Below are 57,671 nucleotides of genomic sequence, written 5' to 3' on the forward strand. Positions count from 1 at the left end.
GTGACACCCGGCGGATGAACTGGTTTGTTTCTATCGCCGCGGCGGTGGCGGGGTTGCTCTTTGGCCTGGATATCGGCGTGATATCCGGGGCGCTGCCCTTTATTACCGACCACTTTACCTTATCCAGCCAGCTTCAGGAGTGGGTGGTCAGCAGCATGATGCTGGGGGCGGCGATAGGCGCGCTGTTTAACGGCTGGCTGTCGTTCCGCCTTGGCCGCAAATACAGCCTGATGGCGGGAGCTGTGCTCTTTGTCGCCGGCTCTATCGGCTCCGCTTTTGCCGCCAGCGTCGAAGTGCTGCTGGTGGCCCGCGTGGTGTTGGGGGTGGCCGTCGGGATCGCCTCTTATACCGCGCCGCTGTACCTCTCCGAAATGGCCAGCGAGAACGTGCGCGGAAAAATGATCAGTATGTATCAGCTGATGGTGACCCTCGGCATTGTGCTGGCGTTTCTTTCCGATACCGCCTTTAGCTACAGCGGTAACTGGCGCGCCATGCTGGGCGTGCTGGCGCTGCCGGCGGTGATCCTGATCGTTCTGGTCGTCTTTCTGCCGAACAGCCCGCGCTGGCTGGCGGAGAAAGGGCGCCATATCGAAGCGGAAGAGGTGCTGCGGATGCTGCGCGATACTTCGGAGAAGGCGCGCGATGAGCTTAACGAGATCCGCGAAAGCCTGAAGCTGAAGCAGGGCGGCTGGGCGTTGTTCAAGGTCAATCGTAACGTGCGCCGGGCGGTGTTCCTTGGCATGCTGCTGCAGGCGATGCAGCAGTTCACCGGCATGAACATCATCATGTACTACGCCCCGCGTATTTTCAAAATGGCGGGCTTTACCACTACCGAACAACAGATGATCGCCACCCTGGTGGTGGGCCTGACCTTTATGTTTGCCACCTTTATCGCGGTGTTCACGGTGGATAAAGCGGGCCGCAAGCCGGCGCTGAAAATCGGCTTCAGCGTGATGGCGCTGGGCACCCTGGTGCTCGGCTACTGCCTGATGCAGTTCGACAATGGCACCGCCTCCAGCGGCCTTTCCTGGCTTTCCGTCGGCATGACCATGATGTGTATTGCCGGGTATGCGATGAGCGCGGCGCCGGTGGTGTGGATCCTCTGCTCTGAGATCCAGCCGCTGAAATGCCGCGACTTCGGCATCACCTGCTCCACCACCACCAACTGGGTGTCGAACATGATCATCGGCGCCACCTTCCTGACGCTGCTTGACGCGATCGGCGCCGCCGGGACCTTCTGGCTCTACACGGTGCTCAACGTGGCCTTTATCGGCGTCACCTTCTGGCTGATCCCGGAGACCAAAAATGTCAGCCTTGAACACATTGAGCGCAACCTGATGGCGGGCGAGAAGCTGCGCAATATCGGTAACCGTTAATGTGAGGCGCGCGGCAACCACGGGCTGGCGACCTTGCGCGTCTCCCGATGGTTGTCGCCGTGAATGATATGCAGGGCGCTCAGGCGCCCGATGTCGTAGTGCGGCAGCTGCACCGTGGAGAGCGGCGGCAAAAACAGATCGCCAATGCCTACCATATTGTCGTATCCCACCACCGCCACGTCCTGTGGAATGCGTAACCCCTGGCCCAGCAGCGTCTGATAGACCATAAAGGCGATGCGATCGTTACCGCAGATCACCGAGTCGAAGCCGGGTTTACCCTCGCGGATATGCGCCAGCACCACCGCGGGAATATCGTGGTAATGCTCATCGCCCTGGGCCATATATGAGTGGGTCAGGCTTTCCGGTTCGATGCCCGCCTCCCGGCAGGCGCGCTCCAGCCCCTGGCGGCGGCGGATTGTCGCCAGCTGGCTGGCGGGTAAGTGCAGGCACAGCGGACGACGATAGCCGGCGGCAAGCAGGGCTTTTACCGCGTCGTACTGGCCCTGTTCATCGTCCGGGATATAGCTGGCCACCGGTTGGCTGAGGCTTTCGCAGTTAGCCAGCACGCAGGGCAGGGTCAGCAGTTTGTCCGGCAGCGGCACCTGACGCAGGCCCATGGTGGTAAAAATGATGCCGTCCGGACGGTGGGAGAGGAGCAGGTCGACCACTGCTTCCGGCCGATCGTCAGAAAACATATTGACCACAAAGCTGTTCCAGCCGTGGGCGCGGGCCGTTTCTTCGATCGACAGGGTGATTTCCACCGAAAAGGGCGTGGTGACGGTATCCAGCGCCAGCACGCCGATGGTGCTGGGGGTGGCCCGCGCCCCGCGGATCTTTTTCGCCGAGAGGTCGGGGACGTAGTTGGTTTCGGCGATGGCGGCCTGCACGCGGGCCAGCGTCTCCGGCTTGAGCCGCTCCGGGGTGTTCAGCGCCCGTGAGACGGTCATCAGAGATACATTCGCCAGTTTTGCTACATCTTTCAGGGATGCCATTTTTTCCTCCGCCATTGCTGCAGAGTACAGGCTATACAACTAAGTCGCTGATGTAAAAGCGTGAAACGATTTTCTGCTAACGCCGTCGTGAGCGATGTTGCGGTTGATTTTTGATCGCGATCGCATCTTCATTATGTTAACGTTAACTTTTGTGATTAACATCATATATCGCAGCGAATCCCTCTGCGCTTTGTTTTTTGTTAACGTTACCATAATTGCATTCCTCTAACACGAGAATGTCATGATGAAAGCGCATCACTCACACAGCTACCCGTTGCTCAGTGCCTTACTGTTTTTCTTTTTCGTGACCTGGTCGTCATCCGGCTCCTTGCTTTCCATCTGGCTGCACCAGGAGGTGGGGCTGAAGGCCGGCGATACCGGTATCATCTACGCCGTGCTGTCGGTTTCCGCGCTGTTTGCGCAAGTTTGCTATGGCTTTATCCAGGATAAGCTGGGGCTGCGCAAACATCTGCTCTGGTATATCACCGCGCTGCTGATCCTCTCCGGTCCGGCGTATCTGCTGTTCGGCCATCTGCTGAAAATTAACGTCCTGCTGGGCAGCATCTTCGGCGGGATCTACATCGGCTTGACCTTTAACGGCGGCATTGGCGTGCTGGAATCCTATACCGAGCGCGTGGCGCGCCAGAGCCAGTTTGAATTCGGCAGGGCGCGGATGTGGGGCTCGCTGGGCTGGGCGGTGGCCACCTTCTTCGCCGGTCTGCTGTTTAACATCAACCCGCAGCTTAACTTCCTCGTCGCCAGCTGCTCCGGACTGGTGTTTTTTATTCTGCTGGCCCGGCTGCGCGTCTCCTCGGCACCGCATGCGATGCAGGAGGCGGTTTCAGGCGGCAAGGTGACCCTGGAAGATGCGCTGCGCCTGCTGACGCTGCCGCGCTTCTGGGCGCTGGTCTTCTTCGTCATCGGCACCTGCATCTACGGCGTCTATGACCAGCAGTTCCCGGTCTATTTCTCATCGCAGTTCGCGACCCTGCAGGAAGGCAATGAGATGTATGGCTACCTTAACTCCTTCCAGGTGTTCCTCGAGGCGGCCGGCATGTTCTGCGCGCCGTGGCTGGTGAACCGCATCGGGGCCAAAAACGGTCTGATTTTCGCCGGCATGGTGATGGCGATGCGCATGGTGGCCTCCGGCCTGGTGGAAGGGCCGCTGCTGATCTCCATCACCAAACTGCTGCACGCGGTGGAGCTGCCGATACTGCTGGTGGCTATCTTTAAGTACAACAGTATCAACTTCGATAAACGCCTCTCCTCCACCCTCTATCTGGTGGGCTTCGCCTGCACCAGCTCGATTATCGCCAGCGTATTGTCGCCGCTGGCGGGCTACAGCTATGAAAAATATGGCTTCGCCCAGTCCTATCTGATCATGGGCCTGCTGGTGTTCTGCACCACCTTTATTTCCATCTTCTTGTTGCGCTCCGGCAAATCCTCCGCCGATCCGCTGATGTCGCAACCTACCGCTATCTGAATCAAAAAGAGTGAAAACGATGACTTACACAATCTCCAGGGCTGAACAGGTACTCCAGACACAACGCCAGGCGCTCAATCTGCGCTGGTATCCGCACTATCACCTGGCGGCCCGCGCCGGGTGGATCAACGACCCAAACGGTCTGGTGTGGTTCGACGGCTGGTACCATGCTTTTTATCAACATCACCCGTACTCCACCCAGTGGGGGCCGATGCACTGGGGGCATGCGCGGAGCAAGGATCTGGTGCACTGGGAGCATCTGCCGGTGGCCCTGGCGCCGGAGGGGCCGGAGGATAAAGACGGCTGCTTCTCCGGCTCGGCGGTGGTCGATGGCGATACCCTGGCGCTGATTTACACCGGGCATAAATTCCACGGCGACCCTGGCGACGAAGCCAATCTGTATCAGGTACAGTGCCTGGCCACCAGCCGGGACGGGATCCACTTCGAGCGCCAGGGGATGGTGGTCGACACTCCGCCGGGCATGCACCATTTCCGCGACCCGAAGGTCTGGCGGGAGGGAGACAGCTGGTACATGATCGTCGGCGCGCGCGAAGGCGACACCGGTCAGGTACGGCTGTACCGTTCAGCCGATCTGCGCCAGTGGCAGGACGCGGGGGTGCTGGATGAAGCGGAAAGCACCATGGGTTATATGTGGGAGTGCCCGGACTTCTTCACCCTCAACGGCAAACGCGTCCTGATGTTTTCCCCGCAGGGGATGCAGGCCGAGGGGTTCCGCAACCGCAACCTGTTCCAGAGCGGCTATCTGATCGGCGAGTGGCAGCCGGGGCAGCGATTCGTCCGCCACGGCGAGTTCACGGAGATGGATCACGGCCACGATTTCTATGCGCCGCAAAGCTTCGCCACCCCCGATGGCCGGCGGATCGTGATTGGCTGGCTGGATATGTGGGAATCGCCGCTGCCGGAGCAGCAGGACGGCTGGGCGGGCATGCTCTCCCTGCCGCGCGAGCTGAGCCTGAGCGCGGATAACCGCCTGCAGATGCGCCCGGCGAAAGAAGTGGAGAGCCTGCGCGGCGCCTGGTTCCCGTGGCCGGTAAGCACCCTGAACAATCAGCAGACCACGATGGTCGACAACTGCGAGGCGATGGAGGTCAACCTGCGCTGGAACTGCGCCAGCAGCAGCGCCGAGCAGTATGGTCTGCGCTTTGGCGATGGCCTGCGCCTCTACGTGGATGCCCAACAGCAGCGTCTGGTGCTGGAGCGGCATTATCCGCAGTATGGCCTGTGCGGGACGCGCAGCGTACCGTTGACCGCCGGGGCGGATCTCAATCTGCGGATATTTTTCGATAGCTCTTCGGTGGAGGTTTTTGTCAATGACGGCGAGGCCTGCCTGAGCAGCCGTATCTATCCGCAGGCTCCCCGCCGTGAATTAGCGTTATTTGCCTGGAGCGGTTCGGCGGCATTAACCGAAGCCGGAGCCTGGCAGCTCGAATAATAAAAAGGCTGTTGTCGTTAATAACCCGTCTTTGACGATGGGCGGGTTATTATTGCCTGTATCGTCGTGCATTACCCATTAATAAAAAATTCAGTTCATTCCATAATAAAAGGGTTTACCGATGAATAAAATCTGGGTCGGGTGTTTTCTCACGTCTCTGTATCTGCCACAGGCGATGGCGCAGGCGCCGTTATCGCTGGAAGAGCGGCTGGCGCAAATGGAGCAGCGGCTGAAGGCGACGGAGGCGCGCGCCGCCAGCGCAGAGGCGGAGATTAAGACGCTGAAAGGCCAGCAGCAGGCCACGACGGTCGCCGGCGCGGCGCCGGCTACGCCGCGCCTGCAGCTGAACGACAATGGCGAATTAAAATTTTATGGCGACGTCGAATTTAATCTTGATGGCGCCAGCCGCACCGGTAGCCTGACGTCGGTCAAAACCAGCGCGAATAAAAGTTGGGCGCCCGGCGAGAAAGAACGCTGGGATATTAATGGCCGTATTCTGCTGGGTTTTGATGGCAGACGTAATGGCGACGACGGGAAATATGCCGGATTCAGCGTGCAGCCGCTGGCGGATATGGATGGCAAAATGAATCTCGACGATGCGGTATTTTTCTTTGGTCAGCAGGATGACTGGAAAATAAAAATAGGCCGCTTTGAAGCCTGGGATATGTTCCCCCTGAATCAGGATACCTTTATTGAATATTCAGGAAATACCGCCAACGACCTTTATTCCGACGGCTATGGCTATATTTACATGATGAAAGAGGGGCGCGGCCGCAGCAGCAGCGGCGGCAACCTCCTGTTCAGCAAAACCGTAGATAACTGGTATTTCGAGGTCAATACCCTGGTGGAGGACGGCAGTTCGCTGTTTGTCGATCAGAACTATCACGGTAATGCGCTGGAAAACCGCAAAAACGTGGTGTACGTGCGGCCGGTGGCGGTGTGGCAGTCCGGCGCCTGGTCGGCGGCGGCAGCGATTGAGAGCAACCTCGTCAACAACGCCTACGGCTATCAGAATCAGAGCGGGCGCTGGGTCGACCAGTCAAACCGCACCGGCTACGGGATGACCATGAGCTGGAACACCCTGAAAAGCGATCCGCACGATGGGGCGGTGGTCAATCTGAGTACTGCCCTGCTGGACGCGGCGGATGAAACCGACTTCAGCGCCGGAATCAATGCCCTGTGGCATCGCGTGGAGCTGGGCTATATCTACGCGCATAACAAAATCGATCAGTTCAACATGGCCGGGGTGAATGGCGAGTGCGATGGCGACTGCGCAATCCTCGCGCCGGGGCGCTATGACATCCATACCGTGCATACATCCTGGCAGTTGCCGAATATTATGGCGATGCCGAACTTCAATATTTACCTTGGCGCCTACGCCTCGTGGCTCGATTCCACGGCGGCGAAGAGCGGGAATCCCGACGAACGCTATGGTGCCCGGGTGCGCTTTAAATATTTCTTCTGACAAGATGCTCAGGCAGGCTCTCCCGCGGCGGACGCCGCGGGAGAGTTCAGGCAGGTTAACGCATCGCGCGGCGCAGAATGCGGTCGGTCTGGCGCTGGAAGTCCTCGGCCGCTTCTTCCACCGACTTTTTACCGTAGTCGATGTACTGCAGGGTGGTGCCGAACTGGGCGACGATCTGTGGGTCGTCGAAGTACGGCGAGACCGGCAGGGTGGTGGGCAGGGATTGCGCCAGCTTCAGGCCGGACACCGCCGGATCGTCGGCTTTGATGATCCCGTCCTCGGTCAGGTAGGTGACCGCCGCTTTGCTCAGCGGCACGCCACGCTCCAGACCCAGAATATCCACCCCTTCTTTACTGTTCAGCAGGAAGTTAATCAATTTCGCCGCCGCCTGCGGGTTTTTCGTCGATTTGCCAATGGACAGCATCTGCGCAGGCTTGAAGAACAGTCCGGCATCGGTGGCGCCGGGGAGCATCGGGTATTCCCCCAGCACCAGCTTCGCCGGCGGCTTCAGATTGTCGGAATATTTATTGATGGTGGAGTTCCACATGTAGGTCCCGCCCCATTCACCCTGGATCCACGGCTTCATCTCGTACATGTTGCTCTTGCCGAACGAGGCATAGTAGCGGGTGTCCGGCATCACATGGCTGTCGATAAGCTTCTTATACATGCCGAAGAAGTCCGCCCACTGCGCTTTGCTGTAGGAGAATTTGCGGCCCTTCTCATCGATGGCCGGCTGGTTGTATTTTTGCACCATGTAAGAGTTGAGCAGGGCCAGCACGTCCTGGTGCTCAAGCACCACCGGGTAGTACTGTTTCCCGAGTTTGCTTTCGAAAGTTTTCCCCGCCGCCAGCAGTTCATCCCAGGTTTTCGGGAAAGGGATGCCCGCCTTTTTCCACGCTTCGTCGTTAAAGTAGAAAACGCGGGCGGTGACCGACACCGGGATGCCGTTGAGCTTGCCGTTGACCGTGGTGGACTGCAGCTCTTTGGCGTCAAACTGGCTGAGATCGATCTCGTCTTTCAGAGTATTGAGATCGTAAAAGCCATCGCCATTTTTCGAAAAGATCGGCAGCCAGTTCCAGTTGGTCTGCATCACGTCAGGCTCGGTGCCGCCGGCTATCTGGGTGGTCAGGCGCGAAAGATGGCCGTCCCAACCGGTATATTCCGCTTTGACATTGATATCAGGATATTGCTGGTGAAAAGCCTCCAGCGCCTTGAGGGTCACCTGATGGCGGCCATTGCCCCCCCACCAGGACATGCGCAGGTCGACATCCTGCGCCAGCGAGGAGAAGGCGCTAAGGCCCAGGGTGGCGGAGAGGGTGGCGCTTATCAGCACGTTTTTCATTGTTATGCTCCAGGGTTCACAGAGAGAGGTTCTGTTCGGTTTTGGCGTCAAAGATGTGACACTTGTTAAGATCAAAGGTGAAATAGACTTTTCGATTCAGTCCCTTAGCAATCATCGGCTTCGCATCGTCCGACGGCACGCGAGCGGTCAGCTCGTAGCCCGCGACCTGCAGATAGACAAAGAACTCATGACCCATGTTTTCCACCCGCACCATCTCGCCCATGCAGCCGCCTTCGGCGAACGGTGCGTCGGAGAGCGACACGAATTCCGGGCGGACCCCGTAGAACACCTCCTGATGCTGATAGGCGCCGACTTTCTCCGCCAGACGGTCGTTCAACGGCAGGCGCTGGTCGCCAAGGGTCAGGCACAGGCGGCCGTCGTGCTCAACCAGCTGGCTGGGGCGAATATTCATCTCCGGCGCGCCGATAAAGCCGGCGACAAACATATTTTTCGGCTGGTGGTAAAGGTTGTCCGGGGTATCGACCTGCATAATGTGGCCGAGCTTCATCACGCAGATGCGGTCGCCCATGGTCATCGCTTCCGTCTGATCGTGGGTAACGTAGACGGTGGTCGCCGGTTTACCGGATTTCTTCAACTGCTTATGCAGATCGGAAATGCGAATGCGCATCGAGGCGCGCAGCTTGGCGTCCAGGTTGGAGAGCGGCTCGTCGAACAGGAAGACGTCCGGTTTTTTGACGATCGCCCGGCCCACCGCCACGCGCTGCGCCTGGCCGCCGGAGAGCTGGCGCGGCAGACGTTCCAGCAGCTCCTCCAGTTCGAGGATTTTCGCCGCTTCCTCCACCTGCCGATCAATCTGCGCCTTGGGCAGCTTGCTCAGCTTCAGGCCAAAGGCGAGGTTTTCGCGCACCGTCATATGCGGATAGAGGGCGTAGTTCTGGAACACCATCGCAATACCACGGGATTTAGGCGCCAGGTTGTTGACGATCTTGTCGCCGATCCGCACCTCGCCGCCGCTGATGGTCTCCAGACCCGCCAGCATGCGCAGGGTGGTCGATTTGGCGCAGCCGGAAGGGCCGACGATCACCATAAATTCGCCATCGGCAATCTTCAGGTCGATACCATGCACCGCTTTAAACCCGTTGGAGTAAACTTTTTCCAGTTTGTTGAAAATCACTTCAGCCATGATATTTCCCTCTTAACCTTTGATTCCGCTGCTGGTCACGCCCTGCACGAAGTAGCGTTGAGCCAGGAAGAAGACGATGATGGACGGCAGAATGGAGATGCTCGCCATTGCCAGAATTTCGTTCCACGGCGCGCCTTCCGTGACGTCGATAGACATTTTTAGCGCCAGCGCGATGGGATACTTATCGACGCTGTAGACGTAGATCAGCGGACCGATAAAGTCATTCATCGACCACATGAACTGGAACAGCGCCACCGAGATAATGGCCGGCTTGAGGATCGGCACCACCACATACCACAGCACCTGGATGGAGTTGCAGCCGTCGATCTGCGCCGCCTCTTCCATATCGCGCGGCACGCCGCGCAGAAACTGGATCAGCATAAAGACAAAGAATCCCTGGGTGGCGAAGGCCAGCGGCAGATACAGCGGCAGATAGCTGTTCAGCATCCCCATTTCACGGAACATCAGGTACTGCGGGATCAGCAGGACGGTGCTCGGCAGCAGCATGGTGGTGATGAGCGTCGCGAACCAGAACTTCTTCCACGGGATCTCAAAGCGCGCAAAGCCGTACGCCACGATGGTGGAGGAGATGATGGTTAACACCACCTTCGGGATCACATACTTAAAGGTGTTCAGCATATAGTGGCCGAAATGGTATTCGGTGCCGGTCTTCCAGCCGTTGATAAACCCGTCCCAGGTGGCGTGGGTCGGCCACAGCCCGAGGGTGGTGAAGATCTCATGGTTCGGCTTGAACGAGGCGGAGAACATCCACGCCAGCGGGTAGAGCATCAGCAGGCCGACGAATATCAGCACGACGTAGCGCACCACCCGGCTCACTTTTTCCCGGCGCAGCGTACGGGCGACCTCACGATCGGCGTCGCTCATCACCGGCGCCATCTGTTGAATATCAGCCATTTTTGCCTCCCTTATCGGCGGAGTAGAAGACCCAGTATTTAGATGACTTAAAGGCGATCGACGCAAAGACCGCCACGACGAGGAACAGCACCCACGCCAGCGCGGCGCCATAGCCCATGTCGAAGTACTTAAAGGCGGTATCGTAGATGTAGAGCGAGAACAGGTAGGTGTAATAGGTCGGGCCGCCGCCGGTTATCACGTACGGGCCGGTAAACTCCTGGAACGCCTGGGTAGTCTGCATAATAAAGTTGAAGAAAATCACCGGGGTGATCAGCGGCACGGTGACCTTCATAAACATCTGCCACTTCGAGGCGCCGTCGATCATTGCCGCCTCATACTGCGACTGCGGGACGTTCTGCAGGGCGGCGAGGAAGATGACCATCGCGGAGCCAAACTGCCAGACGCGCAGCAGGGTGACCGACATTAAAGCCAGCGAGGGTTCCCCCAGCCAGTTGACGGCATCGATGCCAAAGACGGCGAGAAAGCTGTTCAGCAGGCCGTCAATGGCGAACAGGGCGCGCCACAGCACGGCAATCGCCACCGAGCTGCCGAGGATCGACGGGATGTAGTAGGCGGTGCGGAAAAAGCCGATGCCGCGCAGTTTGAAATTGAGCACAAAGGCAATGCCGAGGGCGAAAGCCAGTTTTAAGGGGATGGTTAAAAAGACGTAGGCAAAGGTCACCCCCATCGATTTCCAGAACAGGCTATCCTCGGTCAACATATAGCGATAGTTTTCAATGCCGTTAAATACCGGCGGACTCATCAAGTCGTACTCAGTAAAACTGAGAAAGAAAGATGAAACAAAAGGAAAAGCAGTAAAGACAATCAGCCCGATGATATAGGGCGATATCCATGCCAATCCCAGCAGCTTGTTTTCATTCATACATACCTACCTGGCTTACGAGTTGTAATACGGATCGGGTGACGCGGCGCTGTCGGCCTTTTGCCGCGACCAACGCAAAAAGTCTGAACGTTTCCTCTGGTTAACATATCCTTGTTAATGAATGGCTTAAGTTTTATCTGGCCCAACATGGAGGGGCCGTCAGGCTCTTTTTTATGCTGATCTGTTTTTTATAAAACACCGTTTTAATTTCATTTTATTGCGATTTATTTCCGCGTCATGCAGATCTGGATGGAAATGTGATCAAAGTCGAAACGATGTTTCAAAAAGGTGAGGTGGTAAGCACTTTAAGAATCTGAGGGAGCTTGAAAACAAGGAACAATCAGTCTGAACTGAGCGGGAAATATTATTACCAGGATAATGATTGGGGCGGCATCTTTTTTAGCGCGTGCTGTGAAACCTGAATCGGGGGCGGCGATCGCCCCCGTTTTTCATCAGCGTGCGAGAAAATCTTCGCGGATCGGGGTAAAGGTGTCGAGCAGCGTGCCGGGCTGCAAACAGACGCAGCCGTGCATGATCCCCGGCTGCTTATACAGCGTATCGCCAGCGCTGACGACGCGCGTCTCCTCGCCGATAGTGAACTCGAACTCGCCCGAGAGCACATAGGTGAGCTGTTCGTGAGGATGGTTATGCATCGGGCCGACGGCGCCGGCGGCAAAATTCACCTCTACGGCCATCATTTTGCCGTCGTGCGCCAGAATGCGGCGGGTTACGCCATTGCCGAGGTCTTCAAGGGTGGTGTCTTTATGGAAAATAAACATCGGGCGATCCTGTTGTTAAAATGAAACGTTGTTTCACTTAACTTATCCCACTCTTCATGAAAAAGAAATACGCGGCCAGAGAAGTGGAAAGTTGATCACAAGTTTGTTTCACTGGCAGAAACGACATAAGGAGCAGAAGATGAAAACCATTGGCCTGTTAGGCGGCATGAGCTGGGAGTCAACGATCCCTTACTATCGCCTGATTAATGAAGGCGTGAAGGCGCGACTGGGCGGGCTGCACTCCGCCAGCCTGGTGCTGCACAGCGTCGATTTTCACGACATCGAAGCCTGTCAGTCCGCCGGCGACTGGGATCGCGCCGGGGCGATCCTTGCCGAAGCCGCGGTCGGGCTCCAGCAGGCGGGCGCCGAGGGCATTGTCCTGTGCACCAACACCATGCACAAGGTAGCGGATGCCATCGCCGCCCGCTGCCAGGTTCCCTTTCTGCATATCGCCGATGCCACCGGGCGGGCGATTGCCGCCAGAGGCCAGCGGCGGGTCGCGCTGCTGGGCACTCGCTATACCATGGAGCAGACCTTTTATCGCGGTCGTCTGCAGGAGCAGTTTGCCATCGAGACGCTGATCCCCGAGGCCGACGATCGGGCGCGGATCAATCAGATCATCTTCGACGAGCTCTGTCTCGGCACCTTCAGCGAGGCGTCGCGGGACTATTATCTGCAGACGATCGCCGCCCTGGCGGAGCAGGGAGCGGAAGGGGTTATTTTCGGCTGTACGGAGATAGGCCTGCTGGTGCCTGCCGAGCTCAGCCCGCTGCCGGTCTTTGACACCGCGGCGATCCATGCGGAAGACGCGGTCAACTTTATGCTCTCTGCAGGACCGACGCCAGCGGCGTGAGGATCTGCGGCAGACTCTGCTGCAGGTGCGTCACGAAGGCATCGACCAGCGCCGAGCGCGGGCGATGGAGCGGGCGGATCAGGCTGACGGTAAACGGCACCTCAACGCTGAAGCGGCGCACCACCACGCCGCTATCGGCATAGTCCAGGGCGGTCAGCGGGTTAACCACCGAGATCCCGGCGCCGGCGCGCACCATGGCGCAGATCGAGGCCGCGCTGTGGGTTTCGACCACCATCCGCCGCTTGACCTGATGCTCAAGGAACAGGGCGTCGAGCAGCTGGCGATAGCTGTCGGTGCGCGACAGGCTGATGTAGTTTTCGCCCTGAAAATCGGCGGGGGTCAGCGTCGTCTGCGCCGCCAGCGGATGGCCGGCGGGCAGCACGCAGACTTCATTCAGCGTCAGCAACGGAGTGCGTTCGGTGCCCGCCGGGGTATGCAAGGTCTCCGTCAGGCCAAGGTCATGGCGCTGGGCGGAGAGCCACTCCTCCAGCAGCGGCGACTCCTGAGGGACGATCTGCAGGCTGACCTCCGGGTAGCGGGCGAGAAACGGTGGCAACAGCAGCGGCAGAAAGGACTGGGAAAACACCGGCAGGCAGGCGATCGACAGCTCGCCCTGGCGAAACTCGCGCAGGCTCTCGGCGGCGCTGACGATGCGGTCCAGGCCGTACCAGGAACGCTGAACCTCCTCAAACAGGCGCAGGCCCTGCACGGTTGGCTGCAGGCGACCGCGGGTCCGCTCAAACAGCTGAAGGCCGAGCACCTTCTCAAAGCGCGCCAGCTCGCGGCTGACGGTGGGTTGCGAGGTATGCAGCATCCTCGCGGCTTCGGTCAGGTTGCCGGTGGTCATCACCGCGTGAAAGATTTCGATATGGCGCAAATTGACGGCTGGCATGCGGTCTCCCTGAGGCTCGGCTGTAACCATATCATTTTTGCATAGAGTCGCGATAAAACGATATTTTTTATTGGTCAGGCACTGTGGCGTAATCAGAAAAAACAGCGACCAACACACGCACTGCACCGGAGTTTTTATGCCACATTCGCTTTACGCCACTGATACCGATCTAACCGCGGACAACCTGCTGCGCCTGCCGGCGGAATTTGGCTGCCCGGTCTGGGTCTATGATGCGCAGATTATTCGCCGCCAGATTGCCCAGCTCAGCCAGTTTGACGTGGTGCGTTTTGCGCAAAAAGCCTGCTCTAACATCCATATTCTGCGTCTGATGCGTGAGCAGGGGGTGAAGGTGGACTCGGTGTCGCTGGGGGAGATCGAGCGTGCGCTGGCGGCAGGCTACGATCCGCAGCAGAATCCAGAGGATATTGTCTTCACCGCCGATCTGATCGACGACGCCACCCTCGATCGCGTCAAGGCGTTACAGATCCCGGTGAACGCCGGTTCGATCGACATGCTAAGCCAGCTGGGGGAGGTGTCGCCGGGCCATCGCGTCTGGCTGCGCGTCAACCCGGGCTTTGGCCACGGCCACAGCCAGAAAACCAATACCGGCGGTGAGAACAGCAAGCATGGCATCTGGTACAGCCACCTGCCGGCGGCGCTGGAAGTGATGCGTCGCTATCAGCTGCAGCTGGTGGGGATCCATATGCATATCGGCTCTGGCGTCGACTATGGTCACCTGGAGCAGGTGTGCGGCGCGATGGTGCGCCAGGTTGTCGACTTTGGTCAGGATCTGCAGGCCATCTCCGCCGGCGGCGGCCTGTCTATTCCTTACCGCGAGGGCGAAGAGGCCATCGACACCGCTCACTATTATGGCCTGTGGAACCGCGCCCGGGAGCAGATCGCCACCCATCTGGGTCACCCGGTGAAACTGGAGATTGAACCCGGACGCTTCCTGGTGGCCGAGTCCGGCGTGCTGGTGTCGCAGGTGCGCAGCGTGAAAGAGATGGGCAGCCGCCACTTCGTGCTGATTGACGCCGGCTTTAACGACCTGATGCGCCCGGCAATGTACGGCAGCTATCATCATATCACCGCTCTGGCGGCGGATGGCCGCGATCTCAGCGCCGCGCCGCAGGTGGAGACCGTGGTGGCCGGGCCGCTGTGCGAGTCCGGGGACGTCTTTACCCAGCAGGAAGGGGGGAAAGTCGAGACCCGTCTGCTGCCGGCGGTGGCCCCAGGGGATTATCTGGTGCTCCATGACACTGGCGCCTACGGGGCTTCGATGTCATCCAACTATAACAGCCGTCCGCTGCTGCCGGAGGTGCTGTTTGATGGCGGCAAGGCGCGGCTGATCCGCCGTCGCCAGACCATCCAGGAGCTGCTGGCCTTGGAGCTTATTTAAAAAAAGGTCCCGTCGTCACCGACTCACGCAACACCAGCGTGCCGGTGAACGGCGGGATCGTTTCGATCGGCTGCTGGTTAGCAAGCTTGATCGCCTGATCGATAGCCGTGGTGATCATGTTGTCGATCGGCAGATAGACCGTCGACAGCCCCGGCTCCAGCCATTTCGCGCTTGGCGCATCGTCGAAGCCAAACAGCGACACATCCTGCGGAATACGCAGCCCCGCCTGATGCAGCGCCTTTGAGGCCCCCAGCGCCATATCATCGTTACAGGAAAACAGCGCGCTGAAGCGGGCTTTCTCGTCCAGCAGTTCCCGGCACAGCTCGTAGCCGCGGGTCATCGTCGAGTCCCCGTATTTCACCCGGCTCGGATCCCACTCAATACCATGTTTTATCAGCGCGTTGCGATAGCCCTGCAGGCGCGCCTGGCCGGTGGGGGTGTGCATCGGGACGGTGATGCAGGCGATATCGCGGTGGCCCTGGGTAATCAGATACTCCACGGCCTGGAAGGCGGCTTCCTGCTGTTCGAAAAACACGCAGCGTTCGCGGGCCTGCGCCACATCACGGTTAATCACCACCAGCGGCATGGCGATCGAGTTAATCAGCGACATGATCGCCTTCTCGCTCATATGCCGGGTATAGAGGATGATCGCATCGCACTGCCGGTCGGCGAGCATCTGCACCGCTTCCTCTTCGCGCTCCGGCGTATCATGGCCGTCGGTGACGATAAGCTGTTTTCCCCAGGCTTCTGTCTGGCGTGACGCCTGCTGCAGCAGACGGCCAAAGTAGAAGCCGTCAAAGGTGGAGACAACCAGCCCGATACTGTTGCTGGTCTGATTGGCCAGCGAGCGGGCAAGGAAATTCGGCCGGTAGCCCAGCTCTTCCATCGCTTTAAAGACCTGTTGGCGGGTGCTCTCTTTCACCTGACCTGTGCCGTTCAACACGCGGGAAACCGTCGCTTTCGAGACGCCTGCGCGAATTGAGACATCCAGCATTGTAGCCATTTATCGATTCCTGATTTCACGTGGTAAGGCGCAGTTTATCACAGACCGAAAAGGGACATATCGACGGGGCGGGGCGGAAAAACCATCGCGATCACGCTTTTAGCAGGAACTGACCAACCGGCGGTATCTGGTATGCCAATGGCTGTTTTTATCGATATTTGGGATACCACGAAGCGGGTTGCGAGCGCTGTCACAGAACAATTTTTGCCTGGCGACTATGTTTTGGTATGCCAAAAGTCACTGGCTGTCCACCTGGCCGCAATAAGCCCTTTACTCTGAGGTACTCTTTTATGGCATTACAGGACAAACTGATCGACGCGCTGGGGCGTTTCGCGACGACATTCAACAGCTATCGCTACATTATGGCGATCAAATCGGCGTTTATTACCCTGATGCCGGTGATCATCGTCGGGGCCTTTTCGGTGCTGATCTCCAATATGGTGCTGGATCCGAAGAATGGGCTCGCCAGCTTTTCCTCACTCTCCTTTCTCGCGGCTCTGAAGCCGATCACCAGCGCGCTGAACTACGCCACGCTCAACTTCCTCAATATCGGCGCCGTGTTTCTGATCGGCATTGAGCTGGGGCGGATCAACGGCATCAAAAGCCTGTTTCCCGGCCTGCTGGCGGTGATCTGCTTTATCTGCGTCACGCCGACCACGGTGGAGATGATGGTCGATGGCCAGATGCACGTGGTGAAAGATGTCCTGCTGCGTCAGTTCTCCGATACCCGTAGTCTGTTCCTCGGAATGTTCATCGCCATTCTGTCGGTCGAGATTTACTGCTGGCTGGAGGGGCGCAAGGGGCTGAAGATCAAGATGCCGGATACCGTGCCGCCGAACGTTTCTGCCTCTTTTTCCGCGCTGATCCCGGCGATCATCACCACCACCGCGATCGCCACCTTTGGTTTTCTCTTCCACCAGCTGACGGGAATGTATCTCTACGATGCGGTCTACCAGGTGGTGCAGCAGCCGCTGGAGCGGGTGGTGCAGAGCCTGCCGGGGATCCTGCTGCTGATGTTCGTCGCCCAGCTGTTCTGGGTGATCGGTATTCACGGCAACCAGATGATCAAGCCGATCCGCGAGCCGCTGCTGCTGGGGGCGATCACCGTCAATATGAGCGCCTTTGAGCAGGGGAAAGAGGTACCGAACATCATCACGATGCCCTTCTGGGATGTTTACATGAGCATCGGCGGCTCGGGGCTGACCATCGGCCTGCTGATTGCGGTGATGATCGCCACCAGGCGCAAAGAGATGAAAGAGATCGCCAAGCTGTCGATAGGCCCGGGGCTGTTCAATATTAACGAGCCGGTGATCTTCGGGATGCCGATCATGCTCAACCCGATCCTCGCCATCCCGTTTATCATCACCCCGCTGGTGACCGGCAGCATCGGCTATTTCGCCACCCTGACCGGCTTCGCCGGCAAGGCGGTGGTGATGGTGCCCTGGACCACGCCGCCGCTGATCAACGCCTGGCTGTCCACCGCCGGCTCGATGGGAGCGGTGGTGACTCAGCTTATCTGCATCGTCGTCGCGGTGCTTATCTATCTGCCTTTCGTCAAAATTGCCTCCCGCCGTGCCGATGCCGCACAGCGTCAGGCCGACAATCAACAGACCGCCAACCCTGTCTGAGGAGCCTATGACTACCGTACGGATGACCATTCCCGATGATTTTATCCTTGGCGCGGCGGCTTCCGCCTGGCAGACCGAGGGCTGGAGCGGAAAAAAACCGGGGCAGGACTCCTGGCCCGATCTCTGGTACAAAAACGACCGCCACGTCTGGCATAACGGCTATGGCCCGGCGGTGGCTACCGATTTTATTAACCGCTTTCAGGAAGACGTGCAGCTGATGAAGCTGGCCGGGCTGACCCACTACCGCACCTCGATCAACTGGTCGCGCTTTCTGATCGACTATGAAAACGTCACGGTGGATGAGGAGTATGCGGCCTATTACGACCAGCTGTTCGATGCGCTACTGGCCAACGGCATTACGCCGATGATCTGCCTTGAGCATTACGAATTACCGGGCTATCTGCTGGAAAAGTATGGCGGCTGGGGGTCGAAAAAAGTGGTTGAGCTGTTTGTGCGCTACGCGGAGCAGGTCTTTGCCCGCTACCACCTGAAGGTAACCCGCTGGTTTACCTTTAATGAGCCGATCGTGGTGCAGACCCGGGTCTATCTGGATGCCCTGCGCTGGCCCTATGAGCAGAACACCAGCACCTGGATGCAGTGGAACTACCATAAGGTGCTGGCGACCGCCTGCGTGGTGAAGCGATTTCGCGAACTCGGCTATCCCGGGACCGTTGGCTGCATCCTCAATCCGGAGGTGACCTACCCACGCTCCCGCGCCCCGCATGACCTGCGCGCGGCGGAGATCTACGATCTGTTCTACAACCGTATGTTTCTCGACCCGTTGGTGCACGGGGTCTGGCCGCCGGCGCTTCTCGCGCTGCTTGAGCAGCATCAGGTGACGTGGGAGGCCAGCGCGGAGGAGCTGGCGATTATCCGCGAGCACACCGTCGATGAGCTGGGGATTAACCTTTACTATCCGCACCGGGTCAAAGCCCCGTCGCGGGCCTGGCATCCGCATACCCCGTTCCATCCAGCCTGGTATTATGAGCCGTTTGAGCTGCCCGGCCGGCGGATGAACGCCTCCCGCGGCTGGGAAATCTACCCGCAAATCATCTTTGATATGGCGATGCGGATCAAAAATGACTATCGCAACATCCCGTGGTTCGTGGCCGAGAGCGGGATGGGGGTGGAAAACGAAGGCCAGTTCCGTAACCGCGAAGGCGTCATCGATGACAGCTACCGCATTCGTTTTATCAGCGAACATCTCTGGCACACCCTGCGCGCCCGCGAGGCAGGGGCCAACTGCCAGGGCTATATGCTGTGGGCGTTTACCGACAACGTGTCGCCGATGAACGCCTTTAAAAACCGCTACGGGCTAATCGAAATCGATCTGCAAAACCATCGCGCCCGGCGGCCCAAAGCTTCGGCGCACTGGTTTCGTCAGCTCGGCGAACGGCGTGAGCTGGTGCTGGATATCGACGATGAATACCGCTAGCCGGGAGCAATCTTTGCTAAGATAGCGGCGTATTTGACTCGCAGGCATGTAACGCACAGGTGATTTTGTGGAAAAAGCGATAATTCCGCCGGAAAAGAAGCCCTATCAGGAGATTGGTGATGACCTGCGCGCCCAGATTGCGCAGGGGCGCTACCCGGTCGGGTCGCGTTTGCCGCCGGAACGCCATATTGCCGAAACCTATGGCGTCAGCCGGACCATTGTGCGCGAAGCGCTGCTGATGCTGGAGCTGCAGGGGACGGTGGATATCCGTCAGGGATCCGGGGTGTACGTCATGCGTATCCCGCATGAAAACGACAGCGAAGAAGAGCAGTTGCTCAGCAGCGACGTCGGTCCGTTTGAAATTCTCCAGGCGCGCCAGCTGCTGGAGAGCAATATCGCCGCCTTTGCCGCGAAAATGGCCACCCGCGCCGATATCGACAATCTGAAGCGGATTATCGAGCAGGAGCAGCGGGCTATCGCCCTCAACGACACCGCCCAGGATAACGCCCGCCTGTTCCATCTGGTGCTGGCCGGGGCGACGCAGAACCAGATGCTGTTGGCGACGGTGGAGCGGATCTGGCTGCAGATGGACAGCAGCCCGCTGTGGCAGCAGTTCAATGTGCATATTGCCAGCCGCGCCTGGCGGCTGAAGTGGCTCGGCGACCGGCAGACGCTGCTCGCCGCGCTGCGGCGTCGCGATGTGATGGGCGCCTGGCAGGCGATGTGGCAGCATCTGGAAAACGTCAAAAACAGTCTGCTGGAGCTGTCCGATGAAGACGCCCCGGACTTTGACGGCTATCTGTTCGATTCGGTGCCGATTTTTCAGGGGAAGCTGGTATGACGATCCTGCCGCTGTACGCCGCGCCGCAGTTCGCCCGGCAGGTGACCGACTGGCTGTGGCAGGCCTTTGGCGGCGAGGCGCTGCCGCGGGAATTTTTCGCCAGCATTGTGCAGCATAGCCAGACGGCGGAGGCGCTACCGCTGACCTTTATTGCCGTGGAAGGGGAGCAACTGCTCGGAACGATTGGCCTCTGGCGCTGCGATTTGATAAGCCGCCAGGATCTGTTTCCCTGGCTGGCGGCGCTGTACGTCGCGCCCGCCGCTCGCGGTCAGGGGCTGGCCGGACAGCTGCAGCGGCATGTGATCGATTATGCCCGCTGCGCGGGCTATCAGGAGCTTTATCTCTACTCCACCTGCCGCGATTTTTATGAACGCTTCGGCTGGCGCTACATCGGCGAGGGGCTGGATTACCCGGCCACCGCCGTGCATCTCTATCGCTACGACTTATCGCCTTCCTGCGGGGCCACCACCGAATGACGTCGCACCAGCGTCGGGCTGAACAGGTGGGTGATCTCCGGCGCCGGGCGCTGCTCCGCCAGGGCTAAGGCCAGCTCGGCCGCCTGGGTCGCCATCGTGACGATCGGGTAACGGACAGTGGTCAGCCGCGGGCGGACATAGCGCGAAATCAGGACATCGTCGAAGCCGATCAGCGAAATTTCCCGCGGGACGTCGATACCGTTGTCGTTCAGCACCCCCATCGCGCCGGCGGCCATCGAGTCGTTATAGCAGGCGACGGCGCTAAAGTGGCGGCCGCGGCCAAGCAGTTCGGTCATCGCCTGTTCGCCGCCGCTTTCATCCGGCTCGGCAAACGTGACCAGCCGGTCGTTGCACGGCAGGCCGCTCTCCTCCAGCGCCGCGTAGTACCCCTGCAGGCGATCTTCCGCATCAGAGATATCGTGGTTTGAGCACAGATAGCCGATACGCGTGTGCCCCTGCTGGATCAGATGGCGGGTCGCCAGCCAGGCGCCGTAGCGATCGTCCAGCGCCACGCAGCGGGTTTCATATCCGGGCAGGATGCGGTTGATCAGCACCATGCCGGGGATCTGTTTCATCAGCCCGGCGAGTTCCTCATCGGGGATCATTTTGGCGTGCACCACCAGCGCCGCGCAGCGGTGGCGGATCAGCTGCTCTATCGCCTGGCGCTCCTTTTGCACGTTGTGGTAGCCATTGCCAATCAGCAAAAAATTGCCGGTGCGGTAGGCTACCTGTTCGACGGCTTTGACCATCGCGCCGAAGAAGGGGTCGGAGACATCGCCCACCACCAGGCCGACGGTTTCCGTGGACTGCTGGGCCAGCGCCCGGGCGTTCGCGTTGGGGTGATAGTTGAGGGTTTCCATCGCCGCGCCCACGGACTGACGCGAGGCTTCGCTGGCTTTGGGAGAGTTGTTGATGACGCGGGAGACGGTAGCGACGGAGACTCCTGCGAGTCGGGCTACATCCTTAATTGTCGCCATACCATGCCTTTTATAGGGTAAGCGTTTACATACTGCTATGTTACGGGAAAGAGCGGCAGATTCAAGGCGCGGCGGCGAAGGAATGGCGCAAATGTGATTCAGAGCGGGCTTATCGGTGACCTGTTTACATTGACGCTATCAGTAATTGAAACCGGCTCGGGGAAACACAAACCTTTGCTTACACTTTGCGATGCGCTGTTGCGAATGTTCGCTGGTTTGTCCGCCGAGCAGGTTGATATTCTGGCTCTCCCAGAGGTATTGATAGGTGGAGTCAACGTCAAGTTGACCACTTTACTTACACCAGCCTGCGCAGATGCGCAGGTTTTTTTTTGCCCGTCGCCGGCGTTGTTACAGATAGCGAAAATCGTAATAACTGGTTGCACTTAGGCTCACTCACTTGCGTTTTCCCGCTGGCCCGAAGCGGGCGAAAAACGCGACAATCGAGATCCCAGAGGTATTGATAGGTGAGTTTCTCAGGTACGCTCTTCGTACTGGACGTCTTACACCAGCCTGCGCGGATGCGCAGGTTTTTTTTATTCTGAAAATCCCCCCGCCGCACTGCTTTCCCACGCCTTCTCGTGTAACCTGCTTTGACTCATTACCGGTCACATGGAGTTGTTATGCTATTGGGATTTTTCAGACTGCTGTTCAAGGGGTTATACCGGGTCAGACTGACCGGCGACACGCAGGCTTTGCACCAGCAAAAAGTCTTAATTACCCCGAACCACGTCTCTTTCCTCGACGGCATTCTGCTGGCGTTGTTTTTGCCGGTCCGACCGGTTTTTGCCGTCTATACCTCAATCAGCCAGCGCTGGTTTATGCGCGCGCTGACGCCGATTATCGATTTTGTGCCGCTGGACCCGACCAAGCCGATGTCGATCAAACATCTGGTGCGCCTGATCGAACAGGGGCGGCCGGTGGTCATCTTCCCGGAAGGGCGAATCTCGGTCAGCGGCTCGCTGATGAAAATTTATGACGGCGCCGCCTTTGTCGCCGCCAAATCGCAGGCGACCATCGTGCCGCTGCGCATTGAAGGCGCTGAACTGACGCCCTTCAGCCGGCTGAAGGGGCTGGTAAAGCGTCGCCTGTTCCCGCGGATTCAGCTGCACCTGCTGCCGCCTACCCATCTGCCGATGCCCGAGGCGCCGCGCGCCCGCGACCGGCGCAAAATCGCCGGGGAAATGCTGCATCAGATCATGATGGAGGCCCGGATGGCGGTGCGCCCGCGGGAAACCCTGTATGAGTCGCTGCTGGCGGCGCAAGACCGCTTCGGCGCGCGCAAACCCTGCGTGGAGGATATCAACTTCCAGCCGGATACCTATCGCAAGCTGCTGACCAAAACCCTGTTTGTCGCCCGCATTCTGGAAAAATACAGTCAGCAGGGCGAGAAGATCGGCCTGATGCTACCCAACGCCGGCATCAGCGCGGCGGTGATTTTCGGCGCGATCGCCCGCGGGCGCATTCCGGCGATGATGAACTATACCGCCGGGGTGAAAGGACTCAGCAGCGCCATCGCCGCCGCGGAACTCAAGACCATTTTTACCTCGCGCACCTTCCTCGATAAAGGCAAGCTCTGGCACCTGCCGGAGCAGTTGACCCAGGTGCGTTGGGTGTTCCTGGAAGATCTCAAAGGCGATATCACCCCCGCAGACAAACTGTGGATTTTCGGCCATCTGCTGGCGCCGCGTCTGGCGCAGGTTAAGCAGCAGCCGGAAGACGCGGCGATGATCCTCTTCACCTCCGGCTCGGAGGGCAACCCGAAAGGGGTGGTGCACAGCCATAAAAGCCTGCTGGCCAACGTCGAGCAGATCAAAACCATCGCCGACTTTACCGCTAACGACCGCTTTATGTCGGCGCTGCCGCTGTTCCACTCTTTTGGCCTCACCGTCGGCCTGCTGACGCCGCTGCTTACCGGCGCGGAGGTGTTTCTCTATCCCAGCCCGCTGCACTATCGCGTGGTGCCGGAGCTGGTCTACGATCGCAACTGCACGGTGCTGTTCGGCACCTCGACCTTCCTCGCCAACTATGCTCGCTTCGCTAACCCCTATGATTTCTATCGTCTCCGCTATGTGGTCGCCGGGGCGGAGAAGCTGCAGGAGAGCACCAAACAGCTGTGGCAGGATAAATTCGGCCTGCGTATTCTCGAAGGCTACGGTGTGACCGAGTGCGCCCCGGTGGTCTCGATCAACGTGCCCATGGCGGCGAAGGTCGGCACCGTGGGGCGGATTCTGCCGGGGATGGACGCCCGCCTGCTGGCGATGCCTGGCATTGAGCAGGGGGGACGACTGCAGCTGAAAGGGCCGAACATTATGAAAGGCTACCTGCGGGTGGAAAATCCCGGGGTGCTGGAAGCGCCGACGGCGGAAAATCAGCACGGTGAAAAGGAAGCGGGTTGGTATGACACCGGCGATATCGTGACTTTCGATGACCAGGGCTATGTCCGCATCCAGGGCCGTGCGAAGCGCTTCGCCAAAATCGCTGGCGAAATGATCTCTCTTGAGATGGTGGAGCAGGTGGCCCTCGGCGCGTCGCCGGACAAAATGCACGCCACGGCGATTAAACAGGACGCCAGCAAAGGCGAGGCGCTGGTGCTGTTTACCACCGATACTGAACTGACTCGCGAAGCCCTGCTGCGCTACGCTCGCCAGCACGGCGTACCGGAGCTGGCGGTGCCGCGCGATATACGCTGGCTGAAACAGCTGCCGGTGCTCGGTAGCGGCAAGCCAGACTATGTCACCCTGAAAAATATGGTCGACGAGGCGGAAACAACCCATGAGTGAGTCAGTGCATACTAACCCGTCGCTGTATTCGAAAGGGATGATGGCGGTGATCTGCGCCCAGTTCCTGTCGGCCTTCGGCGACAATGCGCTTCTCTTCGCCACCCTGGCGCTGATGAAGCAGCTCTATTATCCGGAGTGGAGCCAGCCGGTCCTGCAGATGTTGTTTGTGGGCGCTTACATCCTTTTTGCCCCCTTTGTCGGCCAGTTCGCCGACAGCTTTGCCAAAGGCCGGGTAATGATGGTGGCCAACGGCCTGAAGCTGCTTGGCGCCGGCTGTATCTGCTTCGGCGTGAATCCGTTTATCGGCTATACGCTGGTGGGGATTGGCGCCGCCGCCTATTCGCCGGCCAAGTATGGCATTCTCGGCGAACTGACCACCGGCGATAAGTTAGTGAAGGCTAACGGACTGATGGAGTCCTCGACCATCGCGGCGATCCTGCTGGGCTCCATGGCCGGCGGGATCCTCGCCGACTGGCACGTGCTGGCGGCGCTGATCGTCTGCGCGCTGGTCTACGGTGGGGCGGTGGTGGCTAACCTGTGGATACCCAGGCTGCCGGCGGCGCGTCCGGGGCAGTCATGGCGTTTCAAGCCGATGACGCACAGCTTCTTCAGCGCCTGCCGCGCGCTGTGGCGCAACGGCGAAACCCGCTTTTCGCTGATGGGCACCAGCCTGTTCTGGGGCGCTGGCGTGACCCTGCGCTTCCTGCTGGTGATCTGGGTGCCGGTGGCGCTGGGCATTACCAGCAACGCCATGCCTACCTATCTTAATGCGATGGTGGCGGTGGGGATTGTACTGGGAGCCGGGGCGGCGGCGAAGCTGGTGACCCTGGAGACAGTGTCGCGCTGTATGCCGGCCGGGATTTTGATCGGTATCGCGGTGATAGCCTTTGCCGTGCAGCAGTCGCTGCTGCCGGCGTTCGGTCTGTTGCTGCTGCTCGGGGTGTTCGGCGGCTTCTTTATCGTGCCGTTGAATGCGCTGCTGCAGGAGCGCGGGAAACATTCGGTCGGGGCGGGTAACGCCATTGCGGTACAGAACCTGGGCGAAAACGTGGCGATGCTGCTGATGCTGGGGCTCTATTCTCTGGCGGTAAGCGTGGGCGTACCGCCGGTCGCTGTGGGAATAGGCTTTGGCGCGGTGTTTGCTGTGGCCATCGCCGCGCTGTGGGTCTGGGGGCGGCGTAAATAACTTCTCGTCGCGGTTGACTTGAAATCGTCGCCACTGCCAGGCGCGCGGCAGAGAGAAACTCCCGGGTTGCGGCTTGCGCCTGATCCGGGCTACCGCGGCTACTGAGGCGGCTACCCGCCCTGGGTAGCGTAGGCCCGGTAAGGCGTAGCCGCCACCGGGCAACAACGCGACGCCAGAAGCTGGCGTCGACAGGTCGTGCTACGGTGCCGGGTAGGTATAAACCTGATGCACCGCTTCAATCTCCGCTAATACCTCTTCGCTCAGCTCAAGCTGCAAACTTTCCACGTTGGCCTGCAGCTGCGCCATGGTCGTCGCCCCCAGCAGGGTGCTGGCGACAAACGGCTGCCGACGCACAAAGGCCAGCGCCATTTGCGCCGGATCGAGGCCGTGACGTTGGGCGATATCCACATAGGCCGCCACCGCTTTCTGCGACTGCTCGCCGCTGTAGCGCGTAAAGCGGCTGAACAGCGTATTGCGCGCCCCCGCCGGCTTCGCGCCGTTGAGGTACTTCCCGGTCAGGGTGCCGAAAGCCAGGCAGGAGTAGGCCAGCAGCTCCACGCCTTCGAACTGGCTCACTTCCGCGAGGCCGACTTCAAAGCTGCGGTTCAGCAGGCTGTAGGGGTTCTGAATGGTCACGATCCGCGGCAGGTCGTGCTTATCCGCCAGGTGCAGATAACGCATCACGCCGAAGGCGGTTTCATTCGATACGCCGATGTAGCGGATCTTGCCGGCGCGCTGGAACTCGGTCAGCGCCTCGAGGGTATCCAGCAGGGTCACCGCGGGGGCGGCGTCGGCCCAGGTGTAGCCGAGCTTGCCAAAGCAGTTGGTGGGGCGCTGCGGCCAGTGTACCTGGTACAGGTCGAGATAATCGGTCTGCAGACGCTTCAGGCTGGCGTGCAGCGCCTCGCGGATATTTTTCCGGTCCAGGACGTGGTTTGGTCGAATACTGCTGTCGTTATTGCGCGCGGGCCCGCTGACCTTCGAGGCGAGCACCAGCTTTTCGCGATTGCCGCGTTTCGCCAGCCAGTTGCCGACGTAGGTTTCAGTTAGCCCCTGAGTTTCCGGGCGCGGCGGGACAGGGTACATTTCGGCGACATCGATCAGATTGATGCCGTTGGCGACTGCGTAATCGAGCTGCTGATGGGCATCGGCCTCGCTGTTCTGCTCGCCAAAGGTCATGGTTCCCAGCCCGAGGGTGCTGATTTCAAGTGAACTGTGTGGGATACGGTGATACTGCATAGCCAGCTTCCTTTTTATTTATAAGGTCAGGCATTCCCCGACAAAGGAGTATCAACATGGCAGAGGGTGAGAAAAAGAGGAAGTAAAAAAATCAAAAAAGCCGGGTGACGAGGAGGGGCGGTGGGTGGAACCCGCGGTGTCCTGGTGTGTCCCGACTCTTCTCAGAAGGCTGGTTGTCGGTAAGCGCAGCGTCAACAGAGGCTGGGGCCGACGGGGAAAAATTAACGCTTAATGATTTGCGAAACGTCGTCACGATTGATCTGCATTTTATTACCCTGCTGATCTTCGTAGCTGATAAGACCGGTATCGTCATCCACGGTAGGTTTACCGTCGGTCAGGATCATGCGCCCATCTTTGGTCGCCATGACGTAATCGCTGCTGCAACCGGAAACCGAGAACGCCAGTCCTACGGCGGAAATCAATACTGCCCATTTTTTCATCGTCATCACCTCTTGAGTAGCTGCACCCCATACCCGTCTATTAATAGCCTGATTTGTGAGACATAAAAAGCAGTAAAGTCTGAAAAAGGGTTGCAGCCTGTGACCAGGCTGCAATTTTGTGGTTTACAGCGGGTTTTTCTTATTGCGCAGCAGGTTAAGACTCTCAACGGCAATAGAGAAGAACATGGCGAAGTAGATGTATCCCTTCGGCACATGGACGTCGAAACTTTCCAGCATTAGGGTAAAGCCGACGAGGATCAGGAACGACAGCGCCAGCATTTTCACCGACGGATGACGGTCAACGAAATCGCCGATAGGTCGTGCGGCGAACATCATTACCCCCACCGCAATCACGACCGCCGCCATCATAATAAACAGATGGTCCGACAGACCGACGGCGGTGATCACCGAGTCGAGGCTAAAGATGATGTCCAGCAGCATGATCTGCACGATGGCGCCGAGGAAGGAGTGAACGTTAGTTTTCAGCCCCTCCTCTCCACCTTCGATAGACTCATGGATCTCTTTACTGGCTTTCCAGATAAGGAACAGTCCGCCTAACAGCAAGATCAGATCGCGAAACGAAATCTCCTGACCGAGGACGGTGAAGAGCGGGTTGGTCAGCTTAACGACCCAGGCGATAGAGGCCAGCAGCGCCAGGCGCATGACCATCGCCCCCATTAAACCGATCCGTCGCGCGTGAGCGCGCTGGGCGGTGGGGAGCTTGGCCACGACCAGAGAGAGAAAAATAATATTATCGATCCCGAGCACGATCTCCAGCAGCGTCAAGGTGCCCAGCGCCAGCCAGGCGTTAGGATCGGTTATCCATGCAAATAACATTGTTCAAAGTCCTGCAAAATAGAAAGCAGCAATTATATGCACGCCCCAACGCAGAACAAAAAATTAATCGTGTTGTAACAAGAAATGGCGGGCGAGCAGGGCGGCGGTGAAATTCTTTTTCAGGTAGAAACCGCGCGGCAGGGTGAGGATCGTCTCCCCGCGGGCGCCGATGGCTTCGGTCAACGCCTTGCTGTTGGCCGCTTTCGGTCTTAACTGCAGCACCTCGCCGTGGCGGGCGGTAATGCGCTCCACCTCACCGAGGACAATAAGATCCATCAGCTCTTCCCAGTCCATACGCAGCTGGCGCTCCTCTTCTTCGTTCGGACTCCACAGCAGCGGTGCGCCGACGCGCCGCGCCGCCAGAGGAATGGTGCGCTCTCCTTCCACCGGGATCCACAGGACGCGCTGCAGCTTATGCCGCACATGGCTGCTCTCCCAGGTGACGCCGCTATTGCCGGTTAACGGAGCGACGCAGACAAAGGTGGTCTCCAGCGGACGACCCCGGCTGTCGATAGGGATCGTTTTGAGCTCCACCCCCAGCGCGGCGAAATCCTGTTCAGGTTTACTGCCCGCGCTGGCCCCCAGCCACAGCTCAAGCAGGATGCCCGTCCAGCCTTTATCACGCTTCAGGTCGCGGGGAATGGGGATCCCGGCCAGCGCCGCCAGCTCGCCCAGCGTATAGCCGGCCAGCTGTCGGGCCTGGGCCAACAGCTGTTCCTGACTTTGCGGCGGAGAGGAGAGAGGAGCGATAGCGGGCATAGGGCGACACCTTTGGCTAAAAAATGAGCGCTAATTTTGCGCGTTGTGGATAGAGTTTACCGTTTTCTGAGTAACTATACCAATCCCATGATTTATATGCCTTTTTAAGGTCATTGCGCTGCGGGTGAAAACCATGAAAACAGGTTTTCCAGAACTGGTCACTGACAATAAACAGGATCTTACACCATGTTATCCACAGAAAAGTGGGATAACTGGGGAAAAGCCCCACTACTGGTTCGATTTACAGCCTTGACGTGCGACGAAAATCGAATTTTTAGAGAAAATCTGCCCGCGACCTGCGCGTAATCTGTGGATAAAATCGACATTGTTCGATCTTTCATCAGTCGGCGGATCGTATGTGTGATGATCGTCACGTTATGCTGTAATAAGTGAAAGGAATATATTCTAACTTAATGAATATGCTATCATTATTATAAGGTGTTAGCGGTGCGATGTTCAGATTACTCCGGGTTTTCCCGGGTTAATTCCGTACTTCTTCACAACTCTATCCACAGAAAAAGTGAATAAAATCGGCCGTCGGGCGCTTTTGCTGTTTATAACTCTGGCAATTACTGTGAGTTATTCAAATGTTATCCGTTCTCAGTGTGCGAACAGAGTGGTTTACCGTTTCCGACGAGTGTGAAACAATCATTCACATTGAAGCTTATCTTGAGGTAGTCCGGTGATTGATGACGATGGCTACCGCCCAAATGTCGGTATTGTAATCTGTAATCGTCAGGGCCAGGTCATGTGGGCCCGACGCTATGGTCAGCACTCGTGGCAGTTCCCGCAAGGGGGCATAAATCCAGGAGAATCCGCAGAGCAGGCGATGTATCGGGAATTGTTTGAAGAGGTCGGGCTAAGCCGTAAAGATGTGCGGATCCTGGCCTCAACCCGTAACTGGCTGCGTTACAAGTTGCCTAAACGTTTGGTGCGTTGGGACACAAAGCCGGTTTGTATCGGCCAGAAACAAAAGTGGTTTCTTTTGCAGTTGATCGGTAACGACGCGGACATCAATATGCAAACCAGCAGCACGCCTGAATTTGATGGCTGGCGCTGGGTGAGTTACTGGTACCCGGTTCGTCAGGTGGTGTCGTTCAAACGCGACGTCTACCGCCGGGTGATGAAAGAGTTCGCCAGCGTAACCATGTCGCTGGCGGAGAGCGCCCCTAAGCCGCAAAGCGCGCCTGCTTATCGACGTAAAAGAGGTTAAGCCACGCACATTATGCTCACTCGGTTGCGAGAAATAGTCGAGAAGGTCGCGAGTGCGCCGCGTTTAAACGAGGCGCTGGATATTCTGGTGACAGATGTCTGCCAGGCGATGGAGACGGAAGTCTGCTCGGTTTACCTGGCTGACAATGACCGACGCTGCTATTACCTGATGGCCACCCGCGGGTTAAAAAAACCTCGCGGGCGCACCGTTGCGCTGGCGTTCGATGAAGGCCTGGTGGGGCTGGTTGGCCGCCTGGCGGAGCCCATCAACCTCGCCGATGCGCAAAAACACCCCAGCTTCAAGTATATCCCCGCCGTCAAAGAGGACCGCTTCCGCGCCTTCCTTGGCGTGCCGATCATCCAGCGCCGCCAGCTGTTGGGCGTGCTGGTGGTCCAGCAGCGTGAGCTGCGCCAGTTTGATGAAAGCGAAGAGTCTTTCCTCGTCACCCTCGCCACCCAGATGGCGGCGATCCTCTCCCAGTCCCAGCTGAACGCCCTGTTTGGCCAGTATCGTCAGACGCGCATTCGCGCGCTGCCGGCCTCTTCCGGGGTGGCGATCGCCGAGGGCTGGATGGACGTCAGCCTGCCGCTGATGGAACAGGTGTATGAAGCCTCGACGCTGGATACCGCCTCGGAACGTGAACGCCTGACCGGCGCGCTGGAAGAAGCGGCCAACGAGTTTCGTCGCTACAGCAAACGCTACGCCGCCGGCGCGCAAAAAGAGACGGCGGCGATCTTCGATCTCTACTCGCACCTGCTCTCCGACGCCCGCCTGCGTCGCGAGCTCTTTGCCGAAGTCGACAAAGGCGCCGTCGCCGAGTGGGCGGTCAAAAAGATCATTGAGAAGTTCGCCGAACAGTTTGCCGCGCTGAGCGACGGCTATCTGAAAGAGCGGGCCGGCGACCTGCGCACGCTGGGTCAGCGTCTGCTGTTCCATCTCGACGACAGTATTCAGGGCCCCAACACCTGGCCGGCGCGCATTATCCTCGTGGCGGACGAGCTGTCGGCCACCACCCTCGCCGAAGTGCCGCAGGATCGCCTGGCCGGCGTGGTAGTGCGCGATGGCGCCGCCAACTCCCATGCCGCCATTATGGTGCGGGCCCTTGGCATCCCAACGGTGATGGGCGCCGATATTCAGCCCTCGCTGTTGCATGGCCATACGCTGATTGTCGATGGCTATCGCGGTGAGCTGCTGGTGGATCCTGAACCTGTTCTGTTACAGGAATATCAGCGCCTTATCAGTGAAGAGAACGAGCTCAGCCGCCTGGCGGAGGACGATCTCCAGCGTGCGTCGGAGTTGAAAAGCGGCGAGCGGGTAAAAGTCATGCTCAACGCCGGCTTAAGCCCGGAGCACGAAGAGAAGCTCGGCAGTTTTGTGGACGGCATTGGTCTGTACCGTACCGAAATTCCCTTTATGCTGCAGAGCGGCTTCCCCTCTGAAGAGGAGCAGGTCGCCCAGTATCAGGGCATGCTGCAGATGTTTAACAGCAAACCGGTGACCCTGCGTACCCTGGACATCGGCGCGGATAAACAGCTGCCGTACATGCCGATCAGTGAAGAGAACCCATGCCTCGGCTGGCGCGGGATCCGCATCACCCTCGATCAGCCGGAGATCTTTTTGATCCAGGTGCGGGCGATGCTGCGCGCCAACGCCGCCACCGGCAACCTCAGCATTTTGCTGCCGATGGTGACCAGTCTGGAAGAGGTCGATGAGGCCCGCCGACTGATCGACCGCGCCAGTCGGGAAGTGGAAGAGATGATCGGCTACGCCATCCCGCGTCCGCGTCTGGGGGTGATGCTGGAGGTACCGTCGATGGTCTTTATGCTGCCGCAGCTGGCCAGCCGGATCGATTTTATCTCGGTAGGAACGAACGACCTGACCCAGTACCTGCTGGCCGTCGACCGTAACAATACCCGGGTCGCCAGCATGTATGACAGCCTGCATCCTGCGGTATTGCGGGCGCTGGCGATGATCGCTCATGACGCGGAGCGCTTTGGCATCGATCTGGGACTGTGCGGCGAGATGGCAGGCGACCCAATGTGCGTGACGATCCTTGTCGGTCTCGGTTATCGCCACCTGTCGATGAACGGCCGCTCGGTGGCGAGGGTGAAATATCTGCTGCGCCGCATCGATATCGAAGAGGCGCAGGAGCTGTCTCGTCGCAGCCTCGAAGCCCAGATGACCGCCGAGGTGCGCCATCAGGTGGCGGCCTTTATGGAGCGTCGCGGTCTCGGCGGCCTGATCCGCGGCGGGCGGTAGCGATAGCCCGGGTGAGGCGTAAGCCGTAACCCGGGAATACTCTGTTCACACCATCCGGCAAAATACAGTACAGCCGGTGAAACGGCTTCTGTTAGCATCCGTATACATATCTTTTACACGCCGGCGCGGATCGCACTCCTGGCTTATGCTATGATTCGCCTCCTTCGGCGTGCCCGTTTTAATCGGGCATGGATCATCACCGCTGTCCACTTTCGGCGGAATAACAAGTCTTTATGGTGACAGATGAATAGTGGCTACCTGCATTTTCCGGAGTTCGATCCGGTCATTTTTTCTCTAGGCCCGGTCTCCCTCCACTGGTACGGTTTGATGTACCTGGTGGGCTTTGTCTTTGCGATGTGGCTGGCCACCCGTCGGGCGAATCGTCCGGGCAGCGGCTGGACGAAAAATGAAGTAGAAAACCTGCTTTACGCGGGCTTCCTCGGCGTCTTTCTGGGCGGCCGTATCGGTTACGTGCTGTTCTACAACCTGCCGGTATTTCTTGCCGATCCGTTGTATCTGTTCCGCGTTTGGGATGGCGGTATGTCGTTCCACGGCGGCCTGATCGGCGTGATCCTGGTGATGATTATCTTCGCCAGACGCACCAAACGCACCTTCTTCCAGGTCTCCGATTTTATCGCGCCGCTGATCCCGTTTGGCCTTGGCGCCGGGCGTCTGGGCAACTTTATCAACGGCGAGCTGTGGGGCCGAGTGGACCCGAGCTTCCATTACACGATGATTTTCCCGGGCTCCCGTGCCGAAGATCTGGCGCTGCTGCCGACCCATCCGGAATGGCAATCGCTGTTTGATACCTACGGCGCGCTGCCGCGCCACGCGTCGCAGCTGTACGAGCTGGCGCTGGAAGGCGTGGTGCTGTTCCTGATCCTGAACCTGTTTATCCGTAAACCGCGCCCGACCGGTTCCGTTTCCGGCCTGTTCCTGATTGGCTACGGCCTGTTCCGCATTATCGTGGAATTCTTCCGCCAGCCCGACGCCCAGTTCACCGGCGGCTGGGTGCAGTACATCAGCATGGGGCAGATTCTTTCGATCCCGATGGTGCTTGCGGGTATCATCATGATGGTTTGGGCTTACCGCCACCGTCCGCAGCAACTGAATTCTTGAGGAACCATGAAACAGTATCTTGATTTGATGCAGAAAGTGCTCGCCGAGGGCACGCCAAAAAATGACCGCACCGGCACTGGCACGATCTCTATTTTCGGCTATCAGATGCGTTTTAACCTGCAGGAAGGCTTCCCGCTGGTGACCACCAAGCGCTGTCATTTACGCTCCATCATCCATGAACTGCTGTGGTTCCTGCAGGGCGACACCAACATCGCCTATCTGCACGACAACAACGTCACCATCTGGGACGAGTGGGCAGATGAAAATGGCGACCTGGGACCGGTCTACGGCAAACAGTGGCGTTCCTGGCCTGCGCCGGACGGTCGTCATATCGACCAGATCAGCACAGTGATGGACCAACTGAAAAACGACCCGGACTCCCGCCGGATCATCGTCTCGGCGTGGAACGTCGGCGAGCTGGATAAAATGGCCCTGGCGCCGTGCCACGCCTTCTTCCAGTTCTACGTCGCTGACGGCAAGCTCTCCTGCCAGCTGTATCAGCGCTCCTGCGACGTATTCCTCGGCCTGCCGTTCAACATCGCCAGCTACGCGCTGCTGGTGCATATGGTGGCGCAGCAGTGCGATCTGCAGGTCGGCGATTTCGTCTGGACCGGTGGCGACACTCATCTGTACAGCAACCATCTCGAGCAGACCAATCTGCAGCTGAGCCGCGAACCGCGTCCGCTGCCGAAGCTGGTCATCAAACGCAAGCCGGCGTCGATATTCGACTACCGCTTTGAAGACTTCGAGATTGAAGGTTACGATCCGCACCCGGGAATCAAAGCGCCGGTGGCGATTTAACCCCCTCTGCAGATATGACCAACCGGCGTCCGATGGCGCCGGTTTTTTTATGCCGTTTTCACCACCTGCATAGGGGTGGCTACCCTCGTTGCCATTACGATAGGAACGCTTCATCCCGCCCGCTGGCCGCAGGCGTTGGTGGGCGGGAAAGCTGGAAAGAGGCTCGCAAAAAAATGTTCTGCTGTTGGTCATGCAAACCTTTTTTGCGTGTCTGGCCGGGAAAGCCATTTTCCGTCGTCGCGCCAGGGCTAACCGCAGCGGCATACTCTGCGCCATGAACAGAGAACATGGTTATACCCTGATGGAAACCCTGGTGACGCTGACGTTAATGATGATCCTCAGCGTCGGCGGCCTGTACGGCTGGCAGCGCTGGCAGCAGCAGCAACGACTGTGGCAAACCGCCGTCCAGGTGCGGGATTTCCTGGTTTTCCTGCGCGATGACGCCAACGCCTACAACCGGGACCGCGTGCTTCGCGTCGGCCAGGATGAAGAGGGATGGTGCCTGAGTGCCCAGGGGGAGGGGCCGGCGTGCGCCTCCGGGTCGCCCTTAACGCTGCGCCCGCGCTGGCCGGGGATCTCGCTGGCAGGCGTCACCCCTGGCCTGGGATTCTATGGCCTGCGCAGCACCGCCTGGGCGGGGAATCTGCGTCTGCAGAGCGAGGCCGGCAGCTGGAGCATTGTGATTTCACACTGGGGGCGGATTCGTTTATGCCGCAGTGACAGCGCAGGAGGATGTCAGTGAGCCGCCGCGGATTTTCCCTCGCGGAGGCGCTTATCGCCATGGCGATAGGCTCGCTGCTGCTGATCGGCGCCTGCCGCTTTCTACCCGCTCTGCAGCGCCATATTCTGCGTCACGGCGAACAGCTGGCCCTGGAGAATGAACTGTGGCAGCGGGTGCATGCCGTGGGGAAGCATCTGCAGCGCGCCGGATACTGCCGGGGAGTGTGCGGCGGAGCCGGGCTGGAGCTCGCCGCCGACGGCGAGTGCCTGATTGTGCGCTGGGACGCGAACAGCAATGGGACATGGGAAACCTCCCCCGCGGCAGCGGCGGAGAGCACCGGCTTTCGCCTGCGCGACGGCGCGCTGGAGACTCTGCGCGGAGCCAGCGACTGCCGCGGCAGCGGATGGGAGAAAATCACCAATCCGGCCGCTATCGTGGTGACGCGCTTTGCGGTGCAGCATCGGCTGACCGAGGGCTTCGCGCCGGAGCTGAGCGTGACGCTGGCAGCGCGCTCTGCCCGGCAGATGGGTCTGGCGGCCGAGGTGGAGCAGCGGGTGACGGGGTATAACCTGTGATCCGCCAGCGTGGAATGTCGTCGCTGTTGATGGTGCTCCTGTTGCTGACTCTCGGCAGCCTGCTCCTGGAGGGGCTTAACCTGCAGCAGCGGGCGCTGCTGGCGCAAACCGCCAGCGAAACGCAGGCGATCCGCGATACGGCGGTGGCCCATTCGGCGCTACAGTGGGGAAAACAGCAGCCCTGGTCGGCGCAGGCGCCGCTGGCCTGCCGCGAGCAGGCGCAGCAGGGCTGGCGCGCCTGTCTGCGCATCTTCGACGACGGTTCGCTGCTGCTCAGCAGCGCCAGCGGCGAGGTGCAGGTCTGGCAGTCCGGCGAGGTGCGCGGCGGGCAAGTGCATTTCTCCGCCCATGGCTGGAGCGATTTTTGCCCGCTCAGGGAGGTGAGCCTATGTCAAATGCCATGAAGCGCCAGCGGGGTTTTAGCTTGCCGGAGACCGTTCTGGCGATGGCGCTGATGGTGCTAACGGTCACCGCGCTGGGCGGCTATCAGCGCGGAATGGCGCAAGGGGTCCACCAGCTCAACCAGACGCGTCAGCTATGGCGCGACGCCTGGCGCTATAGTCAGCTCTCTGCGCCGTCTCCGCCGGCAGGCGGACAGGTAAGCCGTATGCAGACATCGGCGCAAAGATGTGTCAGCATCACGGTAACGATCAGTATGCCCGTTGCAAAGCGGGCGCAGATGACCCGGCTGCATTGCCCGGTCAGCCAGTAGTCAGGAGCAATTATGTTAAGGGTTTACCACTCAAACCGGCTGGATGTTCTCGAGGCGTTGATGGAGTTTATCGTCGAGCGCCAGCGGTTGGATGACCCTTTTCAGGCTGAAATGGTGCTGGTGCAGAGTACCGGTATGGCGCAGTGGCTGCAGATGACCCTGGCCTCGCGCTTCGGCATTGCCGCCAACATCGAGTTCCCGCTGCCGGCGAGCTTTATCTGGGATATGTTCGTGCGCGTCCTGAAGGATATCCCTGGCGAAAGCGCCTTCAGCAAGCAGAGCATGAGCTGGAAGCTGATGACTCTCCTGCCGCAGCACCTGGAAGAGGACGATTTTATCCTGCTGCGCCAGTATCTGAGCGATGACGGCGACAAGCGCAAGCTGTTTCAGCTGGCCGCCCGGGTAGCGGACCTCTATGACCAGTATCTGGTTTATCGCCCGGAATGGCTGATGCGCTGGGAGGCCGACCAGCGGGTTGACGGCCTCGGCGACGCCCAGCAGTGGCAGGCGCCGCTGTGGAAAGCGCTGGTGCGCTATACCGCCGAGCTGGGGCAGCCGCAGTGGCACCGCGCCAATCTCTATCAGCGCTTTATCAGCGCCCTGGAAAAGGCGGATGAACCGCCCGCCGGGCTGCCGTCGCGCGTCTTTATCTGTGGAATTTCCGCGCTGCCGCCGGTCTACCTACAGGCGCTGCAGGCGCTGGGTAAGCATGTCGATGTCTATGTGCTGTTCACCAACCCCTGCCGCTATTACTGGGGTGATATTAAAGATCCGGCGTTCCTGGCGAAGCTGCTATCGCGTCAGCGGCGCCATCACCGCGAGGCGCGCGCGCTACCCCTGTTTCGCGACACCGAGCAGGCGCCGGGGTTGTTTAATGACGCCGGGGAGCAGGATGTCGGCAACCCGTTGCTCGCCTCCTGGGGCAAACTGGGGCGCGATTATATCTACCTGCTGGCGGGGCTGGAGCGCTATGAGGAGCTGGACGCCTTTGTCGATATCGTTCCCGATAACCTGTTGCATAATCTACAGTCGGATATCCTGGAACTGCGCAACGCGGCGGTGGCCGGGCAGAGCGCGGAGGCTTTCGCCCACAGTCGCGACAAACGTCCGCTGGCGCAGGATGACCGCAGCCTGAGCATTCATGTCTGCCACAGTCCGCAGCGTGAAGTGGAGGTTCTGCACGATCGGCTGCTGGCGATGCTGGAGGCGGATCCGACGCTCACGCCGCGGGATATCATCGTCATGGTGGCGGATATCGACAGCTACAGCCCCTATATACAGGCGGTGTTTGGCGCCGCCAGCGGCGACCGCTGGCTGCCGTGGGCGATCTCCGATCGCCGCGCCCGCGAGTCGCACCCGGTGCTGCAGGCGTTTATCACTTTGCTCTCGCTGCCCGACAGCCGCTTCGCCAGCGAAGATGTGCTGGCGCTGCTGGACGTGCCGGTGCTGGCGGCGCGCTTTAACATCAATGAAGAGGGTCTGCGCTACCTGCGCCAGTGGGTCAACGAGTCCGGGGTCCGCTGGGGAATGGATGACGACAACGTCCGTGAGCTGGACCTGCCGGCGACCGGCCAGCACACCTGGCGGTTCGGCCTTACCCGCATGCTGCTGGGCTACGCGATGGACAGCCGGGAGGGCGAATGGCAGTCGGTGCTGCCCTATGACGAATCCAGCGGTTTGATCGCCGAGCTGGTAGGTAACCTCGCATCGCTGCTGATGCAGCTTAACCTGTGGCGACGCGGTCTCGCCCAACAGCGGCCGCTGGCGGAGTGGCTGCCGGTCTGTCGCGATCTGCTGAATGACTTTTTCCTGCCGGACAGCGAGACCGAAGCGGCGCTGGCGCTGATTGAGCAGCAGTGGCTGGCGGTGATTGATAGCGGTCTGGAGGCGCAGTATGGCGACCAGGTGCCGTTGACGCTGCTACGCGATGAGCTGGCCCAGCGCCTCGATCAGCAACGGATCAGCCAGCGCTTTCTCGCCGGCCCGGTCAATATCTGCACCCTGATGCCGATGCGCTCTATTCCTTTCAAAGTGGTTTGCCTGCTGGGGATGAACGATGGGGTTTATCCGCGAACGCTGCCGCCGCTGGGTTTTGATTTAATGAGCCAGAAGCCGCAGCGCGGCGACCGCAGCCGGCGCGATGATGACCGCTACCTGTTCCTGGAGGCGCTGATGTCCGCCGAACAGACGCTGTATATCAGCTACATCGGCCGTTCTATCCAGGACAACAGCGAGCGCTTTCCCTCGGTGCTGGTGCAGGAGCTGGTGGATTACGTCGGCCAGAGCCACTGTCTCGCCGGCGATGAGGAGCTTGATTGCGACGCCAGCGAGGCGCGGGTTAAAGCCCACATCACCCATCTGCATACCCGCATGCCGTTCGACGTCGCCAATTTCCAGGATAACGAGAATAAGAGCTACGCCCGGGAATGGCTGGCTGCCGCCGGCCAGCAGGGTGAGGCGCATAGCGACTTCATTCAACCGCTTACCCCGCCGCCGATAGACAGCCTGCCGTTCGAGCAGCTCCTGCGCTTCTGGCAGCACCCGGTTCGCGCGTTCTTTCAGCAGCGTCTGCGGGTCAATTTCCGTGCGGAAGAGGATGATATTCCCGATGACGAGCCCTTCACCCTGGAAGGGCTGAGCCGTTATCAACTGAACCAGCAATTGCTTAATACCCTTATCGAGGAGCAGGACGCCTCGGCCATGTTCCGCCGCTTCCGCGCCGCCGGCGAGCTGCCGTATGGCGCCTTTGGCGAACTGGTGTGGGAGACGCAGCGACTGGAGATGCAGGCCCTGGCCGAGCGGGTGATGGCCGAGCGCCAGCAGGCGCAGAGCATGGAGATCGATCTCCAGTGCGGCGGCGTAAATCTGACCGGCTGGCTGCAGCAGGTGCAGCCGGACGGGCTGCTGCGCTGGCGGCCTTCGCTGCTGAGCGTCTCCCAGGGGATGCAACTTTGGCTGGAACACCTTGTCTACTGTGCCAGCGGCGGTACCGGCGAGAGCCGGCTGTTTGTGCGTAAAGAGGGAGAGTGGCGTTTTCCGCCGCTGGCGCCCGCCGAGGCGCAGGCGTACCTGAATGAGCTGGTGGATGGCTATTTGCTGGGGATGTCGCAGCCGCTGCTGCTGCTGCCGGAAAGCGGTGGCGCCTGGCTGAAAGCCTGTTATGACGCCGAAAAGGATGTCATTTTAATGGACGAAGAGACGCAGCAGAAAGCGCGGAGCAAATTCCTGCAGACCTACGAAGGTAACATGGTGGTCAGCGGGGAGGGGGCCGATATCTGGTATCAACGCCTGTGGCGTTCGCTGGAGCCGGCGCATTACGAAGAAATCATTGCCCAGACGCAGCGTTATCTGTTACCGCTATATCGTTACCATCAGTCCACACAAATTTAAATAGTATAAAAATTGCGCAGTGAATGGCGGTTCATTTATTATGCGCAACGTATCACGGACTGATGGACATAAAAGGCTGCACGCTGTGCAGCGCAAGTTTGTTAATGATGAGGTTCGTGAATGCCCCGCAGTTTATGGTTCAAGATTTTTGTTGTGCTGGCCGCCCTCTGGGCGCCGTTTAGTCAGGCCGACACCGGATGGCAGCCTGTTCAGGAGACGATCCGCAAAAGCGAAAAAGATACGCGTCAGTATCAGGCGATCCGTCTTGATAACGACATGGTCGTGCTGCTGGTTTCCGATCCGCAGGCGGTGAAATCGCTGTCGGCGCTGGTGGTGCCGGTGGGATCCCTGCAGGATCCGGCCGATCATCAGGGGCTGGCGCATTTTCTGGAACATATGACGCTGATGGGGTCACAAAAATATCCCCAGCCTGACAGTCTGGCAGAGTTTCTTAAACTGCACGGCGGCAGCCATAACGCCAGCACCGCGCCCTACCGCACCGCGTTCTATCTCGAAGTGGAGAATAATGCGCTGGACGGGGCCGTAGACCGCCTGGCGGATGCCATTGCCGCGCCGCTGCTGGATAAAAAATATGCCGACCGCGAACGTAACGCGGTCAACGCCGAGCTAACCATGGCCCGGACGCGAGACGGGATGCGCATGGCCCAGGTCAGCGCAGAAACCATTAACCCGGCTCACCCGGCGGCCCACTTCTCTGGCGGCAACCTCGAGACGCTCAGCGATAAGCCCGGCAGCCCGGTACTTGATGCGCTGCATACCTTCCGCGATAGCTGGTACTCCGCCAATCTGATGAAGGCGGTGATCTACAGCAACAAGCCGTTGCCGGAGCTGGCGCGCATGGCCGCTGACACCTTTGGCCGCGTGCCGAATCGTCAAATCAGCAGGCCGGAAATAAGCGTGCCGGTGGTAACCGATGCGCAAAAAGGCATCATTATTCACTATGTGCCGGCGATGCCGCGTAAAGTGCTGCGCGTCGAGTTTCGCATCGACAACAACAGCGATCGCTTCCGCAGCAAAACCGATGAGCTGGTCACTTACCTGATCGGCAACCGCAGTCCGGGGACGCTCTCCGACTGGCTGCAAAAGCAGGGACTGGCGGAAGGCATCCGCGCGGATTCTGACCCGGTGGTGAACGGCAACAGCGGCGTGCTGGCGATCTCTGCCACCCTCACCGATAAAGGCCTGGCGCACCGCGACGAAGTGACGGCGGCCATATTCAGCTACCTCGACCTCCTGCGTACCCAGGGCGTCGACAAACGTTACTTTGACGAGCTGGCGCATGTGCTGGCGCTGGATTTCCGCTATCCGTCGATCAACCGTGACATGGATTACGTGGAATGGCTGGCGGATACCATGATCCGGGTGCCGGTCGAGCATGCGCTGGACGTGGTCAACATTGCCGATCGGTTCGACCCGCAGGCGATCAAAGACCGGCTGGCGATGATGACCCCGCAGAACGCGCGCATCTGGTATATCAGCCCGCAGGAACCGCATAACAAGACCGCCTATTTTGTTGATGCGCCGTATCAGGTGGATAAGATCGGCGAGCAGACCTTCGCTGACTGGCAGCAAAAGGCGCAGGCTATCAAGCTGCAGCTGCCGGTGCTCAACCCCTATATTCCGGATGATTTCACCCTCGTCAAAAGCGATAAAGCCTGGCCGCACCCCCAGCTGATCCTCGATGAACCGACGTTGCGGGTGGTTTATGCCCCGAGCCAGTATTTCGCCAGCGAACCGAAGGCGGATATCTCCCTGGTGCTGCGTAATCCCCAGGCGATGGACAGCGCTCGCCGGCAGGTGATGTTTGCCCTCAACGATTATCTCGCCGGCATCGCCCTCGATCAGCTTAGTAACCAGGCGGCGGTCGGCGGCATTTCGTTCTCCACCGGCGCCAATAATGGGTTAATGGTCAATGCCAACGGCTACACCCAGCACCTGCCGGCGCTGTTCAGCGACCTGCTGCAGGGATACTTCAGCTATACGCCCACCGAGGAGCAGCTGGAGCAGGCCAAATCGTGGTATGCGCAAATGATGGATTCCGCTGAGAAGGGCAAAGCCTACGATCAGGCGATAATGCCGATCCAGATGGTCTCCCAGGTACCGTATTTCCAGCGCGAAGTACGCCGGGCGTTGCTGCCTTCCATCACTTTGCAGGAGGTGCTCGACTACCGCGCCAACCTGAAAACCAAGGGGCGCCCTGAACTGATGGTGATCGGCAATATGTCCGCCGATGCCGCCACGACGCTGGCTCGCCAGATCCAGCAGCAGCTGGGCGCTGACGGCAACGAATGGTGCCGCAATAAAGATGTAGTGGTGAACCGGCAGCAGCTGGCGATCTTCAACAAAACGGGCAACAGCACCGACTCTGCGCTGGCCGCGGTGTTCGCACCGCCCAACGTGGATGAGTTCAGCAGCACCGCCGCCAGCACCCTGCTGGGACAGATTATTCAGCCGTGGTTCTATAACCAGCTGCGTACCGAAGAGCAGCTCGGCTACGCGGTCTTTGCCTTCCCGATGAACGTGGGACGTCAGTGGGGCATGGGCTTCCTGCTGCAAAGTAGCGATAAGCAGCCGGCTTTCCTCTGGCAGCGGTTCCAGGCCTTCTTCCCCACCGCGGAGGCGAAGCTGCGGGCGATGAAGCCGGAAGAGTTTGCCCAGCTCCAGCAAGCGGTGATAAGCCAGATGATGCAGGCGCCGCAGACGCTGGGCGAAGAGGCATCGAAACTGAGCAAAGATTTCGATCGCGGTAATATGCGTTTTGATTCACGTGATAAAGTAGTGGCTCAGATTAAACTGCTGACGCCGCAAAAACTTGCTGACTTCTTCCATCAGACGGTGGTGGAGCCGCAGGGCATGACGATATTGTCCCAGATTTCCGGTAGCCAGAATGGCAAAGCGGACTATGCCCAGCCGGCAGGCGGCAAAGTGTGGGAAAACGTCAGCGCATTGCAGCAATCCTTACCCCTGATGCGAGAGAATGAATGACCGACACCGCTGAGTCTTTGGATCCCCTGCGCTTGCCCTTGAGGGGCGAGCGCCTGATAGAAGCCTCTGCGGGCACCGGAAAAACCTTTACCATCGCCGCGCTGTATCTGCGGCTGCTGCTGGGGCTGGGCGGCGAGGCCGCCTATCCCCGCGCCATCAGCGTTGAAGAACTGCTGGTGGTGACCTTTACCGAGGCGGCGACTGAAGAGCTGCGCGGGCGTATCCGCAGCAACATCCACGAACTGCGCATCGCCTGTATGCGCGGTGAATCCGATAACCCGCTCTACAGCGCGCTGCTGGCGGAGATCGTCGATAAAGAGGACGCCGTAAAGACATTGCTGCTGGCTGAACGGCAGATGGACGAGGCGGCGGTGTTCACCATCCACGGTTTTTGCCAGCGGATGCTGAGCCTTAACGCCTTCGAATCGGGCATGCTGTTCGAGCAGCAGCTAATAGAGGATGAATCCCGCCTGCGCTATCAGGCCTGCGCCGACTTCTGGCGCCGTCACTGTTATCCGCTGACCCGCGATATCGCGGCGGTGATCCACGATGTCTGGAAAGGGCCGCGCGATCTGCTGAAGTCCCTTGACCGCTGGCTGCAGGGCGAAGCGCCGCAGCTTAAGTCGCCGCCAGCCGCCGACGAGACGCTGGCCGAACGCCATCAGCAAATCATCGACCGCATTGACTCGCTCAAGCAGCAGTGGCGCGAGCAGGTGGGCGAGATCGAAGGCGTGCTTGAAGATTCGGGTCTTGACCGGCGGAAGTTCAATCGCGGCAACCAGGGCAAATGGCTTGAGAAAGTGACCGCCTGGGCGCAGGAAGAGACGTTGAGCTATCAGTTACCCGACGCGCTGGAAAAATTTGCCCAGTCGTTTCTGCTTGAGCGTACCAAAGCCGGTGGCGAACCGCCCTTACATCCTCTGTTTAGCGCCGTAGAATCGCTGCTGGCCTCGTCGCTGACGCTCACCGATCTGGTGCTGGCGAGAGCGATGGTCGAGATCCGCGATGCGGTCGCGCGCGAAAAGCGCCGCCGCGGCGAGCTGGGGTTTGACGATATGCTCAGCCGGCTTGACGAGGCGCTGCGCGGCGACAGCGGCGAGGCGCTGGCTAGCGCCATTCGCCAGCGTTTTCCGGTGGCGATGATCGACGAATTTCAGGATACCGACCCCCAACAGTACCGGATTTTCCGCCGTATCTGGCGCCAGCAGCCGGAGACGGCGCTGCTGCTGATCGGCGATCCGAAGCAGGCCATCTACGCCTTTCGCGGCGCCGATATCTTTACCTATATGAAAGCGCGCGGCGACGTTGCCGCGCACTATACGCTAGACACCAACTGGCGCTCCTCGCCGGGCATGGTGGGCAGCGTCAACCGGCTGTTCAGCCTCAGCGATAACCCCTTCATGTTTCGCGAGATCCCGTTCCTGCCGGTGAAGGCGGCGGCGAAGAACCAGGGGCTGCGCTTTACCGTTGACGCGGCGGACGTACCGGCGATGAACGTCTGGTTGATGCCCGGCGAGACCGTGGGCGCCGGCGATTATCAGACGTTTATGGCGCAGCTCTGCGCCACGCAGATCCGCGACTGGCTGAGCGCCGGCCAGCAGGGGCGCGCGCTGCTGTGGCGTGGGGAAACCTCGCGCCCGGTGCAGGCTTCGGATATTACCGTGCTGGTGCGCAACCGGCTGGAGGCGGCGCAGGTGCGTGAAGCGCTGCAGACGCTGGGCATCCCTTCGGTCTACCTCTCCAACCGCGACAGCGTTTTTGAGACGCTGGAGGCCCAGGAGCTGCTCTGGCTGCTGCAGGCGGTGTTGTCCCCGGAGCGGGAAAATACCCTGCGCAGCGCGCTGGCGACCTCGATGTTTGGCCTGACCGCGCTGGATATTGAAAATCTCAATCAGGATGAGCAGGCGTGGGACGCGCTGGTGGAGGAGTTCAGTGAATATCGCCAGATCTGGCGTCAGCGCGGGGTGATGCCGATGCTGCGGGCGCTGATGACGGCCCGGCATATCGCCGAGAACCTGCTGGCGACCCGGGGCGGCGAGCGGCGCTTAACCGACATATTGCACATCAGCGAACTGCTGCAGGAGGCGGCCAGCCAGCTGGAAAGCGAGCATGCCCTGGTGCGCTGGCTGACGCAGCATATCGCCGAGCCGGACAGCAACGCTGCCAGCCAGCAGATGCGTCTGGAAAGCGATAAGCACCTGGTGCAAATCGTCACTATTCATAAGTCAAAAGGGCTGGAATATCCCCTGGTCTGGCTGCCGTTTATCGCCCGGTTTCGCAAACAGGACCAGGCGTTCTATCACGATCGCGAGACGTTCGCGGCGGTGCTGGATCTGGGCCAGGATGAGGCCAGCCTCGAACTGGCGGAGGCGGAGCGGCTGGCGGAAGATCTGCGCCTGCTGTACGTCGCCTTGACCCGCGCGGTCTGGCACTGCAGCCTCGGCGTAGCGCCCCTCAGCAGCCGAAAGTCCGGCAACAGCGATTTTCATCTAAGCGCCCTGGGGCGGCTGCTGCAGGCGGGCGAAGCCATGGATGCCGCCGGGCTGGCCGCGCGCTTAGCGGACTTCTGCCATGGCGATATTGCATTGCAGAGGCCGGGCGAGCTGGATCTGACCCCGTGGCAGGCGCCGGCGGCGAGCATCCCCCCGCTGTCGGCGCGCGAGCTGCGGCGCCGCATCGCCGATGACTGGCGGGTAACCAGCTATTCCGGTCTGCAGCAGCATGGCTTCAGCAGCGGGCAGGATCTGCTGCCACGTCTGGATATCGATGCCGTCGGCGTCGGCGAGGTGGTGGAAGAGCCGCAGCTGACCCCGCACCAGTTCCCGCGCGGCGCTGCGCCGGGGACCTTCCTGCACAGTCTGTTTGAGGAACTGGACTTTACCCAGCCGGTGCCGGACGGATGGATGGCGGAGAAACTGCAGCTGAGCGGGTTTGACGCACAGTGGGCGCCGGTGCTGACCGACTGGCTGGGGGGCGTGCTGAAGACCCGCCTGCCGGGGCCGGATATCGCGCTCAATCAGCTTGCGGCGCGGGATAAACAGGTGGAAATGGCATTTTACCTGCCCATCGCGCAGCTGCTGACGGCGGAGCGCCTTGATGCGCTTATCCGCCAGTACGATCCCCTTTCCGCCGACACGCCGCCGCTGGATTTCCGCCAGGTGCGCGGCATGCTGAAGGGTTTTATCGATCTGGTCTTCCGCCACGAAGGCCGCTATTACCTGCTGGATTACAAATCCAACTGGCTGGGGGAAGATCGCGAGGCCTATACCCGGCCGGCGATGGAGCAGGCGATGCGGGCCCACCGCTACGATCTGCAGTATCAGCTGTACAGCCTGGCGCTGCACCGCTATCTGCGCCACCGGCTGGCCGATTACGACTATGACCGCCACTTCGGCGGCGTGATTTATCTCTTCCTGCGCGGCATGGACGGTCAGGAGGGGGGGCAGGGGATCTTCACTACCCGGCCGGTGCGACCGCTGATTGACGGTCTGGATCAGCTTTTTGCCGGAGAAACTCAGGAGGAGGCCTCATGACTTTTGATCAACTACTGCTGGCGGCGGTGGAGCAGCGTCTGCTGCGGCCGCTGGACGTCCAGTTTGCCCTGATGGTGGCGCAAAACGACCCGCCGGCGGTCAAGCTGGCGGCGGCCTTGCTGAGCCGTGATGCCGGAGAGGGGCACGTGTGCCTGCCGCTCTCGCGGCTGAGCGGCGACGAGGCGCTGAGCGGGAAAGCGGGGGAGATCCGCGATCGGCTGCTGGCCGACGCCGGCGCGCCGGAGGACTGGCCCGCGCTGCTGCTCGCTTCGTCGGCGGTGAGCTGCGGCGATGCCCCGGCGCCGATGATTTTATGCGGCGACCGGCTCTATCTGAACCGGATGTGGCGCAACGAGCTGACCGTCGCCCGCTTCTTCAACGAAGCCAACCGGGTGCTGGAGATGGATGAGACCCGGCTGGCGGCAACCCTCAATGCCCTGTTCCCTGCCACCGGCGAAACCGACTGGCAAAAAGTGGCCGCGGCGGTGGCGCTGACCCGCCGCATCTCGGTGATCTCCGGCGGTCCCGGGACCGGGAAGACCACCACCGTGGCCAAACTTCTGGCGGCGCTGATCCAGATTGAAGATAGTCCGCGCTGTCGTATTCGTCTGGCGGCGCCGACGGGGAAAGCGGCGGCGCGCCTGACCGAATCGCTGGGCGCGGCGCTGAGAAAACTGCCGCTGACCGACGCGCAGAAAGCGTTGATTCCCACCGAGGCCAGCACGCTGCATCGTCTGCTGGGCGCCCAGCCAGGCAGCCAGCGCATGCGCTATCACGCCGGCAACCCGCTGCATCTCGACGTGCTGGTGGTGGATGAAGCCTCGATGATCGACCTGCCGATGATGTCGCGGCTCATCGACGCGCTGCCGGCTCACGGGCGGGTGATCTTCCTCGGCGATCGTGACCAGCTGGCCTCGGTAGAAGCGGGGGCGGTGCTGGGGGATATCTGCGCCTGGGCGAGCTCGGGCTACACCGCCGCGCGGGCGCAGGAGCTGACCCGGCTGACCGGTTCGCCGGTACCAGCGGGCGAGGGGGCTATCGCTGGCGCGCTGAGAGACAGCTTGTGCCTGCTGCAAAAGAGCTATCGCTTCGGCAGTCACTCCGGCATCGGGAGCCTGGCGCGGGCGGTGAACGCTGGCGCGCGCGCGGAGGTGAAGGCCACGCTGCGCCAGCCGTTTGACGATATCGCGCTTCATCCCCTCAGTACGACCGAAGAGTACGAAGCCATGCTCGGCGCGGCCCAGCAGGGCTATGAGCACTACCTGCAGCTGCGCCGCGAGCGGGTGGAACCGCAGGCCATGCTGGCCGCCTTCAGCGAATTTCAGCTGCTGTGCGCGCTGCGGGAAGGGCCGTACGGCGTGAGCGGCGTCAATGAGCGGCTGGAGCAGCGGCTCAACCGCCAGCGGGCGATCGCCCTGCCGCGCCACTCCCGCTGGTATGACGGCCGGCCGATTATGATCGCGCGCAACGACAGCGCGCTGGGGCTGTTTAACGGCGATATCGGCATTGCCCTGGAGCGCAACGGCGAGCTGCGGGTATGGTTCCTGATGCCCGACGGCGCCATCAAGTCGGTGCAGCCGAGCCGCCTGCCGGAGCATGACACCGCCTGGGCGATGACCGTGCATAAATCGCAGGGCTCCGAGTTCGACCATGCGGCGCTGATCCTGCCGGCGCGCAGCGTTCCTCTGGTGACACGCGAACTGGTCTATACCGCGATCACCCGCGCAAAACGGCGATTGTCGCTCTATGCCGACGAGCAGGTGCTCTCCCAGGCCATTGTGACCCGCACCGAGCGGCGCAGCGGCCTGGCGGAGATTTTCGCCGGGCGTGAAGCCCCCTGAGACGCCGGGTCCGGGCGATGGAAAATGCTGCAGCCGTTGCCCGGGCTGGCGGAAAAATCAGTAACTGAAGAACAGAGGGATAAGCCAGAGCGCCGAGATCGAGTTCATGGCGAAAAAGCGGACTGCTGCGCCGCCGGCCAGCGGTGGGGTGGAACAGCGGGCACAAAAAATCACCAGCGAGGAGATGAGAAGATTCATGCCGGACGTCAGGGCCAGCAGAAATAATATCGCCACGGCGGCGCCAAGCGCGGCATAGCCATTCTGATGATGGCGCTGGTTGTCCCAGAGCAACAAAATCAACAGCAACCACGGATAGAGGGCGACCGCGGCGGTAATGAGGTTGATATGTCTGACCAGCCAGTTCGGTTGGGTTTCCATTCGTTAAGCGATCCTTGCAGGGCGGGTGGTGGCCGTGGCGCCAGTCGATATCCTGTCGACAGCCAGTAGCATATCGGTGAGCCAGCGAGAAAGATATGGTCTGCGCGGAAACCAGGAATTTAGCCCGCGTGCCGCACGTCAGATCGGCGCGAAGAGGGGGATACCGGCCTCGGGGATAACGCGATGAGCGTCGCGCTATCCCGGGCCGTTAGAAAGGGGGGAGAAGGAGCTAAGCGAGGTCGGCCATCAGCACCTTCGACCGGCGCTGATAGTTATACATTTGCTTTTTACTCTCCGGCAGCAGGTCGATATCCACCGGCGTGAAGCCGCGCTCCTGGAACCAGTGGATGCTGCGGGTGGTTAACACGAACAGCTTGCTCAGGCCCATCTGTCTGGCCTGGGCGGCAATACGCTCCAGCAGCACCTCTCCCCGCGACGAGCTCCGGTAATCCGGATGCACCGCCACGCAGGCCATTTCGCCGATCTTCTCTTCCGGGAAAGGATAGAGGGCGGCGCAGGCGATGGTGGTGTTATCGCGCTGAATAATGGTGAACTTGTCGATCTCCATCTCCAGCTGTTCGCGGGAGCGGCGCACCAGGATGCCCTGCTGCTCCAGCGGGCTTATCAGCTCAAGAATACCGCCGATATCGTTGATGGTCGCCCGACGGATCTGCTCCGCGCTCTCCATGACGATCTGGGTGCCGATGCCGTCGCGTGAGAACAGCTCCTGCAGCAGCGCGCCATTTTCCTGATAGCTGATCAGGTGGCAGCGCCGCACGCCGCTGCGGCAGGCCTTCACCGCCCCGCGCAGGAAGCGTACGGTGCCAGAGTTATAATCTTCGTCCGCTTCCAGCTCTTCGACGCGGGCCTGCGCTTCATTGGGGAACAGTTCAGAGACAATTTCCCCGGCCTGGTTGTAAACCCCTTGCGAAGAACAGAAGCCGATCATTTTCTCCGCCTTCAGCTTGATGGCCAGCTGGGTGGCGATCTCCTCCGAAGTCAGGTTAAAGCTCTCGCCGGTGACCGACACCGCGACCGGCCCCATCAGGACAATGGCGCCGCTGTCGAGCTGGCGATGAATCGCCTCTTCGTCAATGCGGCGAATGCGCCCGCTGTGGCAATAATCGACGCCGTCATCGACGCCCAGCGGCTGGGCGATGATAAAGTTGCCGCTGACGACATTGATATGGGCCCCCTGCAGCGGGGTGTTGTTGAGGCTCATCGACAGGCGGGCGGTGATCTCCAGCTGCAGCATCCCCGCCGCCTGCTTAACCAGCTCCAGCGTTTTGGCGTCAGTCACTCGCGTCTGCTTGTGATAGACCGGCTCGTGGTGGTGCTCGGCGAGATTAGCGTCAATCTGCGGGCGGGCGCCATAGACCACCACCAGGCGAATGCCCAGGCTATGCAATAGTCCTATGTCATTGACAATATTTGAAAAATTTTCATGTTCAATGGCTTCGCCGCCCAGCATGATGACAAACGTTTTTCCCCGATGGGCATTTATATAGGGAACAGAATGGCGGAATCCTTCTACCAGTTCAGTGCGACGTTCCTTCACCATGACAAACCCTCAATGCATGATTATTCGTAATTATTGTATTTCTATTCTGTTTTGCCGTTAAACGCAAGCCCCAATTTGAGGCTAAGCCACGAAAAACATGTGACCCGGCGCAGGGTGTCAATGAATGTTTACCCTTTTATAGATGACAGGTTATATGCCTTTCGTTAAAGTTTCTGGTCAATCTGTTTGTTTTGGGTATAAATGCGTTTTTATTGCTTGGGAGTGGCATGTCGGGAAACAACTCTGGATTAAGCCGTCGCCGTCTGCTGCAGGGCGCGGGCGCCATGTGGTTAATGAGCGTGAGCCCCGTTGGGCTGGCCGCCGCCGCGCGGGTGGTCGCTGTTCGCGTCTGGCCAGCATCGACCTACACGCGCGTCACGGTGGAATCGAATCATGTGCTGAAATACCGGCAGTTTGCCCTCAGTAATCCGGAACGGGTGGTGGTGGATCTGGAAGGGGTTAATCTCAACTCGGTGCTGAAAGGCATGGGGGGGCAGATCCGCGATGACGATCCCTTTATTAAGTCCGCCCGCGTGGGCCAGTTTGATCCGCAAACCGTGCGCATGGTCTTCGAGCTCAAGCAGAACGTTAAGCCGCAGCTGTTTGCCCTCGCGCCGGTAGCTGGCTTTAAAGAGCGTCTGGTGATGGATCTCTACCCCGCCAACGCCACCGATGTTCAGGATCCGCTACTGGCGCTGCTCGAGGATTACAACAAAGGCGATCTGGAGCGACAGGTGCCGCCGGCGCAAAGCGGGCCGCAGCCGGGCAAAGCCGGGCGCGACCGGCCGATTGTCATCATGCTCGATCCCGGCCACGGCGGCGAAGACTCCGGCGCCGTGGGCAAGTATCGCACCCGCGAGAAAGACGTGGTGCTGCAAATTGCCCGCCGCCTGCGGGCGCTAATCGACAAAGAAGGCAATATGAAGGCCTATATGACCCGCAACGAAGACGTGTTTATCCCGTTGAAGGTGCGTGTCGCGAAGGCGCAGAAGCAGCGCGCCGACCTGTTCGTTTCGATTCACGCCGACGCTTTTACCAGCCGCCAGCCCAGCGGCTCCTCGGTGTTTGCGCTCTCCACCAAGGGGGCCACCAGTACCGCGGCAAAATATCTCGCCCAGACGCAGAACGCCTCGGATCTGATCGGTGGGGTCAGCAAGAGCGGCGATCGCTATGTCGACCACACCATGTTCGATATGGTGCAGTCCCTCACCATCGCCGACAGCCTCAAATTTGGTAAGGCAGTGCTGGAGAAAATGGGCAATATCAATAACCTGCACAAGAACCGGGTAGAGCAGGCGGGCTTTGCGGTGCTGAAGGCGCCGGATATCCCCTCCATTCTGGTGGAGACGGCGTTTATCAGTAACGTGGAAGAGGAGCGGAAGCTGAAAACGGCCAAATTCCAGCAGCAGGTAGCCGAGTCGATCCTCGCCGGGATTAAAGCCTACTTCGCCGACGGCGCGACGCTGGCCCGCCGCGGATAACCACACAGGAAAGGGACATGGCCTTACTGAAAAGCGCCCATGGCGGCAATATCCGCGAGGCCGCCGCCCTGCTGGGCATTGCGCCCGGCGAACTGCTGGACTTTAGCGCCAACATCAATCCGCTGGGAATGCCCGCCTCGCTCAGGCAGGCGATCGTCGACAATCCCGGCTGCGCCGAGCGCTACCCTGACGTTGAGTATCAACAGCTGCATCAGGCGCTGGCGGCCCACCATCGGCTGCCGGCGGCGCATATCCTCGCCGGCAACGGCGAAACTGAATCGATCTTCACCCTTGTCCACGGCCTTAAGCCGCGGCGGGCGATGATCGTCATTCCCGGATTCGCAGAGTACCGGCGCGCGCTGCAGACTGTGGACTGCGAGGTGGTGGAGTATGCCCTGCAGGAGCGCGATGGCTGGCAGCTGACCGACGGGATCCTCAATGCTCTCACGCCGGCGCTGGACTGCCTGTTTCTCTGCACCCCGAACAACCCCACTGGTCTGCTGCCGGAGCGTGGCCTGCTGGAAGCCATTGCGCAACGCTGTCGGGCGCTGAATATCAGCCTGATCCTCGATGAAGCCTTCCTCGACTTTATTCCCGATCAGCCGGGGTTTATTCCCCTGTTGGCGCAGTATCCGCACGTCTGGGTTCTGCGCTCGCTGACCAAATTTTATGCTATTCCGGGGCTGCGTCTAGGCTACCTGCTCAACGCTGACGCCCGGGCGGTGGCCCGGCTGCGCGAGCGACAAATGCCATGGTCAATCAATGCCTATGCCGCTCTGGCAGGGGAGATCATTCTTCAGGACCGGGCGTATCAGCGGGCCACCTGGCAGTGGCTGCAGGAGGAGGGAGCGCGTTTCTACGCGCAGCTTCAGGAGATGGCCGGGCTGACCGTGTGGCCCGGGCGCGCGAACTACCTGTTCTTGCGCTGTGACAGACCCGATCTTGACCTGCAATACGCCCTGCTGCGCCAGCACGTGTTGATCCGCAGCTGCGCCAACTACCCGGGGCTGGATAGCCGCTATTTCCGGGTGGCGATCCGCAGCGCCGGCGAAAACGACCAGCTGCTGGCGGCGCTGCGCCGGGCGCTGGCCTGAGCCCTACTGCAGGGTGACGCCCCCCGGCACCATCGCCAGCAGATGCTGTTGCGGCCAGTGGGCGGCGATGCCGCGCTCTGCCAGCCGCCATTGCAAAAAATCCACGTCATGACGACGGCGGTCCAGCAGCAGGCCGACGACGCTGCCGCTGTGCGCCACGTTGAGGCCATACAATCCTGCGCTTTCCACCAGCTCCAGCAGCGCGTCAAACCCCGGCTTGGGCAACAGCCGCTGGCTGGCGATGGCGCTAATAGTGGCCGCTTCGCCCAGCAGCTGCGGGCTGCCATGCTGGCAGGCCTGCTGCACTTTCTCCCACGCCAGCTGCAGCCGGGAGGCGTTAGCCAGCAGACCCGCCTCGCGCGGCAGCTGATGGTAGTCGGTGGTACGCAGCGTCAGCGGGCTCTCCAGCACTAACAGGTCGAGCGCCGGTGGCGCAGGGCAGGCGATTTGGGTAGCGGCGGTATTATGATCGAACAGCGTCAGTTGGTGGAACAGGGTGCTGTCGGTGGGCTCCAGCGCGACGCACAGACGCGCCAGCGTCGGCTCATCCAGCGCGTGGCCCAGATGCTGGGCGGTGGCCACCGCGGTGGCGGCGATATCGGCGGTGCTGCTGGCCATCCCTTTGGCTACCGGGATCGTCGAGTGCAGGGTGATGCGGATCTGCTGACTCAGCGCCGCCGGGTAGCCCCAGTGGGCCAGCAGCTGGTCGACCATCGCCCGCGACAGCGGCCGCTCATCGTTGCGCGGTTTGCCGGTCTCGACCTCGACGGTGCTGTACCAGTCCACCGGGCAGGAGATCAGCTTCTCGCTGCCGAGGATCCAGCCCTGGATAAGTTCTCCGCACGAGGCGGGACATTGTGCAACGGCCACGTTTTCACCTTTCCGCTTACCTTCGCCAGGGCGCATAGTGGCACGGCGACCCGCCGGTTACCATGATTCTCCGCAAAGGGGAGAGGCGTCGTTTAGGCTGGTACCGCCAGCTCGCGCGCCTGCGGCAGCGCCAGGCGCATCACATCGCGGGCGATCATCAGCTCTTCATTGGTATTGATCACCGCCACTTTGACCATCGCATTTTCGGCCTGAATAAAGGTGGCGTTGTGCTGGTTTTTCTCTTCATCGACCGAGAGCCCAAGGAAATTCAGGTTATGGCAGATGGCGCTCCTGGCTCGGGCGGAGTTTTCGCCGATGCCGCCGGTAAAGATCAGCGCGTCCAGGCCGCCCATCTGCATAATATAGCTGCCGATAGTGGCGCGAATGCGCTCAGCAAACAGCGAGAGCGCCAGGGCTGCCTGACGATTACCGCTGTCCGCCGCCTGCTCGACATCGCGATAATCGTGCGAGACGCCGGAAACGCCCAACAGGCCGGACTCGTTATTCAGCAGCTGATTCAGCTGCTCCGGCGTTTTACCCTCATGCAGCGCCAGCCACGGTAAAATTGAAGGGTCGATATCGCCGCTGCGGGTGCCCATCATTACCCCGGACTGCGGCGTAAAGCCCATCGAGGTATTCACCGAACGCCCGCCTTTGATGGCGCAAACGCTGCTGCCGTTGCCGAGATGGCAGCACACCACGCGCAGGGCGCTCAGCGGCACGCCCAACTTTTCCGCCAGCGTCGCGCTGACGTACTTATGGCTGGTGCCGTGGAAGCCGTAACGGCGAATGCCCAGCTCGCTGTAGTAGCGCCACGGCAGCGGATAGATAAAGGCGCGCTCATCCAGCGTCTGGTGAAAAGCGGTATCAAACACCGCCACCGACGGCGCGTCGGGCAGCAGCTGGCGGAACACTTTGATGCCTAAGGCATTTACCGGGTTATGCAGCGGGGCCAGCTCTGCCAGGCGCTCGATTTCCGCTAAGGTTTCATCGGTGACCGGCGTCGAATCCTTAAAGCGCTCCCCGCCGTGCGCCACGCGGTGGCCGACGCCATCGATATCCTGCAAGCTCTGGATAATCCGATGGTTGAGGAGCTTTTCAAGCAGCAGGGTGACGGCTTCACGGTGATCGGCGATCGGCGCCGTCTCCTGCCATTTCTGCTCCGGCGTTTTGAGAGTCACCTGGGCGTTTGCCATGCCGATACGTTCGATTAATCCCTGGCAGAGCATGTCGCCCTGCGGCATCTCCAGCAGCTGGAATTTTAACGATGAACTGCCGGCGTTAATGGCCATGATTTTGTAAGACATCATAAAGGTTCCTTCGAATTCAGAAAATCCAGCACGGCGTCGAGACCTGAATTATTCAGCGCGCTGGTAACAAAAATCTGCCGGGCGCCAGCCTGCTTAAGCCACTCTCCGATAAGCGAGATACGCTGCGGGTCAGCGAGGTCAGCTTTGGTGACCAGGCCGATGGTCGGGCGATTCATCGGGACGGTAAACCCCGGAGAAAACGGCGACCACTGGGCATCGGCATTCAGCACCAGCGCGATAACGTCGGCCTCGCAGGCGCTGGTTAACAGGGCGCTATAAAGGCAGCGGTTCTCCAGATATTCGCCCGGCGTGTCGATGGCCATTGGCGACCACTCAATAGCCTGGGTTTTCTTGTAATGGAGCGCTTCACCTCGCAGACCCTGGGTGAGCGAGGTTTTCCCACACTGGCTGGGACCGATAAGCATCAGACGTTTCATCGCGTTACGTCCGGGTGATAGTGCAGGTTGTAAACTGCATCATTTCACCCAGCGTGCGCGTCACCTGCTTGAGGGCATACTCGACGGCGGAAACGTCGCCGGTCAGCACCACGGCGCCGGTAAAGCGGTCAAGAAAACCAATTTCTACTGCGCCGGATTTAGTGGCGATATCGCAGGCGATAATCGACGCCTCGCTGGGCGTAATGGTGAGGATGCCAATGGCGGATACCGCATCCTGCAGACCCAGCTTCTTAAAGAGATCTTTCCCCGGATTGGCAATCAGGTGCGCGAGGGTAACCTGTTTCCCGGGAACGTATTCCTGAATCATGCGATCCGTTGTTGGCTGTCTTTCCATCATCCCTCCACCATCTGTCGCCACATGGCTTCATGCGGGCGCGGGATCACCGAGCGGTAAACCAGCAGCCCTTTTTCGCCCGCGCTTTCGCTGGCAACCGTCACCGCGTTGTTGACGTCAGAAACGTCGCCCGCCACCACCATGTAGCATTTACCCCCGATGCCGAAAGCCATATGCACCCGCACCAGGGTGACGTTTGAGCCTTTTACCGCCCGGTCAGCGGCGCTGATGCAGGCCGCCACGCTCCAGGTTTCGACGATACCTATCGCCTGACGCTTATCGACGTTATTCAGGCCGCTGATGGCCGGAAGTACGCTGGGATGAATATTCGCCAGCACCAGGCTGTCGACGAGCATCTCACCGGCCTGCGACGTACCGGTTTCAATGGCCTGTTGGACAGCGCCGATATCGCCGCCAAGCATCAGTAAAAACTTCCCCGGACAGATGGTCTTGCTGACCAGCAGATTAACGTTGGCGCTTTTCAGCATCGCATCGCCGAGTTCCATCCCTTTGGCAATGCTGGTGAGTTCTAAAATTCCTATAGCCTGAGACATGGTTAACCTCTTACCACCGTGATGGCCTGTTCGCTGATGGCCGCAATAACGCCGTCAATACTGGCGTGAATCGGCGCGCCTAATGCGCCTGCCGGAACATCGGCAATGCATTGCCCGCGCGTAACGCGCTCCCCGACGGTGACATTCGGCACCGCACCGGCGCCGATATGCTGGCGCAACTGCAATGTCACTTCTTCTACTGACGGTTCCTCTTCAACCAGCGGTGCTTCCTGGTACCAGGGGCTTAATCCCAGTTTGGCGATCAGTCGCTTCACCGGCACCAGGCGATATTTTGCCATTTCGTCAGCGGGATAGAGCGGCCCTTCGTAGCGCTGGTTTTGCGCGCGCAGCTCGCGTTTTAGCATGCGGTTGATGCGCATCGGCGAGATCCCGACCGGACAGGCCACGCTTTCGCAGACGTTGCATTCCGAGCAGGTAAGGGCGCTAAGCAGCAGCTGCGGCGTGGCGGCCTGATGAAAGTTCACCGCCCGCACCAGCAGGTGCGGAGAGAGTTCGTGGCCGATCAGGTGTCGTGGGCAGAGATCGGTGCATAGCCGGCACTGCTCGCAGACGGTGCGCGCCACGGAAAGCACCGTGCGCTCGTCCTGCATTCTCCGCTGAATAAGCGGATGGCTTTTCGGCAGCACCAGCAGGCCGCCGGTGGTTTTTGTCACCGGGTTATCGAGAGAGGCAATCAGGCCGCCCATCATCGGACCGCCGTTAATAAAACCGGGGTCGTCGACCGTCGCGCCGCCCGCCAGCGCCAACACTTCGCGCAGCGGCATGCCAATAGGGACGGTGATGGTGAGTGGCTTCGCGACCGCGCCGTTTACGGTCAGCGTACGGCGAGTGACCGGAAACTGCTGTTCAACCGCCCGGGCAATATTGAGGACCGTTTGCACGTTATTGACCACCACGCCGACGCTGGCTGGCAGCGCGGCGGGCGCGACCCGGCGACCGGTAGCCATCCAGATGGTCAGCACCTCATCGCCCGCGGGATAGACATCCGGCAGAATATGCAGACGGATACCGGCAGGCAGCAGCGGGGTAAGGGCGTCGATAGCCCGGCGGTATTTTTCTTTCAGGGCAATGACCCCTTCGCGCGCGCCGGTTGCCGTCATCGCGTACTGCACGCCGCGCACAAGGCGCGCAGCCTGCTGCCACATCAGCTGTTGGTCGACCTTGAGCATCGGTTCGCACTCGGCGGCGTTGACCAGAAAAATCTCTACCTGCGCCTGTAGCTTAACGTGGGCGGGAAACCCCGCGCCGCCCGCGCCGACGACGCCTGCTGCGCGCACGCGCTCGCGGATTTCATCGGCGCTATGGGAGATTTCAACGCTGTTGATGGCGGCGCTCATAGCAGTTCCTCCAGCAGTTCCCTGATTTCTTCAGCGCAGGCTGGACGCGGGTTGGTGCGTAGCGTGACGTCCGCCAGCGCGGCCTGCACCATTGCCGGAATACGCGCGGAAAAGTCGGATCTTCCTTCTTTAAGCGCAACGGCCAGTGAAGGCAGCGCACAGCTCTGCTTGAGTCGTTCGATCTGCTGAATCAGCGCATTGATCGCTGTGACGTCGTTGGCCTCTGCCGGGCAAAAGCCGCAGGCTTTGGCCAGCCGCGCATAGCGTTTGCCAGCGCGGGGAACAGCGGCGTTAAAGCGGATAACCGTGGTTAACAGCAGCGCGTTTGCCAGGCCATGCGGCAGATGAAACTGCCCGCCAAGCTGGTGGGCAATAGCGTGATTAAGCCCCAGTCCCGCCTGGCTGAAGGCCATCCCGGCGAGGGTTGAGGCGTTATGCATTTTCCCGCGCGTCGCCACGCAGTCGCCTTTTTCTACCACCGTGGGCAGATACTGGAACACCAGTTTGGCGGCTTTTTCCGCCAGCG

General features: G+C 60.1%; 49 protein-coding genes and 2 pseudogenes (2 of these 51 running past the window's edge). 28 read left to right on the top strand and 23 right to left on the bottom strand.

Annotated features, from left to right (window positions below):
- Positions 1–1,376 carry the 3' portion of a sugar porter family MFS transporter gene (locus GT756_RS13680; RefSeq protein WP_032456582.1) on the top strand. It extends 46 nt beyond the left edge of the window, so 1,376 of the gene's 1,422 nt are visible here — the last part of the coding sequence; its start codon lies beyond the left edge, outside the window; the stop codon is at positions 1,374–1,376.
- Here GT756_RS13680 and GT756_RS13685 read toward each other — a convergent pair.
- Positions 1,373–2,368, bottom strand: a complete 996-nt coding sequence (locus GT756_RS13685) for a LacI family DNA-binding transcriptional regulator (RefSeq protein WP_004205404.1) — start codon at positions 2,366–2,368, stop codon at positions 1,373–1,375. The two genes, GT756_RS13680 and GT756_RS13685, sit on opposite strands and share 4 nt — an antisense overlap.
- 94 nt (positions 2,369–2,462) lie before the next feature.
- Between GT756_RS13685 and GT756_RS25900 the strand changes: the two genes are divergently transcribed.
- The 4 genes from GT756_RS25900 (at position 2,463) to GT756_RS13700 (ending at position 6,769) form a co-directional block, all read left to right on the top strand.
- Complete coding sequence (locus GT756_RS25900; protein WP_017899252.1) at positions 2,463–2,597, top strand: hypothetical protein; 135 nt, start codon at positions 2,463–2,465, stop codon at positions 2,595–2,597.
- Between the two features lie 12 nt (positions 2,598–2,609).
- A complete protein-coding gene (locus tag GT756_RS13690) occupies positions 2,610–3,851 on the top strand; it encodes an MFS transporter (RefSeq protein ID WP_004205406.1) in 1,242 nt (413 codons plus the stop codon).
- Between the two features lie 19 nt (positions 3,852–3,870).
- Positions 3,871–5,304 (top strand): glycoside hydrolase family 32 protein, encoded by a 1,434-nt coding sequence (locus GT756_RS13695; protein WP_032456581.1) that lies wholly within the window; start codon positions 3,871–3,873, stop codon positions 5,302–5,304.
- Positions 5,305–5,425: 121 nt separating this feature from the next.
- The gene (locus GT756_RS13700) at positions 5,426–6,769 is read left to right on the top strand and encodes a carbohydrate porin (protein WP_048295542.1); all 1,344 of its coding nucleotides are present in this window, start codon (positions 5,426–5,428) and stop codon (positions 6,767–6,769) included.
- Positions 6,770–6,824: 55 nt separating this feature from the next.
- Here GT756_RS13700 and GT756_RS13705 read toward each other — a convergent pair whose 3' ends face one another.
- The 5 genes from GT756_RS13705 to GT756_RS13725 all read right to left on the bottom strand — a co-directional run bounded on the left by GT756_RS13705 (position 6,825) and on the right by GT756_RS13725 (position 11,832).
- On the bottom strand, positions 6,825–8,111 hold the full coding sequence (locus GT756_RS13705; RefSeq protein ID WP_004205415.1) for an ABC transporter substrate-binding protein: 1,287 nt from the start codon (positions 8,109–8,111) through the stop codon (positions 6,825–6,827).
- Between the two features lie 16 nt (positions 8,112–8,127).
- Positions 8,128–9,255 (bottom strand): ABC transporter ATP-binding protein, encoded by a 1,128-nt coding sequence (locus GT756_RS13710; RefSeq protein WP_017899248.1) that lies wholly within the window; start codon positions 9,253–9,255, stop codon positions 8,128–8,130.
- 12 nt (positions 9,256–9,267) lie between these two features.
- Complete coding sequence (locus GT756_RS13715; protein ID WP_004205418.1) at positions 9,268–10,170, bottom strand: carbohydrate ABC transporter permease; 903 nt, start codon at positions 10,168–10,170, stop codon at positions 9,268–9,270.
- Positions 10,163–11,053 carry a carbohydrate ABC transporter permease gene (locus tag GT756_RS13720; protein ID WP_004205419.1) on the bottom strand — a complete coding sequence of 297 codons (891 nt, stop codon included), beginning with the start codon at positions 11,051–11,053 and terminating at the stop codon, positions 10,163–10,165. Before GT756_RS13720 ends, GT756_RS13715 begins: the two co-directional genes overlap by 8 nt.
- Before the next feature lie 452 nt (positions 11,054–11,505).
- A complete protein-coding gene (locus tag GT756_RS13725; protein WP_004205420.1) occupies positions 11,506–11,832 on the bottom strand; it encodes a cupin domain-containing protein in 327 nt (108 codons plus the stop codon).
- A 139-nt stretch (positions 11,833–11,971) separates the two neighbouring features.
- Here GT756_RS13725 and GT756_RS13730 point away from each other — a divergent pair, with 139 nt between their 5' ends.
- A complete protein-coding gene (locus tag GT756_RS13730) occupies positions 11,972–12,685 on the top strand; it encodes an aspartate/glutamate racemase (protein WP_064183201.1) in 714 nt (237 codons plus the stop codon).
- On the opposite strand, the gene GT756_RS13735 is transcribed toward GT756_RS13730, so the two are convergent.
- Positions 12,651–13,577 (bottom strand): LysR family transcriptional regulator, encoded by a 927-nt coding sequence (locus tag GT756_RS13735; RefSeq protein ID WP_004205422.1) that lies wholly within the window; start codon positions 13,575–13,577, stop codon positions 12,651–12,653. The genes GT756_RS13730 and GT756_RS13735 overlap by 35 nt on opposite strands.
- Before the next feature lie 136 nt (positions 13,578–13,713).
- On the opposite strand from GT756_RS13735, the gene lysA reads away from it, so the two are divergent.
- Positions 13,714–14,976 carry a diaminopimelate decarboxylase gene (gene lysA, locus GT756_RS13740; RefSeq protein WP_004205426.1) on the top strand — a complete coding sequence of 421 codons (1,263 nt, stop codon included), beginning with the start codon at positions 13,714–13,716 and terminating at the stop codon, positions 14,974–14,976.
- Here the strand turns inward: lysA and GT756_RS13745 are convergent.
- Positions 14,969–15,970, bottom strand: a complete 1,002-nt coding sequence (locus GT756_RS13745; RefSeq protein ID WP_004229436.1) for a LacI family DNA-binding transcriptional regulator — start codon at positions 15,968–15,970, stop codon at positions 14,969–14,971. The two genes, lysA and GT756_RS13745, sit on opposite strands and share 8 nt — an antisense overlap.
- 299 nt (positions 15,971–16,269) lie before the next feature.
- Here GT756_RS13745 and GT756_RS13750 point away from each other — a divergent pair, with 299 nt between their 5' ends.
- From GT756_RS13750 to GT756_RS13765, 4 genes are all read left to right on the top strand, one after another.
- The gene (locus GT756_RS13750; protein ID WP_004205429.1) at positions 16,270–17,607 is read left to right on the top strand and encodes a PTS sugar transporter subunit IIC; all 1,338 of its coding nucleotides are present in this window, start codon (positions 16,270–16,272) and stop codon (positions 17,605–17,607) included.
- Between the two features lie 7 nt (positions 17,608–17,614).
- Positions 17,615–19,042, top strand: a complete 1,428-nt coding sequence (locus GT756_RS13755; RefSeq protein WP_049004102.1) for a glycoside hydrolase family 1 protein — start codon at positions 17,615–17,617, stop codon at positions 19,040–19,042.
- A gap of 67 nt (positions 19,043–19,109) precedes the next feature.
- On the top strand, positions 19,110–19,883 hold the full coding sequence (locus GT756_RS13760; RefSeq protein ID WP_004205433.1) for a GntR family transcriptional regulator: 774 nt from the start codon (positions 19,110–19,112) through the stop codon (positions 19,881–19,883).
- Positions 19,880–20,359 (top strand): GNAT family N-acetyltransferase, encoded by a 480-nt coding sequence (locus tag GT756_RS13765; protein WP_032456577.1) that lies wholly within the window; start codon positions 19,880–19,882, stop codon positions 20,357–20,359. The genes GT756_RS13760 and GT756_RS13765 overlap by 4 nt, the downstream gene beginning before the upstream one ends.
- Here the strand turns inward: GT756_RS13765 and galR are convergent.
- A complete protein-coding gene (gene galR / locus GT756_RS13770) occupies positions 20,320–21,336 on the bottom strand; it encodes an HTH-type transcriptional regulator GalR (RefSeq protein ID WP_002915981.1) in 1,017 nt (338 codons plus the stop codon). The genes GT756_RS13765 and galR overlap by 40 nt on opposite strands.
- Positions 21,337–21,429: 93 nt before the next feature.
- Here galR and GT756_RS26040 point away from each other — a divergent pair.
- The 3 genes and pseudogenes from GT756_RS26040 (at position 21,430) to lplT (ending at position 25,302) form a co-directional block, all read left to right on the top strand.
- A pseudogene (locus GT756_RS26040) lies at positions 21,430–21,694 on the top strand (hypothetical protein).
- Between the two features lie 262 nt (positions 21,695–21,956).
- Positions 21,957–24,116: a bifunctional acyl-ACP--phospholipid O-acyltransferase/long-chain-fatty-acid--ACP ligase gene (aas, locus tag GT756_RS13775; protein ID WP_114505739.1), complete on the top strand. Its 2,160-nt coding sequence runs from the start codon at positions 21,957–21,959 to the stop codon at positions 24,114–24,116.
- Positions 24,109–25,302 carry a lysophospholipid transporter LplT gene (gene lplT, locus GT756_RS13780; protein WP_130939380.1) on the top strand — a complete coding sequence of 398 codons (1,194 nt, stop codon included), beginning with the start codon at positions 24,109–24,111 and terminating at the stop codon, positions 25,300–25,302. Before aas ends, lplT begins: the two co-directional genes overlap by 8 nt.
- A 198-nt stretch (positions 25,303–25,500) precedes the next feature.
- Here the strand turns inward: lplT and GT756_RS13785 are convergent, their stop codons facing one another.
- From GT756_RS13785 to GT756_RS25905, 5 genes and pseudogenes are all read right to left on the bottom strand, one after another.
- The gene (locus GT756_RS13785) at positions 25,501–26,541 is read right to left on the bottom strand and encodes an NADP(H)-dependent aldo-keto reductase (RefSeq protein WP_043520875.1); all 1,041 of its coding nucleotides are present in this window, start codon (positions 26,539–26,541) and stop codon (positions 25,501–25,503) included.
- Positions 26,542–26,762: 221 nt separating this feature from the next.
- The gene (locus GT756_RS13790; protein ID WP_002915974.1) at positions 26,763–26,981 is read right to left on the bottom strand and encodes a YgdI/YgdR family lipoprotein; all 219 of its coding nucleotides are present in this window, start codon (positions 26,979–26,981) and stop codon (positions 26,763–26,765) included.
- 123 nt (positions 26,982–27,104) lie between these two features.
- On the bottom strand, positions 27,105–27,818 hold the full coding sequence (locus tag GT756_RS13795; RefSeq protein WP_160124845.1) for a TerC family protein: 714 nt from the start codon (positions 27,816–27,818) through the stop codon (positions 27,105–27,107).
- Positions 27,819–27,881: 63 nt separating this feature from the next.
- On the bottom strand, positions 27,882–28,577 hold the full coding sequence (gene mutH, locus GT756_RS13800) for a DNA mismatch repair endonuclease MutH (RefSeq protein ID WP_023319078.1): 696 nt from the start codon (positions 28,575–28,577) through the stop codon (positions 27,882–27,884).
- A gap of 88 nt (positions 28,578–28,665) precedes the next feature.
- A pseudogene (locus GT756_RS25905) lies at positions 28,666–28,806 on the bottom strand (hypothetical protein); the annotation flags it as partial.
- A gap of 453 nt (positions 28,807–29,259) precedes the next feature.
- Between GT756_RS25905 and rppH the strand changes: the two are divergent.
- The 12 genes from rppH to recD all read left to right on the top strand — a co-directional run bounded on the left by rppH (position 29,260) and on the right by recD (position 47,747).
- Positions 29,260–29,790 (top strand): RNA pyrophosphohydrolase, encoded by a 531-nt coding sequence (gene rppH, locus GT756_RS13805; protein ID WP_004205443.1) that lies wholly within the window; start codon positions 29,260–29,262, stop codon positions 29,788–29,790.
- A gap of 12 nt (positions 29,791–29,802) precedes the next feature.
- Positions 29,803–32,049 carry a phosphoenolpyruvate--protein phosphotransferase gene (ptsP, locus tag GT756_RS13810; protein WP_135699209.1) on the top strand — a complete coding sequence of 749 codons (2,247 nt, stop codon included), beginning with the start codon at positions 29,803–29,805 and terminating at the stop codon, positions 32,047–32,049.
- Between the two features lie 243 nt (positions 32,050–32,292).
- On the top strand, positions 32,293–33,168 hold the full coding sequence (gene lgt, locus GT756_RS13815; protein ID WP_004205445.1) for a prolipoprotein diacylglyceryl transferase: 876 nt from the start codon (positions 32,293–32,295) through the stop codon (positions 33,166–33,168).
- A gap of 6 nt (positions 33,169–33,174) precedes the next feature.
- Complete coding sequence (thyA, locus tag GT756_RS13820) at positions 33,175–33,969, top strand: thymidylate synthase (protein WP_074384262.1); 795 nt, start codon at positions 33,175–33,177, stop codon at positions 33,967–33,969.
- A gap of 190 nt (positions 33,970–34,159) precedes the next feature.
- Positions 34,160–34,711, top strand: coding sequence for a prepilin peptidase-dependent protein (locus GT756_RS13825; protein WP_004205447.1), 552 nt, complete (start codon positions 34,160–34,162; stop codon positions 34,709–34,711).
- Positions 34,708–35,265, top strand: coding sequence for a prepilin peptidase-dependent protein (locus GT756_RS13830; RefSeq protein WP_087770907.1), 558 nt, complete (start codon positions 34,708–34,710; stop codon positions 35,263–35,265). The genes GT756_RS13825 and GT756_RS13830 overlap by 4 nt, the downstream gene beginning before the upstream one ends.
- Positions 35,262–35,669 (top strand): DUF2509 family protein, encoded by a 408-nt coding sequence (locus GT756_RS13835; RefSeq protein ID WP_032431125.1) that lies wholly within the window; start codon positions 35,262–35,264, stop codon positions 35,667–35,669. Before GT756_RS13830 ends, GT756_RS13835 begins: the two co-directional genes overlap by 4 nt.
- On the top strand, positions 35,654–35,977 hold the full coding sequence (locus GT756_RS13840; RefSeq protein WP_023319073.1) for a prepilin-type N-terminal cleavage/methylation domain-containing protein: 324 nt from the start codon (positions 35,654–35,656) through the stop codon (positions 35,975–35,977). Before GT756_RS13835 ends, GT756_RS13840 begins: the two co-directional genes overlap by 16 nt.
- A 12-nt stretch (positions 35,978–35,989) precedes the next feature.
- Complete coding sequence (gene recC / locus GT756_RS13845; protein ID WP_117130337.1) at positions 35,990–39,367, top strand: exodeoxyribonuclease V subunit gamma; 3,378 nt, start codon at positions 35,990–35,992, stop codon at positions 39,365–39,367.
- Between the two features lie 120 nt (positions 39,368–39,487).
- Positions 39,488–42,373, top strand: a complete 2,886-nt coding sequence (ptrA, locus tag GT756_RS13850) for a pitrilysin (RefSeq protein WP_135699207.1) — start codon at positions 39,488–39,490, stop codon at positions 42,371–42,373.
- Positions 42,370–45,906 carry an exodeoxyribonuclease V subunit beta gene (gene recB / locus GT756_RS13855; protein ID WP_160124846.1) on the top strand — a complete coding sequence of 1,179 codons (3,537 nt, stop codon included), beginning with the start codon at positions 42,370–42,372 and terminating at the stop codon, positions 45,904–45,906. Before ptrA ends, recB begins: the two co-directional genes overlap by 4 nt.
- Positions 45,903–47,747, top strand: a complete 1,845-nt coding sequence (recD, locus tag GT756_RS13860; protein ID WP_135699203.1) for an exodeoxyribonuclease V subunit alpha — start codon at positions 45,903–45,905, stop codon at positions 47,745–47,747. The genes recB and recD overlap by 4 nt, the downstream gene beginning before the upstream one ends.
- A 57-nt stretch (positions 47,748–47,804) precedes the next feature.
- Here the strand turns inward: recD and GT756_RS13865 are convergent, their stop codons facing one another.
- Together GT756_RS13865 and argA are read right to left on the bottom strand one after the other, a co-directional pair.
- Entirely contained in the window at positions 47,805–48,125 is a 321-nt protein-coding gene (locus GT756_RS13865) for a hypothetical protein (protein WP_017899229.1), read from the bottom strand.
- 229 nt (positions 48,126–48,354) lie between these two features.
- Entirely contained in the window at positions 48,355–49,686 is a 1,332-nt protein-coding gene (gene argA / locus GT756_RS13870; RefSeq protein WP_004149616.1) for an amino-acid N-acetyltransferase, read from the bottom strand.
- Between the two features lie 227 nt (positions 49,687–49,913).
- On the opposite strand from argA, the gene amiC reads away from it, so the two are divergent.
- Both amiC and cobD read left to right on the top strand, forming a co-directional pair.
- Entirely contained in the window at positions 49,914–51,167 is a 1,254-nt protein-coding gene (gene amiC / locus GT756_RS13875) for an N-acetylmuramoyl-L-alanine amidase AmiC (RefSeq protein ID WP_017899228.1), read from the top strand.
- A 17-nt stretch (positions 51,168–51,184) separates the two neighbouring features.
- On the top strand, positions 51,185–52,261 hold the full coding sequence (cobD, locus tag GT756_RS13880; protein ID WP_043520857.1) for a threonine-phosphate decarboxylase CobD: 1,077 nt from the start codon (positions 51,185–51,187) through the stop codon (positions 52,259–52,261).
- Between the two features lie 3 nt (positions 52,262–52,264).
- Here the strand turns inward: cobD and GT756_RS13885 are convergent, their stop codons facing one another.
- From GT756_RS13885 to pduQ, 7 genes are all read right to left on the bottom strand, one after another.
- Positions 52,265–53,131: an L-threonine kinase gene (locus GT756_RS13885; protein WP_135683225.1), complete on the bottom strand. Its 867-nt coding sequence runs from the start codon at positions 53,129–53,131 to the stop codon at positions 52,265–52,267.
- A 92-nt stretch (positions 53,132–53,223) separates the two neighbouring features.
- The gene (locus tag GT756_RS13890; protein ID WP_004205466.1) at positions 53,224–54,438 is read right to left on the bottom strand and encodes an acetate/propionate family kinase; all 1,215 of its coding nucleotides are present in this window, start codon (positions 54,436–54,438) and stop codon (positions 53,224–53,226) included.
- Positions 54,438–54,878, bottom strand: coding sequence for a propanediol utilization protein PduV (gene pduV, locus GT756_RS13895; protein WP_004205468.1), 441 nt, complete (start codon positions 54,876–54,878; stop codon positions 54,438–54,440). Before pduV ends, GT756_RS13890 begins: the two co-directional genes overlap by 1 nt.
- 4 nt (positions 54,879–54,882) lie before the next feature.
- Positions 54,883–55,233, bottom strand: a complete 351-nt coding sequence (gene pduU / locus GT756_RS13900) for a propanediol utilization microcompartment protein PduU (RefSeq protein WP_004205469.1) — start codon at positions 55,231–55,233, stop codon at positions 54,883–54,885.
- Complete coding sequence (gene pduT / locus GT756_RS13905) at positions 55,233–55,787, bottom strand: propanediol utilization microcompartment protein PduT (protein ID WP_049115775.1); 555 nt, start codon at positions 55,785–55,787, stop codon at positions 55,233–55,235. The genes pduU and pduT overlap by 1 nt, the downstream gene beginning before the upstream one ends.
- A gap of 2 nt (positions 55,788–55,789) precedes the next feature.
- Positions 55,790–57,145, bottom strand: coding sequence for a cobalamin reductase PduS (pduS, locus tag GT756_RS13910; RefSeq protein WP_160124847.1), 1,356 nt, complete (start codon positions 57,143–57,145; stop codon positions 55,790–55,792).
- Positions 57,142–57,671, bottom strand: partial view of a 1-propanol dehydrogenase PduQ gene (gene pduQ, locus GT756_RS13915; RefSeq protein ID WP_135699197.1) — the end only. Its footprint extends 583 nt past the window's final position; 530 of the gene's 1,113 nt are visible here — the last part of the coding sequence; the start codon falls outside the window, past its right edge; it ends in the stop codon at positions 57,142–57,144. Before pduQ ends, pduS begins: the two co-directional genes overlap by 4 nt.

Origin of the sequence: Klebsiella sp. Q2 (genome assembly GCF_009900705.1) — a bacterium.
Taxonomy (GTDB): domain Bacteria; phylum Pseudomonadota; class Gammaproteobacteria; order Enterobacterales; family Enterobacteriaceae; genus Klebsiella; species Klebsiella quasipneumoniae.

Coding starts and splice junctions, on each gene's coding strand:
- GT756_RS13685 (WP_004205404.1), bottom strand. CDS start 2,368: ATGGCATCCCTGAAAGATGTAGCAAAACTGGCGAATGTATCTCTGATG.
- GT756_RS25900 (WP_017899252.1), top strand. CDS start 2,463: ATGTTGCGGTTGATTTTTGATCGCGATCGCATCTTCATTATGTTAACG.
- GT756_RS13690 (WP_004205406.1), top strand. CDS start 2,610: ATGATGAAAGCGCATCACTCACACAGCTACCCGTTGCTCAGTGCCTTA.
- GT756_RS13695 (WP_032456581.1), top strand. CDS start 3,871: ATGACTTACACAATCTCCAGGGCTGAACAGGTACTCCAGACACAACGC.
- GT756_RS13700 (WP_048295542.1), top strand. CDS start 5,426: ATGAATAAAATCTGGGTCGGGTGTTTTCTCACGTCTCTGTATCTGCCA.
- GT756_RS13705 (WP_004205415.1), bottom strand. CDS start 8,111: ATGAAAAACGTGCTGATAAGCGCCACCCTCTCCGCCACCCTGGGCCTT.
- GT756_RS13710 (WP_017899248.1), bottom strand. CDS start 9,255: ATGGCTGAAGTGATTTTCAACAAACTGGAAAAAGTTTACTCCAACGGG.
- GT756_RS13715 (WP_004205418.1), bottom strand. CDS start 10,170: ATGGCTGATATTCAACAGATGGCGCCGGTGATGAGCGACGCCGATCGT.
- GT756_RS13720 (WP_004205419.1), bottom strand. CDS start 11,053: ATGAATGAAAACAAGCTGCTGGGATTGGCATGGATATCGCCCTATATC.
- GT756_RS13725 (WP_004205420.1), bottom strand. CDS start 11,832: ATGTTTATTTTCCATAAAGACACCACCCTTGAAGACCTCGGCAATGGC.
- GT756_RS13730 (WP_064183201.1), top strand. CDS start 11,972: ATGAAAACCATTGGCCTGTTAGGCGGCATGAGCTGGGAGTCAACGATC.
- GT756_RS13735 (WP_004205422.1), bottom strand. CDS start 13,577: ATGCCAGCCGTCAATTTGCGCCATATCGAAATCTTTCACGCGGTGATG.
- lysA (WP_004205426.1), top strand. CDS start 13,714: ATGCCACATTCGCTTTACGCCACTGATACCGATCTAACCGCGGACAAC.
- GT756_RS13745 (WP_004229436.1), bottom strand. CDS start 15,970: ATGCTGGATGTCTCAATTCGCGCAGGCGTCTCGAAAGCGACGGTTTCC.
- GT756_RS13750 (WP_004205429.1), top strand. CDS start 16,270: ATGGCATTACAGGACAAACTGATCGACGCGCTGGGGCGTTTCGCGACG.
- GT756_RS13755 (WP_049004102.1), top strand. CDS start 17,615: ATGACTACCGTACGGATGACCATTCCCGATGATTTTATCCTTGGCGCG.
- GT756_RS13765 (WP_032456577.1), top strand. CDS start 19,880: ATGACGATCCTGCCGCTGTACGCCGCGCCGCAGTTCGCCCGGCAGGTG.
- galR (WP_002915981.1), bottom strand. CDS start 21,336: ATGGCGACAATTAAGGATGTAGCCCGACTCGCAGGAGTCTCCGTCGCT.
- aas (WP_114505739.1), top strand. CDS start 21,957: ATGCTATTGGGATTTTTCAGACTGCTGTTCAAGGGGTTATACCGGGTC.
- lplT (WP_130939380.1), top strand. CDS start 24,109: ATGAGTGAGTCAGTGCATACTAACCCGTCGCTGTATTCGAAAGGGATG.
- GT756_RS13785 (WP_043520875.1), bottom strand. CDS start 26,541: ATGCAGTATCACCGTATCCCACACAGTTCACTTGAAATCAGCACCCTC.
- GT756_RS13790 (WP_002915974.1), bottom strand. CDS start 26,981: ATGAAAAAATGGGCAGTATTGATTTCCGCCGTAGGACTGGCGTTCTCG.
- GT756_RS13795 (WP_160124845.1), bottom strand. CDS start 27,818: ATGTTATTTGCATGGATAACCGATCCTAACGCCTGGCTGGCGCTGGGC.
- mutH (WP_023319078.1), bottom strand. CDS start 28,577: ATGCCCGCTATCGCTCCTCTCTCCTCTCCGCCGCAAAGTCAGGAACAG.
- ptsP (WP_135699209.1), top strand. CDS start 29,803: ATGCTCACTCGGTTGCGAGAAATAGTCGAGAAGGTCGCGAGTGCGCCG.
- lgt (WP_004205445.1), top strand. CDS start 32,293: ATGAATAGTGGCTACCTGCATTTTCCGGAGTTCGATCCGGTCATTTTT.
- thyA (WP_074384262.1), top strand. CDS start 33,175: ATGAAACAGTATCTTGATTTGATGCAGAAAGTGCTCGCCGAGGGCACG.
- GT756_RS13825 (WP_004205447.1), top strand. CDS start 34,160: ATGCAAACCTTTTTTGCGTGTCTGGCCGGGAAAGCCATTTTCCGTCGT.
- GT756_RS13840 (WP_023319073.1), top strand. CDS start 35,654: ATGTCAAATGCCATGAAGCGCCAGCGGGGTTTTAGCTTGCCGGAGACC.
- recC (WP_117130337.1), top strand. CDS start 35,990: ATGTTAAGGGTTTACCACTCAAACCGGCTGGATGTTCTCGAGGCGTTG.
- ptrA (WP_135699207.1), top strand. CDS start 39,488: ATGCCCCGCAGTTTATGGTTCAAGATTTTTGTTGTGCTGGCCGCCCTC.
- recB (WP_160124846.1), top strand. CDS start 42,370: ATGACCGACACCGCTGAGTCTTTGGATCCCCTGCGCTTGCCCTTGAGG.
- recD (WP_135699203.1), top strand. CDS start 45,903: ATGACTTTTGATCAACTACTGCTGGCGGCGGTGGAGCAGCGTCTGCTG.
- GT756_RS13865 (WP_017899229.1), bottom strand. CDS start 48,125: ATGGAAACCCAACCGAACTGGCTGGTCAGACATATCAACCTCATTACC.
- argA (WP_004149616.1), bottom strand. CDS start 49,686: ATGGTGAAGGAACGTCGCACTGAACTGGTAGAAGGATTCCGCCATTCT.
- amiC (WP_017899228.1), top strand. CDS start 49,914: ATGTCGGGAAACAACTCTGGATTAAGCCGTCGCCGTCTGCTGCAGGGC.
- cobD (WP_043520857.1), top strand. CDS start 51,185: ATGGCCTTACTGAAAAGCGCCCATGGCGGCAATATCCGCGAGGCCGCC.
- GT756_RS13890 (WP_004205466.1), bottom strand. CDS start 54,438: ATGTCTTACAAAATCATGGCCATTAACGCCGGCAGTTCATCGTTAAAA.
- pduV (WP_004205468.1), bottom strand. CDS start 54,878: ATGAAACGTCTGATGCTTATCGGTCCCAGCCAGTGTGGGAAAACCTCG.
- pduU (WP_004205469.1), bottom strand. CDS start 55,233: ATGGAAAGACAGCCAACAACGGATCGCATGATTCAGGAATACGTTCCC.
- pduT (WP_049115775.1), bottom strand. CDS start 55,787: ATGTCTCAGGCTATAGGAATTTTAGAACTCACCAGCATTGCCAAAGGG.
- pduS (WP_160124847.1), bottom strand. CDS start 57,145: ATGAGCGCCGCCATCAACAGCGTTGAAATCTCCCATAGCGCCGATGAA.